Annotated in this window: 42 protein-coding genes (2 of these 42 only partly in view); 29 read left to right on the forward strand and 13 right to left on the reverse strand. The window is 66.3% G+C overall.

The genetic code is table 11. The features are described from left to right. The 7 genes from mtrA to secA all read left to right on the forward strand — a co-directional run. Window positions 1-388 carry the 3' portion of an MtrAB system response regulator MtrA gene (gene mtrA / locus AC1DF4_RS02970; protein ID WP_441404556.1) on the forward strand. 287 nt of this gene lie to the left of the window's left edge, so only the last 388 of its 675 coding nucleotides appear in the window; its start codon lies beyond the left edge, outside the window; it ends in the stop codon at window positions 386-388. Between the two features lie 340 nt (window positions 389-728). Beyond that, window positions 729-2,498 carry an MtrAB system histidine kinase MtrB gene (mtrB, locus tag AC1DF4_RS02975; protein ID WP_476911628.1) on the forward strand — a complete coding sequence of 590 codons (1,770 nt, stop codon included), beginning with the start codon at window positions 729-731 and terminating at the stop codon, window positions 2,496-2,498. Beyond that, window positions 2,495-4,216, forward strand: a complete 1,722-nt coding sequence (locus AC1DF4_RS02980) for an LpqB family beta-propeller domain-containing protein (protein WP_476911462.1) — start codon at window positions 2,495-2,497, stop codon at window positions 4,214-4,216. The genes mtrB and AC1DF4_RS02980 overlap by 4 nt, the downstream gene beginning before the upstream one ends. 329 nt (window positions 4,217-4,545) lie before the next feature. Beyond that, window positions 4,546-5,454, forward strand: a complete 909-nt coding sequence (locus AC1DF4_RS02985) for a ComF family protein (RefSeq protein ID WP_476911463.1) — start codon at window positions 4,546-4,548, stop codon at window positions 5,452-5,454. Window positions 5,455-5,597: 143 nt separating this feature from the next. Then, entirely contained in the window at window positions 5,598-6,323 is a 726-nt protein-coding gene (gene hpf, locus AC1DF4_RS02990; RefSeq protein ID WP_476911464.1) for a ribosome hibernation-promoting factor, HPF/YfiA family, read from the forward strand. Between the two features lie 32 nt (window positions 6,324-6,355). Beyond that, a complete protein-coding gene (locus tag AC1DF4_RS02995; RefSeq protein ID WP_476911465.1) occupies window positions 6,356-7,627 on the forward strand; it encodes a winged helix-turn-helix domain-containing protein in 1,272 nt (423 codons plus the stop codon). Window positions 7,628-7,697: 70 nt separating this feature from the next. Next, the gene (gene secA, locus AC1DF4_RS03000; protein ID WP_476911466.1) at window positions 7,698-10,436 is read left to right on the forward strand and encodes a preprotein translocase subunit SecA; all 2,739 of its coding nucleotides are present in this window, start codon (window positions 7,698-7,700) and stop codon (window positions 10,434-10,436) included. 173 nt (window positions 10,437-10,609) lie between these two features. Here secA and AC1DF4_RS03005 read toward each other — a convergent pair whose 3' ends face one another. Together AC1DF4_RS03005 and AC1DF4_RS03010 are read right to left on the reverse strand one after the other, a co-directional pair. After that, complete coding sequence (locus AC1DF4_RS03005) at window positions 10,610-11,101, reverse strand: Rv3235 family protein (RefSeq protein ID WP_476911467.1); 492 nt, start codon at window positions 11,099-11,101, stop codon at window positions 10,610-10,612. Window positions 11,102-11,182: 81 nt separating this feature from the next. After that, complete coding sequence (locus AC1DF4_RS03010; protein ID WP_476911468.1) at window positions 11,183-11,974, reverse strand: LysM peptidoglycan-binding domain-containing protein; 792 nt, start codon at window positions 11,972-11,974, stop codon at window positions 11,183-11,185. A 121-nt stretch (window positions 11,975-12,095) separates the two neighbouring features. Here AC1DF4_RS03010 and AC1DF4_RS03015 point away from each other — a divergent pair, with 121 nt between their 5' ends. Next, complete coding sequence (locus AC1DF4_RS03015) at window positions 12,096-12,701, forward strand: hypothetical protein (RefSeq protein ID WP_476911469.1); 606 nt, start codon at window positions 12,096-12,098, stop codon at window positions 12,699-12,701. A 45-nt stretch (window positions 12,702-12,746) separates the two neighbouring features. On the opposite strand, the gene AC1DF4_RS03020 is transcribed toward AC1DF4_RS03015, so the two are convergent. Further along, a complete protein-coding gene (locus tag AC1DF4_RS03020) occupies window positions 12,747-12,962 on the reverse strand; it encodes a helix-turn-helix domain-containing protein (protein WP_224047050.1) in 216 nt (71 codons plus the stop codon). A 148-nt stretch (window positions 12,963-13,110) separates the two neighbouring features. Here AC1DF4_RS03020 and AC1DF4_RS03025 point away from each other — a divergent pair, with 148 nt between their 5' ends. The 4 genes from AC1DF4_RS03025 to AC1DF4_RS03040 are packed head-to-tail and all read left to right on the forward strand — an operon-like array spanning window position 13,111 to window position 21,500. Beyond that, window positions 13,111-13,755 carry a CpaB family protein gene (locus AC1DF4_RS03025; protein WP_476911470.1) on the forward strand — a complete coding sequence of 215 codons (645 nt, stop codon included), beginning with the start codon at window positions 13,111-13,113 and terminating at the stop codon, window positions 13,753-13,755. Further along, window positions 13,752-15,062: a CpaE/TadZ family protein gene (locus tag AC1DF4_RS03030; RefSeq protein WP_476911471.1), complete on the forward strand. Its 1,311-nt coding sequence runs from the start codon at window positions 13,752-13,754 to the stop codon at window positions 15,060-15,062. The genes AC1DF4_RS03025 and AC1DF4_RS03030 overlap by 4 nt, the downstream gene beginning before the upstream one ends. 58 nt (window positions 15,063-15,120) lie before the next feature. Continuing rightward, on the forward strand, window positions 15,121-19,995 hold the full coding sequence (locus tag AC1DF4_RS03035) for an NAD-glutamate dehydrogenase (RefSeq protein WP_476911472.1): 4,875 nt from the start codon (window positions 15,121-15,123) through the stop codon (window positions 19,993-19,995). Between the two features lie 35 nt (window positions 19,996-20,030). Continuing rightward, entirely contained in the window at window positions 20,031-21,500 is a 1,470-nt protein-coding gene (locus tag AC1DF4_RS03040) for a sensor histidine kinase (RefSeq protein WP_476864130.1), read from the forward strand. 160 nt (window positions 21,501-21,660) lie between these two features. On the opposite strand, the gene AC1DF4_RS03045 is transcribed toward AC1DF4_RS03040, so the two are convergent. Next, a complete protein-coding gene (locus tag AC1DF4_RS03045) occupies window positions 21,661-21,909 on the reverse strand; it encodes a WhiB family transcriptional regulator (protein WP_003804966.1) in 249 nt (82 codons plus the stop codon). Window positions 21,910-22,149: 240 nt separating this feature from the next. On the opposite strand from AC1DF4_RS03045, the gene AC1DF4_RS03050 reads away from it, so the two are divergent. Next, window positions 22,150-22,641 carry a hypothetical protein gene (locus AC1DF4_RS03050; RefSeq protein ID WP_476911473.1) on the forward strand — a complete coding sequence of 164 codons (492 nt, stop codon included), beginning with the start codon at window positions 22,150-22,152 and terminating at the stop codon, window positions 22,639-22,641. A gap of 8 nt (window positions 22,642-22,649) precedes the next feature. On the opposite strand, the gene AC1DF4_RS03055 is transcribed toward AC1DF4_RS03050, so the two are convergent. After that, window positions 22,650-26,627, reverse strand: coding sequence for an FtsK/SpoIIIE domain-containing protein (locus AC1DF4_RS03055; protein ID WP_476911474.1), 3,978 nt, complete (start codon window positions 26,625-26,627; stop codon window positions 22,650-22,652). A 203-nt stretch (window positions 26,628-26,830) separates the two neighbouring features. Here AC1DF4_RS03055 and glf point away from each other — a divergent pair, with 203 nt between their 5' ends. The 5 genes from glf to AC1DF4_RS03080 are packed head-to-tail and all read left to right on the forward strand — an operon-like array spanning window position 26,831 to window position 33,869. Further along, window positions 26,831-28,018 (forward strand): UDP-galactopyranose mutase, encoded by a 1,188-nt coding sequence (glf, locus tag AC1DF4_RS03060; RefSeq protein WP_476911475.1) that lies wholly within the window; start codon window positions 26,831-26,833, stop codon window positions 28,016-28,018. Beyond that, window positions 28,015-30,045, forward strand: a complete 2,031-nt coding sequence (locus tag AC1DF4_RS03065) for a glycosyltransferase (RefSeq protein WP_476911476.1) — start codon at window positions 28,015-28,017, stop codon at window positions 30,043-30,045. The genes glf and AC1DF4_RS03065 overlap by 4 nt, the downstream gene beginning before the upstream one ends. After that, window positions 30,042-30,935 carry an ABC transporter permease gene (locus tag AC1DF4_RS03070; RefSeq protein WP_476911477.1) on the forward strand — a complete coding sequence of 298 codons (894 nt, stop codon included), beginning with the start codon at window positions 30,042-30,044 and terminating at the stop codon, window positions 30,933-30,935. The genes AC1DF4_RS03065 and AC1DF4_RS03070 overlap by 4 nt, the downstream gene beginning before the upstream one ends. Before the next feature lies 1 nt (window position 30,936). After that, window positions 30,937-31,674, forward strand: coding sequence for an ABC transporter ATP-binding protein (locus AC1DF4_RS03075; protein ID WP_476911478.1), 738 nt, complete (start codon window positions 30,937-30,939; stop codon window positions 31,672-31,674). Window positions 31,675-31,733: 59 nt separating this feature from the next. Beyond that, window positions 31,734-33,869: an acyltransferase family protein gene (locus AC1DF4_RS03080; RefSeq protein WP_476911479.1), complete on the forward strand. Its 2,136-nt coding sequence runs from the start codon at window positions 31,734-31,736 to the stop codon at window positions 33,867-33,869. Window positions 33,870-33,982: 113 nt separating this feature from the next. Here AC1DF4_RS03080 and AC1DF4_RS03085 read toward each other — a convergent pair whose 3' ends face one another. The 6 genes from AC1DF4_RS03085 to AC1DF4_RS03110 form a co-directional block, all read right to left on the reverse strand. Further along, a complete protein-coding gene (locus AC1DF4_RS03085) occupies window positions 33,983-38,041 on the reverse strand; it encodes a S8 family serine peptidase (protein WP_476911480.1) in 4,059 nt (1,352 codons plus the stop codon). Window positions 38,042-38,283: 242 nt separating this feature from the next. After that, window positions 38,284-40,323, reverse strand: a complete 2,040-nt coding sequence (locus tag AC1DF4_RS03090) for a DUF6541 family protein (protein WP_476911481.1) — start codon at window positions 40,321-40,323, stop codon at window positions 38,284-38,286. A gap of 48 nt (window positions 40,324-40,371) precedes the next feature. Further along, entirely contained in the window at window positions 40,372-41,487 is a 1,116-nt protein-coding gene (locus tag AC1DF4_RS03095; protein WP_476911482.1) for a glycosyltransferase, read from the reverse strand. Then, the gene (gene wecB, locus AC1DF4_RS03100; RefSeq protein ID WP_476911483.1) at window positions 41,484-42,665 is read right to left on the reverse strand and encodes a non-hydrolyzing UDP-N-acetylglucosamine 2-epimerase; all 1,182 of its coding nucleotides are present in this window, start codon (window positions 42,663-42,665) and stop codon (window positions 41,484-41,486) included. Before wecB ends, AC1DF4_RS03095 begins: the two co-directional genes overlap by 4 nt. A 56-nt stretch (window positions 42,666-42,721) precedes the next feature. Then, window positions 42,722-43,906, reverse strand: a complete 1,185-nt coding sequence (locus tag AC1DF4_RS03105; RefSeq protein WP_476911484.1) for a hypothetical protein — start codon at window positions 43,904-43,906, stop codon at window positions 42,722-42,724. Window positions 43,907-43,908: 2 nt separating this feature from the next. Further along, window positions 43,909-45,054, reverse strand: a complete 1,146-nt coding sequence (locus AC1DF4_RS03110) for a glycosyltransferase family 4 protein (protein ID WP_476911485.1) — start codon at window positions 45,052-45,054, stop codon at window positions 43,909-43,911. A gap of 132 nt (window positions 45,055-45,186) precedes the next feature. Between AC1DF4_RS03110 and AC1DF4_RS03115 the strand changes: the two genes are divergently transcribed. Both AC1DF4_RS03115 and AC1DF4_RS03120 read left to right on the forward strand, forming a co-directional pair. After that, window positions 45,187-45,870: a glycosyltransferase family 2 protein gene (locus AC1DF4_RS03115; RefSeq protein WP_476911486.1), complete on the forward strand. Its 684-nt coding sequence runs from the start codon at window positions 45,187-45,189 to the stop codon at window positions 45,868-45,870. 14 nt (window positions 45,871-45,884) lie between these two features. After that, the gene (locus tag AC1DF4_RS03120; RefSeq protein WP_476911487.1) at window positions 45,885-46,247 is read left to right on the forward strand and encodes a DUF2304 family protein; all 363 of its coding nucleotides are present in this window, start codon (window positions 45,885-45,887) and stop codon (window positions 46,245-46,247) included. 80 nt (window positions 46,248-46,327) lie between these two features. Here AC1DF4_RS03120 and AC1DF4_RS03125 read toward each other — a convergent pair whose 3' ends face one another. Both AC1DF4_RS03125 and AC1DF4_RS03130 read right to left on the reverse strand, forming a co-directional pair. Continuing rightward, window positions 46,328-48,421 (reverse strand): GH25 family lysozyme, encoded by a 2,094-nt coding sequence (locus tag AC1DF4_RS03125; protein WP_476911488.1) that lies wholly within the window; start codon window positions 48,419-48,421, stop codon window positions 46,328-46,330. 487 nt (window positions 48,422-48,908) lie between these two features. Continuing rightward, window positions 48,909-50,993 (reverse strand): acyltransferase family protein, encoded by a 2,085-nt coding sequence (locus AC1DF4_RS03130; protein ID WP_476911489.1) that lies wholly within the window; start codon window positions 50,991-50,993, stop codon window positions 48,909-48,911. A 176-nt stretch (window positions 50,994-51,169) separates the two neighbouring features. Here AC1DF4_RS03130 and galE point away from each other — a divergent pair, with 176 nt between their 5' ends. The 9 genes from galE to prfB all read left to right on the forward strand — a co-directional run. Continuing rightward, complete coding sequence (galE, locus tag AC1DF4_RS03135) at window positions 51,170-52,213, forward strand: UDP-glucose 4-epimerase GalE (RefSeq protein ID WP_476911490.1); 1,044 nt, start codon at window positions 51,170-51,172, stop codon at window positions 52,211-52,213. A gap of 157 nt (window positions 52,214-52,370) precedes the next feature. Further along, window positions 52,371-53,594: a CpaF family protein gene (locus tag AC1DF4_RS03140; protein WP_476911491.1), complete on the forward strand. Its 1,224-nt coding sequence runs from the start codon at window positions 52,371-52,373 to the stop codon at window positions 53,592-53,594. Then, entirely contained in the window at window positions 53,594-54,451 is an 858-nt protein-coding gene (locus AC1DF4_RS03145) for a type II secretion system F family protein (protein WP_476911492.1), read from the forward strand. Before AC1DF4_RS03140 ends, AC1DF4_RS03145 begins: the two co-directional genes overlap by 1 nt. Beyond that, complete coding sequence (locus AC1DF4_RS03150; protein WP_476911493.1) at window positions 54,448-55,389, forward strand: type II secretion system F family protein; 942 nt, start codon at window positions 54,448-54,450, stop codon at window positions 55,387-55,389. The genes AC1DF4_RS03145 and AC1DF4_RS03150 overlap by 4 nt, the downstream gene beginning before the upstream one ends. 99 nt (window positions 55,390-55,488) lie before the next feature. Then, window positions 55,489-55,719, forward strand: coding sequence for a hypothetical protein (locus AC1DF4_RS03155; RefSeq protein WP_476865638.1), 231 nt, complete (start codon window positions 55,489-55,491; stop codon window positions 55,717-55,719). A gap of 57 nt (window positions 55,720-55,776) precedes the next feature. Beyond that, entirely contained in the window at window positions 55,777-56,121 is a 345-nt protein-coding gene (locus AC1DF4_RS03160) for a TadE family protein (RefSeq protein WP_476911629.1), read from the forward strand. Next, entirely contained in the window at window positions 56,102-56,545 is a 444-nt protein-coding gene (locus tag AC1DF4_RS03165; RefSeq protein ID WP_476911494.1) for a hypothetical protein, read from the forward strand. Before AC1DF4_RS03160 ends, AC1DF4_RS03165 begins: the two co-directional genes overlap by 20 nt. Next, complete coding sequence (locus tag AC1DF4_RS03170; protein WP_476911495.1) at window positions 56,542-57,051, forward strand: pilus assembly protein TadG-related protein; 510 nt, start codon at window positions 56,542-56,544, stop codon at window positions 57,049-57,051. Before AC1DF4_RS03165 ends, AC1DF4_RS03170 begins: the two co-directional genes overlap by 4 nt. 53 nt (window positions 57,052-57,104) lie before the next feature. Continuing rightward, a protein-coding gene (gene prfB / locus AC1DF4_RS03175; protein WP_476911496.1) for a peptide chain release factor 2 crosses the window boundary here: on the forward strand, window positions 57,105-57,671 show its 5' portion. Its footprint extends 549 nt past the window's final position; only the first 567 of its 1,116 coding nucleotides appear in the window; it begins with the start codon at window positions 57,105-57,107; its stop codon lies beyond the right edge, outside the window.

Raw genomic sequence — 57,671 nt, forward strand, 5'->3', positions numbered from 1 at the left:
CGATGACTACGTCCCGAAGCCGTTCAAACCGGCCGAGCTCGTCGCCCGGGTCCGGGCCCGGCTCCGGCCCGGCGACCAGAAGGCTCCGGAGACGCTGCGCATCGCGGACGTCACCATCGACGTCGCAGGACACCTCGTCAGCCGCGGCACCGAGCGCATCTCGCTGACACCCCTGGAATTCGACCTGCTCGTGGCACTGGCCCGCAAACCCTGGCAGGTCTTCACCCGGGAACTTCTCCTGGAGCAGGTCTGGGGCTACAGGCACGCCGCCGACACGCGGCTGGTCAACGTCCACGTCCAGCGGCTGAGGTCAAAGATCGAACGTGACCCGGAAGCCCCCGAAGTTGTATTGACGGTCCGTGGTGTCGGCTACAAAGCAGGTTCCTGAACCGTCGGAAGGCCGCCCCGGAAATGGTCCGGTGGGCGCCCCCGCTCAAGGGGCCGCTCCCAAAAGTGCTGCCCGCGCATCGGTTGATCTCCGCGAGCCCGGCCTGACGGTTCCCGCCGCCGACGCGCCCACTTCCGTCGCGCCGGCTTCCGGCTCACCCAGTGCCGGCACGCCGACGGCGGCCCCGAAGCCGGCCGCCGTCGAACCCGGGCCAGCCGAAGCCGATACCCCCGACGCCGGCTCGTTCGAGCCCACAGCCGCCCGGCACCACGGCGGTCCGGCCGCCGGCTGGCATGCCGTGGGCTTCCGGACCAGGATCTGGGTGAAGCGCGCCCGGATTGTGGGCGTGCGCGTGGCGAGGCTGGTCCGGATCGGAGCCACCCGCCTGCTTCCCGGCATCCGCTACCTGCTCCGCTCACTGCACAGCAAATGGCGGCGGTCGATGCAGTTCCGGACCGTGCTGACGACGCTCATGCTGGCGATCATGTCCTTCGCCGTCGTCGGCGCGTACCTGTCGAACCAGATCGCCAACAACCTCTTCCAGGAACGGCTGGCCCAGGCCGAGTCGGAGACGCGCTACAACGTCAAACAGGTCCAGGACACGTTCGACGGCGCCCAGGTCACCGATCAGTCCAGTGTCATTACGCTCGTTTACGACACGCTGAACGCCGTCGAGGGCCGTGGTTCGGTGATTCAGAGGCGCTACGTCTTTGAGGCGATGCCGGAACAGACCAAACCCCGCAACCGCTGGGTGGAGTCACGGGCCTCGGACCAGCTCACCATCAGCGTTATTCCGACCGACCTGCGCAAGGCCGTGCAGGATTCGGGCAAGGAGCAGTTCTGGGCATCCACGGAGTTCCCGGTGGGTACCGAAGACCGGCCCGGAATTGCCGTCGGCAACAAGGTCACCTTCAACGGCACGGTCTATGAGCTCTACCTGATCTATGACCTCAATACGGCACAGAAGACCCTCGACGAGATCCAGAACGTGCTGCTGGCCGGCGGCGCGGTGCTGGCGCTGCTGATCGGCGCCGTGGCCTGGTACGTGACCCGAAATGTCGTCAGCCCGGTCAGCCACGCCGCTGTCGTGTCCGAGAAGCTCGCAGCGGGGCAGCTGCAGGAACGCATGGTGGTCAAGGGCGAGGACGAGGTGGCGCGACTGGGGGCCTCCTTCAACCACATGGCCGCGAGCCTCCAGGAGCAGATCACGCAGCTCGCCACCCTGTCCCAGATGCAGCAGCGGTTCGTCTCCGACGTCTCCCACGAACTGCGTACTCCGCTCACGACCGTGCGGATGGCCGCCGAAGTCCTCTACGACGCACGCGAGGACTTCGACCCGATCAACAAGCGCTCCGCGGAACTGCTCTACAACCAGGTGGAGCGGTTCCAGTCCCTCTTGGCCGACCTGCTGGAAATCTCCCGCTTCGACGCCGGCGTCGCCACGCTCGACGCCGAACCCGGCGACGTTGTGCAGCTCGTTGCGCATGTGATGGAAGGCGTTGCCCCGGTGGCGGCCGAGTACGGCTCCGACGTCACCCTCAACGCGCCCCAGGACAGCATCATCGTGGATATGGACGACCGCCGGATCGACCGGATCCTGCGCAACCTCATCCTGAACGCGCTGGAACACGGTGAGGGCCGCCCGGTGAACATTTCCGTGGCCGCCAACGGCAACTCCGTGGCCGTCGCAGTCCGGGACCACGGCATCGGCATGACTCCGGCGGAAGCGGCACGCGTGTTCGACCGGTTCTGGCGCGCCGATCCGGCCCGTGCGCGCACGACGGGCGGCAGCGGCCTCGGCCTGTCCATCGCCGCCGAAGACACGAAACTCCACAACGGCTGGCTCCAGGCCTGGGGAAGGAAGGGCAGCGGCGCGAACTTCCGCCTCACCCTCCCGTTGCGCCAGGGGGAGACCATCACGAAATCACCCCTCCAGCTGGAGCCGGTCGACGTCGGACTTCACGGCGCGGGAAGCGAACGCACCATGCTGCTGCTGGACCCCTCGCCGGCCCCGCACGTAGACGGTGCCGGCAAGGCCAGTACCGGGACCACGGACCCCGGAAAAATGGGTACCGGATCAGCGGGAACCGGAACGAAGGAGGGGTCATGAGCGGTGCCACTGGGAAGGCCACCCGGGCCGCAGCCGCGCTGCTGGCGGTGCTGCTGTTCCTGCTGACCTCCTGCGCGCAGATCCCGCGCTCGGGCCCGGTGGGCAAGAGCACGGACGAGAGCGCGGGGAACCCCAACAATGCCCCCGTGTTCTTCCCGTCCGCGCCCCGTGAAGGCGCAGGGCCGGAAGCGGTCATTGAGGACTTCTATCTCGCCGGCAGCGGCTACGAGGACGACTACGCGGTGGCGCGCCAGTACCTCACCCAGGCGTCGTCAGTGACCTGGAAACCCGACCAGCGGGTGCTCGTCTTCCGCTCCGCGCGGGTGGTGCCGACCGGCGTCGAAAACGTCTTCAACTACGAGCTGGACCTGTCCTACTCCGTGGACGCGGACGGGGTGGCCACCCAGCTGCCGGAGGGGACCAAAGAAAACATTCCCGCCACGCTGACCCAGGTGGACGGTGAATGGCGGATTGCGGAACTCCCGGACGGCACGGCGATCCCGGAGGAGACCTTCAAGGTCATCTACGGCGCCTATCCGATCTATTTCTATGACCCCACGTTCACCTACGCCGTGCCCGACGTCCGCTGGTTCATCAAGAAGAAGACCGTCAAGGCCATGACCAGTGCGCTGCTCGGCGGTCCGGCGCCGTACCTCAAGGGCGCCGTCGTCAGTGCCTTCCCCTCGGGCATCAAGCTGGCCCGCGAGTCGGTTCCCGTAGTCTCCGGCGCCGCCCAGGTGGACCTCACGGCGAAGGACCTTGTGGAGGCTTCCAACGAGGACCGGCTGCGGATGCAGACCCAGCTTGCCCTCACGTTCCGCAGCCAGCCGGATGTCATCAACGTCGAGCTGCGGGCCAACCAGGACCTGGTGCGCGTGGAAGACAACGGTTCGGTCCTCCCGCCGATCCGCGACAAAAACGTCCCGGCCCGCCAGATCGCCGTGAGCAACAACGATCTGGTCCGGTATGAGAACAACAGGATCTCGCCGCTTCCGGACATCCAGTCCGTCTCGTCCCTGTCGCCGCGGGCACCGGCGGAGTCGCCCGTCTCGCAATCCGCGGCCTTCCTCAACGCCGGACGCGGCACGCTGTACTCGGTCGTGCCCGGCCAGCCCGCGAGGTCCCTCACCACGCGCGCCACCCTGACCCGACCCTCCTTCGACCGGTACGACTGGGTTTGGACGGCCGGGCCGGGCGCCAACGGCGCGACGGAACTGGTCGCCTACCGGCCGGCCGGCGTGGCCGAAGGCGCCACCGTGCCCACTGTGACGGTGTCGCCGGCATGGCTTTCCGGACGGACCGTCAAGGAATTCAAGGCCTCACGCGAGGGCACCCGCGCCCTCATCATCACGGAGCAGAACGGCAAAACGAAAGTCCAGATAACCGGCATCGTCCGGGCAGCGGACGGAACGCCCAAGGACCTGACCGTGCCGATGACCCTCCTCGCGTCGAATGACCCCGATCAGGGCGTGTGGGTGGACGACTCCACAGTGGCTGTGATGAAGGGCTCGCCAAGCAACGCCGTCGCTCCCGAGTTGCTGTTCCTCACCTCGTCGCAGCCGCAGAAGCTGGCGCCATGGCCCGGACTGACCGCGCTCAGCGCGGGCAACGGCGGGGAGGAAATCTACGCCCAGTCAACGGAAGGCATCTTCCAGCGGATCGGCAATGGGTGGTCCCCGCAGCTCAAGGGACCGATCGATCCGTCCTACCCGGGCTAGCGCTACCACCGGGCACGGCCGGGACCTTTCGGGGGCCGGGCCCGGCCGGTGCGTGGCCGCTTTCCACATAACGCCCTCGGGGCCTCCCGCAGGCAACCACGCGGGCGGAACCTTGTGACGTGGCGATTTTCAGAGAACTCCGTGACACCGGCCGTGGTGGAAGTGCCAGCGGCCGGGCTGGTTCCGGCGCCGCGGCCAACGCCGCGGCCGGGTCCAAAGGCAAAAGAACCCGAACCCGCGCAGCCCGTGGGCTGAGGAGAGCTGCAGACCCCGACCTGGCACCGCCGGCAACGGCTGCGGCCAGACACCGTGGTGGCTACCGCCGTCCGTTGGCACGGCTGGCGGACGGGGCCGCGGCCGCCGTGGCCGAAGTGCTGGCACTCGCCGCGCCGGTGGACTGCGTCTGTTGCGGGGCTGAAGACCTGGCGCTCTGCGGCGGCTGCGAACGGCAGGTCCGGCAGCTGATGCGCACACCGTTCCGGGCGGAAGCGCAGGCCCCGGCCCTCATGGACGTGGACGGCTCGGTGCTGCTGCCGGTCGTGGCCGCCGGTGCCTACCGCGCGGAGCTGGCCCTCGCGGTGCTGTCCTTCAAGAAGCACGGGCAGAGACAGCTCGCGGAGGTCTTGTCGACGGGCCTGGCCCGGGCCATCCGGGCTGCCGCCGGGGAGGCCCCCGGGGTGCTGCTCGTACCCGTGCCAACGAGCGGCAGCGCCTTTCGGCGGAGGGGCTTCAGTCCCGTCCATGTGTTGCTGGGCGGGCTGGGACCACTCCGCGCAGCGGGAGCCGGCGGGCAATCCGGCCTGTCCACCGTCCACGCTCTCCACAAGACGGGGCTGCGGGCACGCAGGGGGCCGGCCGGGCGTGGAGCCCCGGCGCCGTTGCCGACGCCGGGGTCCCCGTACGGTCTCCCCGGGTTTCGGGGACAGCCCGGCGGCCAAAAGGGACTGGGCCGCGGGGACCGGGCGCAGCGGGTTCGGGGATCCATGCGGGTACGTCGCGGGCTCTTCGCTCCGGGCGTAAACGGCCGGCCGTGCATCATCGTTGACGACGTGCTCACCACGGGGGCCACCTTGGCCGAGGCGGCCCGGGCGTTGCGGGCGGCCGGAGCGCTGGTGACGGGCGCCGTCGTCCTCGCCGCGACACGCCCGCCCGTCACGCGCGACTTCGGCGCAGCCGGCCCCGCGATGGCAGGGAAGCGGCCTGTCAATGAAAAAAATAAACCAAAAAAGGATGAATAAGAGGTTGCTATGAACTAACGTCGAAGATGGGTACCAAGAACAGATGTACCTGTCGATAGCGGCTCGGAAAGGGGCTCGACTGTCAGTCAGAACAGCCCCAGGAAGTGCCGCCGTCGTGTCACCGAAGTCATTTGGAGGGCACCATGGAGTTCATGATCAGCGGACGCAATTTGACGGTCTCGGACCGGTTCCGCGAGTACGCCGACGAGAAGATCTCGAAGATCACGTCGCTGGGGGACAAAGTCCAGAGGGTGGACGCGAAGGTTTCCAAGGAGACCAAGGCCCGGCAGACCGACGAGATGCTCACGGTTGAGCTGACCGTCCTGGGCCGTGGCCCCGTCATTCGTGCCGAAGCCAGCGCCGCCGACAAGTTCGCCGCGTTCGATCTTGCCTACAACAAGCTTCTTGAACGCCTGCGCCGGGCGAAGGACCGCAAGAAGGTCCACCACGGCCGGCACACCCCCAAGTCCGTCACCGAAGCGACGGCAACCCTCGAGCCTGCGAGCACCCGCGAGCCCATTTACGAAGAGGCGAACCATTGGCTTGAGCCCAAGGAGGCTCCCGCTGAAAGATCGCCCTATGAGGTCGAGAACGATATCCCGGCCGGAGACTCGCCCGTGCTCATCCGCCGGAAGGTCTTTCCCGCATCATCCCTCACGCTCGACGACGCCGTCGACAACATGGAGCTCGTGGGGCACGACTTCTACCTCTTCGTGGACAAGGAGACCAAAGCGCCGTCCGTCGTGTACCGCCGGGACGGGTGGACGTATGGAGTGATCTCCCTTGACCAGACCTGCGAGCCCGGGGCGGCTGCGCTGGAAGAGAAGATCCTCGCTTACCGGTCCGAGGATGAGCCGGCCACCGCATAAGCTGGTGCTGACCATCCGACGAAAGGACTGACGTGCAGGAATTGCTGAGCCTCAAGCAGGCCCGGCGGATCGCATTGGCAGCCCAGGGATTGGACAAGGTACGGCCCGCCGGACCCGTGACTGCACGGGCGGTGGGCCGTACCTTTGCCCGTCTCCAGCTGGTCCAGATCGACTCCGTCAACGTGCTGTCGCGAAGCCACTACCTGCCGTTCTTCTCCCGTCTTGGGAACTACGACCGCGCCATCCTTCAACGGATGGCCGGCACCCACCCGCGCCGCATGATGGAGTACTGGGCGCACGAGGCCAGCTTCATCCGGCCCGACCACTTCCAGGACCTGGTCCTGTGGCAGAGCCGGAAATGGGTGGGGGCGCATGCCATGGACCCCGAGCTGCGCAGCGGTGTCGCCGAGCGGGTGCTCGAGGCGCTGGCAGCCGGCCGGCCGATGACCGCCGCCGAACTCACCGCCCGGCTGGGTCACGTGGAGGACCGGCTGCAGGACAACTGGGGGTGGAACTGGAACGCGGTAAAGCGGGTCCTGGAGCACCTCTTCGAAGCCGGACTCATCTCGGCCGCGTCCCGCACGGAGTCCTTTGAACGGCGCTACACCCTTACCGCCAAGGTCCTGCCCGCCAGGCCGGACGCAGATCCCGACGCCGCAGCCGCCGCGGTAGACACAGGGCAGGAGCCGGCGGCAGCGCTGGTCCGCCTGATCGAAGCCGCCGCCACGGCCCATGGGATCGGCACGCTGCGGTGTTTCGCTGATTACTTCCGGACGCCCATGCGTGCGTCCGCCATTGCCGTGGAACACCTCGTCGACGCCGGCAGGCTTCGGCCGGTCACCGTGACCGGCTGGAACAAGCCCGTCTACCGGCACGTCGAGGCAAAGCTCCCACGCACGGCCACGGGGCGCGCACTGCTGAGCCCCTTCGACTCGCTGGTCTTCGAGCGGCGTCGGCTCGAGGACTTGTTCGGTTTCCATTACCGCCTTGAGATCTACACACCGGAGCCGAAGCGCCGCTTTGGCTACTACGTGCTGCCGTTCCTCCTGCGCGACGGGATCGTGGCCCGCGTCGACCTCAAGGCCGACCGCGCCAACGGCCTCCTGCTGGCCAGGGCTGCGTACGCGGAGCCGGGCGCCCCGGCCGACACCGCCGTCGAACTCGCCGCGGAACTGCAGCTCATGGCAGAGTGGCTGGAACTGGACCGGATTGTTGTGTCCCCGAAAGGGGACCTGGCGCCGTCACTCGCGGACGCCGTGTCCGGCGCGGGAAGCGGTGTATCCGCTCTGAGGGAACAGGCGTAACCGGCGCTGCGTCTCTCCCGTAGACTAAACACGCCAGAATTCGGCAGCTTGAGACTGGGAGCAACTTCACGTGGCATCACTTATCGAAAAACTTCTCCGCACGGGTGATAAAAAGACCCTGAGGCAACTGCGGAACTATGCCGATTCCATCAATGCCCTCGAAAGTTCCTTCCAGACCTTCACCGACGCCGAACTGCGCGAAGAGACCGACCGTCTCCGCGCACGCCACGTTGACGGCGAGAAGCTCAACGACCTGCTGCCCGAGGCGTTCGCCGCCGTCCGCGAAGCCTCCTCGCGCACCCTTGGCCTGCGCCACTTCGATGTCCAGCTGATGGGCGGCGCTGCCCTGCACCTGGGCAACATCTCCGAAATGAAGACCGGTGAAGGCAAGACGCTGGTGGCCACCGCTCCGGCCTACCTCAACGCACTGGCCGGCAACGGCGTGCACGTCATTACCGTGAACGACTATCTGGCGGAGTACCAGTCGGACCTCATGGGCCGTGTCTACCGGTTCCTTGGACTGACCAGCGGCTGCATCCTGTCCAACCAGGACCCCGCCGTGCGCCGCGAACAGTACGCCGCTGACATCACCTACGGCACCAACAACGAATTCGGCTTCGATTACCTGCGCGACAACATGGCGTGGGACAAGTCCGAGCTCGTCCAGCGCGGCCACAACTTCGCCATCGTCGATGAGGTGGACTCCATCCTCATCGATGAGGCACGTACCCCGCTCATCATCTCCGGCCCGGCACAGGGCGACACCAACCGCTGGTACAGCGAGTTCGCCAAGGTCGTCACCCGGCTCAAGCCCGAGGATGACTACGAAGTCGACGAAAAAAAGCGCACCGTCGGCGTGCTCGAGGCAGGCATCGAGAAGGTCGAGGACTACCTCGGCATCCACAACCTCTACGAGTCCGCCAACACCCCTTTGATCGGCTTCCTCAACAACGCCATCAAGGCCAAGGAACTCTTCAAGCGGGACAAGGACTACGTCATCCTCGACGGCGAGGTGCTCATCGTTGACGAGCACACCGGCCGCATCCTCGCGGGCCGGCGCTACAACGAAGGCATGCACCAGGCGATCGAGGCCAAGGAAGGCGTCGAGATCAAGGCCGAGAACCAGACCCTGGCCACGGTCACGCTGCAGAACTACTTCCGTATGTACGACAAGCTGGCCGGCATGACCGGTACCGCCGAGACCGAAGCCGCCGAGTTCATGAGCACCTACACGCTCGGCGTCGTTGCCATCCCCACCAACCGCGACATGCAGCGCATCGACCAGGCGGACCTCGTGTACAAGAACGAGGCCGTCAAGTTCGACGCCGTTGTCAAAGACATCGCCGAACGGCACGCAAAGGGCCAGCCCATCCTGGTCGGCACCACCAGCGTCGAGAAGAGCGAGTACCTCTCCCGGCTGCTGGCCAAGGAGGGCGTCCGGCACGAAGTCCTCAACGCCAAGAACCACGCCCGTGAAGCCGCGATCGTGGCCCAGGCCGGCCGCAAGGGCGCCGTGACCGTCGCGACCAACATGGCAGGCCGTGGCACGGACATCATGCTCGGCGGCAACGCCGAGTTCACCGCCGTCGCCGAACTCGCCAAGCGCGGGCTGGACCCGGAAGAGAACTCCGAAGAATACGAAGCGGCCTGGCCGGCAGCCTTCGAAGCCGCCAAGCAGTCCGTGAAGGACGAGCACGAGGAAGTCCTCAACCTCGGTGGCCTGTACGTGCTGGGCACCGAACGGCACGAATCACGCCGGATCGACAACCAACTGCGCGGCCGCTCGGGCCGCCAGGGCGACCCCGGCGAGTCCCGCTTCTACCTGTCATTGACCGACGACCTGATGCGCCTTTTCAATTCCGGCGCGGCAGAACGGCTGATGAACAGTTCGGTGCCGGACGACGTCGCGCTCGAATCCAAGCTCGTCTCGCGTGCCATCGCCTCGGCCCAGGGCCAGGTGGAGGGCCGCAACGCCGAACAGCGCAAGAACGTCCTCAAGTACGATGACGTCCTGAATCGCCAGCGCGAAGCCATCTACGGCGACCGCCGCCGCATCCTCGAAGGCGATGACCTGCACGAAAAGGTCCAGTACTTCCTGGAAGACACGATCACCGCGTTCATCGACGGAGCCACCGCCGAGGGCACCGGGGATGACTGGGACTTCAACCTGTTGTGGTCCAATCTCAAGACGCTCTACCCGGTCAGTGTCACGCCGCGGGACCTCATCGACGAGGCCGGCGGCAAGTCACGGATCACCGTGGACTTCCTCAAGGAAGAGATCCTCTCCGACGCGCGGCTGGTCTACCAGGCCCGCGAAGAAGCCATCGGCCAGGAGAGCATGCGCGAACTCGAGCGCCGTGTTGTCCTGTCGGTCATCGGCCGCAAGTGGCAGGAACACCTCTATGAGATGGACTACCTGAAGGAAGGCATCGGCCTGCGCGCGATGGCCCAGCGCGATCCCCTGGTGGAGTACCAGCGCGAGGGCTTCATCATGTTCCAGGCCATGATGGAGGCCATCCGGGAGGAAAGCGTCGGCTTCCTGTTCAATCTTGAGGTTGAGGTGACCCCCGCCGAGGACGTGGTCGTGGCGGACGCCGCGGGCCAGCACACTGAACATCACGAGCCGCAGATCCGGGCCGCAGGACTGGAAGCGCCGGAGAAGCCGGCGCAGCTGCAGTACACGGCCCCCGGCGAGGACGGTTCGGCCCAGACGCGTGTCGAGGCCAAGGCTTCCGGCCGGTCCGGAAACCCGGCCAAGGCCGCGGCACAGGATGCCCCGCGCCGCGCGAACAAGAAGAAGCGGCGCTAGCTGATCTGCTATTGGCTGGCCCGCGGCGGCCAGAACTGACGGCACCGCAATAACTGCGGCAATGAGAGAGGACCGGAACATGTTCCGGTCCTCTCTCATTGCCGCTCTGTCCTCCTTTCATCGCTGCAGTCGGTCTCCCCAGCCTGCTTTCCGGTAACAGTCCGCGGTGGCTGTCAGCCGATTTCCAGGACGGTGACGCGCCAGGCAAGCCTGCTGCGTTCCAGCCTCAGCGCCACGGCCCGGACGCGCAGCTCCTCGACCACGACGGCGCTGGCCTCATAGACATCCGCGGACACCCGGCAGGCCCGGACCGAGCGGACGGAGGGGTTGCGGTGCAGCCGTCCCGCGGTCGGCGACGCCCCGCACGGCACCCTGCGGGTCAGTGCGGCACGGTGCTGCAGGGCAGCGAGGCAGCGCTCGTCGAGCCGGCGGGCGAGCTGCTGCGCCGGCCGGATGCCGGCCAGCACCTCGATGGCAGCCTGAACCGTGCTGCGCGAAATCGCACAAATCTCCCGGGTTTCATCGGCGACCCGAACCAGCGGCGCCGGTGGCTCGGGCGTGTCCGGGCCACCGGCCGGTGCTGCGCCGCCTGGGACCAGGCGCAAGGGCGAAGCATTGGCTACGTGGGCTTGCGCGGCGGCGCGGGGGCTGGTCATGGCGCTCATGATGCTTCCTTTTTGCTGGGGGACGGTGGCTGTTGGGGGACCGCTGTGGTTCTTTTCGATGCTGGTGGTTTCGAGGGTGTGTCAGGGCCCGGGCGGAATCCTCAGTACCTGGCCTGGCCGCAGGAAGTGGGGGTTGGCGCCGATGACGTCCCTGTTGGCCTGGTAAAGCCGGGGCCAGTCCAGGGCTATGTCGACGTCGGAGGCGAACGGCCCCAGCCGGGCCGCGGACAGGCTCCACAGCGAATCCCCGGGGCGCACCGTCACCTCTGTTCCCTCGCCCGCGGGTTGCTGGAGGCGCAGCGGCCGGCCGGTCAACGGACCGGGTTCGATGACCGGGCTGAGTGGCCGCCATTGCGGATGGGCGGCAACCGAAGTGCCGGGTGGAACGGCGGGCGGCACGGCGGGCGGTGCAGGGGCCGGCGTCGGGGTCCACCCCGCGGATGCCGGGGCGGGTGCGGAAGCCGCCGCGCCCGGCGCCGACGGCAAGGTGGACGCAGTGGCGAGCGGTGCTGTGAGCAGTTGGAGTCCGACGGCAGCCAAGGCGAGGCGGCGCATAAACGCAGGGGCGAATTTTCCCGCAGCCGAAGCGGCGCGGACCTTCCCGGACCGTTCCAGCAGCGCCGCCGCGACGGCAATCGTAAATGACATGGCCCACCAGACAGTCACGATGAGTCCGGCCGTGTTCGCCACAATGCCGAGTTGGTCTTCGAACCCGAGGGACTCGTGGCGGGCCGTCGAGGACCGCCACCGCTGGACAACGCGGCCTCCCGTTCCGGCGAGAAACAGTCCCATCAGCAGGATGGCTGTTGCCATGGCCGCGTCGGCGGAAATCACTCGGCGGCGCGGGTGCGTCGGGAGTTTTGCTGTTCTCATGTTCTGGCCGCCTCACGCTGGAGTGGTTCAACTAGACAGTGTTTAATGCAGTTTGATGCAGTTAGACATAGTTTGATCCCTAACCGACCGATTTGTCTATAGACGATTCGAAAGGGGCTGGTTGACCCGTGAGGAAGGGCTCGCCTACGCTGGCGCCATGCGCTGGGATGCCCTCTTTGCCGATCTGGAGACCCAGATGGCCGCCGGGGAGCGCCTGGATCTCGATGCGGAAATCACGGAGCGGACGCGGACGGAGGAGGCCTCGGTGGAGCTCGCGGACCGGCTTCGCGGCTCGCTGGGACGGCTGATTGTGGTCCAGCTCGCGTCCGGATCGACGTTCGAGGGGACCTTGAGCCACGCGGGAAGCCAGGCGCTGGTGCTGGACGAACCACGGCACCAGGTGTTGGTTCCCTATGCCTCAGCGGTCCGCTACGTCGGGCTCTCCCGGCTGGCCGTAGCCGAGCCTTCCAAGGTCCGGCAAAGGCTTGGCCTGGCCAACGCCCTGCGCGGCCTTGCCCGGGACCGCACCGGCCTGGCGGTCCTGACGGCGGGCGGCCTAACGGGGGAAACGACGCTCTTCGGCGTGATTGACCGGGTCGGGCGTGACTACCTTGATCTGGCGGTCACGGGGGAGGGTGAGGAGCGTCGGGCGGCCAACGTCCGGCAGGTGGCGACCATTCCCTTCGCGGCGCTTGCCGGAATCAGGTCCGCGCGGACTCCCGGCTAGCTGGAGCCAGGCCAGTAGGCGGGTGCCAGATCCGGCACGTGCGGCTCAGCGGGACTTGGACTTGGCTTCTTCGATCATCCGGCTGGCTTCCGCATACCGCTCTTCGATGTACTGCTCGAGCATCTTCTCCTCGACACGCCACTGGCCGCGTCCGCCCACCTGAATGGCCTTGAGCTCGCCGCTGCGTACCAGCGCGTAGGCGGCCGGGGCATTGATTTGGAGCTGTTCTGCGACGTCGGCGAGGGTCAGGAATCGGGGCATGACTCCATTTTGCCACCGATGACTCCATCTGAGGCTGTTATCCACAGTTTGCACTTCTTTGTCGCTGAGGCTTCCCGTCGGGGCACGAAGGCGAAACAATGATGTTGCCCGGCCGGATTCGGGCGGCGACTACAGGGGGAGCGGGCGCATGGGTGCGAGCACGGTGGCTGGCGGGGCGAGGCTGAAGAAACCATCCTGGAAAGATCCCAAGCTCATCGTTGGCATCCTGCTCGTCCTGGCCTCCGTCGCAGGGGTCATTTCCCTGGTCGTGGCTGCGGATCAAACCGCCGAGGCGTACACCGCGCGGGAAGCGATCGCAGTGGGCGAAAAGCTGACGGTGGATAAGCTGAGCCGCGTCAGGGTCCGCCTTGGCGACCTTGAGCAGCACTATCTGACGCCGGCGACCGGGGTGGCTGACGGACTCGTGGCTGCCCAGAGAATCGGTAAGGACCAGCTGGTGCCGCGCGAGAGCTTCGGGCAGCCGGACGGGCTGGGCCGGAAGCCGGTCGCAGTGACCATTGACGAGGCACTGCCGGCCCAGGCCGTTGCGGGTTCCCGGGTGGACGTCTGGGTGGCGCTGCCCGATACCCGGAACGGGTTCAGCCAGCCCACCCTGCTGTTGCCCGGCGCGGAAATCGCCCAGATCACTCCGGGCAGCACTGCCCTGGGCACGGCCCGGTCCACAGTCGTTATGGTGCTTGTTGCGGACGGGCAGATGCCTGATCTGCTGGGGGCGCAGGCCAACAAGGCAAAGATCTCCGTTGTCTGGAACCCGGGTGGGACGGGTCGATGAGCATCCCCGTCGTCACGGTCGGAGACTCGCGCGAGGACCTGGTGGGCCGGCTGGAGCGGCTCCACGGGCCGGTATCGGTTGTGCGGCGGTGCCACGAACTGGCGGAGCTGCTGGCCGCCTGCCAGGGCGGACTGGCCCGTGCTGCCGTCGTCGCGGAGGGCAGCGAGGACCTGACGGCGTCGCTGGTTGACCGGTTGTCCGCCGTCGGTGTTGCGGTCGTGGCACTGACGGACAATCCGGACGAAAACGTCCGGCTCCGCGGGATCGGCGTGGCCGCCGAAGCGACTGGAGTCGACGCCGCCGCCCTTGCCAACCGCATCGCGGGGGCTGTCGCACTGCTGGCCGGGACTGATCCGCTCCGGCAGACTGACACTCCCGGCCAGACCGGCGCGGGCCCTGAGCCCGGACCGTCCGGGGACACGGCCGAGGAATGGCCGGAGCGATCCGCCGAGGGGCAGATCATTGCGGTGTGGGGGCCTGCCGGGTCGCCAGGCCGGACCATGCTCGCGGCCAACATGGCCGCAGAACTCGCAGCCGAGGGAAAATCGGTGCTGTTGGTGGACGCCGACAGCTACGGTGCCAGCGTCGCCGCCATGCTCGGACTGCTGGACGAGGCGGCCGGGCTGGCGCAGGCCTGCCGTTTGGCGGACCAGGGACTCCTCGACGCGGAGGCCCTGCTCAGGATTGCGGCGCCGGTGGTCACGAAAACAGGAACCTTCCGCGTGCTGACCGGAATCACCCGGGCGGACCGCTGGACTGAACTCCGCGCAGCGGCGCTGTCGCTGGTGCTGGCCCGGGCCCGGGAGGTCGTTGAATTCACTGTCATTGACACCGGATTTTGCCTTGAATCCGACGAAGAGCTGAGCTTTGACACCATGGCGCCGCGCCGGAACGCTGCGACGCTGAGGAGCCTTGAACTGGCTGACACGGTGTTCGCCGTCGGGGCGGCGGACTCGATCGGCGTCCCGAGGCTGGTCCGTGGCCTCGCAGAGCTTGAATCGGCCGTCCCGCAGGCGTCCCCGCGGGTGGTGCTGAACAAGGTGCGGCAGTCCGCGGTGGGCCGATCGCCGGAGCGGCAACTCCGCGATGCATGGGAGCGGTACGGCCCCACCGTCCCCATCTCTGCGTTCCTGCCGGCCGATCCGGTCTCGAGCGATGCGGCGCTGCTCTCGGGATCCCTCCTGCTGGAGGCCGCGCCGGATTCTCCACTGCGGAAGGGTATCGCCGAGCTGGTTTGTGCACCCGTCCAGCGAAACCGCAGATCCTCTGTATTTTCTTCCACAGCGAAGCTTCGGCTAAAGAGCTAGGCTCGCCATGAGGGCCGCAACGAAGCGGCCGTGAACTTTTTGATGGAGGCGTTTGTCGATGTCGTCTGGGTCCAGCGTGGAGGATCAACCCGTTTCGATCGGTGCCGGAGAAGGCTACCTGAGGGACTACTACGAGCACCTTGCCGAAGAGGACGCTCGCGCGTATCCCGGCAAGTTGCTGGCAGAACGGGCAGAGACGCACCGCCGCACGGCGGCGCACCGGTTCCCCGGTACCGCCAGCATCACCATCGCCGACGAGGCGGACCGCAGCGTCGTCTACATCGTCACCGACGACATGCCCTTCCTCGTTGACTCGGTCAACGCCGAACTGGTCCGGCAGAGTGCCCCCATCCGCCTTGTGATGCATCCGCTGTTCGTCGTAACCCGCAACCGGGAGAGCGGTGAACTCGTCAAGGTTGCGCGCGTCCCCTCGCACTTGGGCATCTCCAGCGGCGACACGGCAGCGATGCCCAACCTTTCGCACCTGATCGCCCAGGGGGACAACGCCTCGCACATGGAGTCGTGGATCGCCGTCGAAATCGACCTCGTGGACGACGCGAAGCGCGCGGCGCTGTTGGAGGGAATCGCACGCGTCCTCGACGGCGTGCGTGCCGCCGTCGAGGACTGGCCGAAGATGCGGCACCGGGCGCTTCAGATCGCCGAGGACCTCGACAAACTGGCCAATCCCGCGCAGATCGCCGAACTCCGCCAGGCCCAGGAACTGCTCCGCTGGCTGGATGACGGGAACTTCACGTTCCTCGGCTACCGCGAGTACGACCTCAAGAACGAATCCGGCGAGGACGTGCTGGAACCCCGGGAAGAGAGCGGGCTCGGACTGCTGCGGGGAGGATCCGACACCCCGCACCAGATCCAGCACCTCACGGAGACCGGCAGGAAAAAAGCCCGCGAAAAGCGCGCACTCGTCATTACCAAGGCCAACTCCCGCTCCACCGTCCACCGCTCCGCCTACCTCGACTACATCGGTGTCAAGAGCTTCGATGCGGCCGGCAACGTCAACGGCGAACGCCGCTTCATCGGGCTCTTCGCCACCACCGCGTACGCCGGATCCGTGCGTGACATCCCGGTGGTCCGCGAAAAGGTCGCCGCGGTCTTGAGCGATGCCGGCTTCCCGCCGGATTCCCACTCCGGCAAGGACCTGCTGGGCATCCTCGAGACCTACCCCCGCGACGAACTCTTCCAGATCGAAATCCCCGATCTGGCCGCCATTGCAACGGGCATCCAGCGGCTGCAGGAGCGGCGCCGGACCCGGCTGTTCCTCCGGCCGGACATCTATGGCCGTTTCATGTCCGCCCTCGTCTACCTCCCGCGTGACCGGTACACCACCAACGTGCGCCTGCGCATCGAGGAGGAGCTTCGCGAGACCTTCGATGCCGTTTCCATCGACTACGAGGCGCGGATGACGGAATCCGCGCTGGCCCGGCTCTTCTTCCGGATCAGGCTTCCAAAGAACGCCGACGTCAGCAACATCAACAGCGACGATCTTGAGAAGCGGCTGGTCCGCGCGGCCCGCTCGTGGAGCGAAGGCATCGCGGAGGTCCTGCACGCGCGTGCCGACGGCGCCGGCGCCACCGAGGACGACGGCGCCAAGGCGCGTGCCGCCATGTGGGCGGAGGCCTTCCCCGCGACCTACCGCGTCGACTACGAAGTGGAGGATGCCCTGGAGGACATCGCCCGCTTCGAGAAGTACGGTGCCGGCGCCGGGCAGGCCGGGGAAACCGGAAAAGAACAGCCCGGCGTCCATGTCTACCTCCCCGAGGGCGCCGGAGCGACGCTGGAAGAGGACGCCCGCGTCAAGCTCTACATGCTCGAGCCCAAGAGCCTGAGCCAGATCCTCCCGTACTTCCACAACCTGGGCCTGGAAGTCCTGGACGAACGCCCGTTCGAGATCGAAACGGCGGACCAACGTGACTTCTTCCTCTACGACCTCGGCCTGAAATACCCGGCTGGGGTGGACCCCCTCAAGACCGGGCAGCTGCTCGCGGACTCGTTCGGCGCCGCGGTCTCCGGTGAGGTGGAATCGGACAGCTTCGACCGGCTGGTGCTGCGCGAGGGGATGCACTGGCGCCAGGTCGTCGTGCTGCGCGCCTACGCCAAGTACATGCGGCAGATGGGCAACACCAACTCCTACGGATTCCTGGCCGACACCCTGCTGGCCAACCCTGACGTCAACCGCGGACTCATCGCGTTGTTCGAGGCCCGCTTCGATCCCTCCCTCAGTGAGGACGAGCGCAGGCTCCGGCAAAAGGAGGTCCTCGGCGGACTGGACGCAGCCATCGAACAGGTCGCGACCCTGGACGCGGACCGCGTGCTTCGCACGTTCAAGAACCTGATCCAGGCGACGCTGCGGACCAACTACTACCAGAACAAGCCGCACCTCAGTTTCAAGCTGAACCCGTCGGCTATTGACGGACTGCCGTTCCCCACTCCGATGTTCGAGATCTGGGTCTACTCGCCCCGGGTCGAGGGTGTTCACCTGCGCTTCGGCAAGGTGGCCCGCGGCGGACTGCGCTGGTCGGACCGCCGCGAGGATTTCCGCACGGAAATCCTCGGCCTGGTCAAGGCCCAGACCGTCAAGAACGCCGTGATCGTGCCCACCGGTGCCAAGGGCGGGTTCTACGCCAAGCAGCTCCCGGACCCCGCGGCGGACCGCAGCGCCTGGATGGCGGAGGGCGTCGAAAGCTACAAGACGTTCATTCGTGGCCTCCTGGACGTCACCGACAACCTCATCACGACGCCGGAGGGCGAGCAGCTCGTGCCGCCGGCCGACGTCGTGCGGCACGACGACGACGATTCCTACCTTGTCGTCGCGGCCGACAAGGGCACGGCATCGTTCTCGGACATCGCCAACGGCTTGGCCGCCGAATATGGTTTCTGGCTCGGCGATGCCTTCGCCTCCGGCGGCTCGGTCGGCTATGACCACAAGGCCATGGGCATCACCGCCCGCGGTGCCTGGGAATCGGTCAAGCGCCACTTCAGCGAGCTGGACCTGGACACGCAGACCGAGCCGTTCACGGTGGTCGGCGTCGGCGACATGTCAGGTGACGTGTTCGGCAACGGCATGCTGCTCTCGAAGCACATCCGGCTGCTCGCGGCCTTTGACCACCGGCATATCTTCCTCGATCCCACCCCGGATGAGGCCGTTTCCTTCGCCGAGCGGCAGCGGCTCTTCGAACTGCCCCGTTCCTCGTGGGACGACTACAACAAGGCATTGATCAGCGAAGGCGGCGGCGTGTTTGCCCGCCAGGCGAAATCCATCCCGGTTTCGGACCAGGTCAGGTCCGCGCTCGGGCTGCCCGAGGGGACCACACGGCTCAGCCCGCCCGAACTGCTGCGCGCGATCCTGCTTGCCCCGGCCGACCTGCTGTACAACGGCGGAATCGGCACCTACGTCAAGGCCGGCACGGAAACGAATGCCGAGGTCGGCGACAAGGCCAATGACTCCATCCGCGTCGACGGCCGCGAGCTGCGCGTGAAGGTGGTCGGTGAAGGCGGCAACCTGGGCATGACCCAGCGGGGCCGCATCGAGGCGGCACTCCAGGGGGTCATCCTCAACACCGACGCGATCGACAACTCCGCCGGGGTGGACTGCTCCGACCACGAGGTCAACATCAAGATCTTCGTGGACCGGATGGTCGCCGCTGGGAAGCTGGATCCTGCGGAGCGTTCGGAGTTCCTTGCTTCGATGACCGATGAAGTCGGCCGGCTGGTGCTGGAGGACAACATCGACCAGAACATCCTGCTGCTCAATGACCGGATGCGGGTTTCCGAATGGAGCCCCAGCTACGAACGCCTGATGGACTGGCTGGAGAAGCGCGCCGATCTGAAGCGTGAGCTGGAAGCCCTGCCGACGACCGAAACGCTGCGTGAGCGGCTGGAACAGGGCCAGGGCCTGACCTCGCCCGAGCTGTCCGTGCTGGCCGCCTACGCCAAAATCGAACTCGCCTCGGCGCTCCGGGACAGCGACCTGGCCGACGACCCGTGGTTCCGTGCCACGCTGCGGGCCTACTTCCCGCAACAGCTGCGGGACAGGTTCGACGCCGAGCTGGACACACACCCGCTGCGGCGCGAAATCATCGCGACGGTGGTGGCCAACGACATGATCAACCTCGGCGGCATCACTTTCGCGTTCCGCGCGATGGAGGAAACCTCGGCTACGGAGGCTGCTGTCGCCAAGGCGTTCGTGGCCCTTCGCGAGGTCTACGAACTCGACATCATGGTCAAGGAACTCAACGAACTTCCGGCGTCGTTCCCGACCGAACACTGGAGCACCGTCCACCTGGACATCCGGCGGCTCCTGGACCGCGCCGTCCGGTGGCTCCTGGGCCAGGGCTCGACGTCCCGTCCCATCGCCGACATCGTGGCGGAATTCAAGCCGCTCATGGACCCCATGCGGGCCCGGCTGCTGGACTACCTCCGCGGCGACGATCGTGCGCGCGTGGCCGAATGGCTGGAGAAGGCGCGCAGCTGGGACCTTCCCGAGGACCTGGCGCACCGCTGGGCCGAGCTGTTCGAGAGCTTTGTGCTCCTGGATATCGCCAAGATAGTCCATGTCAGCTCGGAATCCGTGGCCGACATTGCGCACGTGTACTACACGGTGTTCAACCGCTTCCACGCAGATTCCCTGCTCGAACGCATCACCAAGCTGCCGAGGGCGGACCGCTGGCAGGCCCTGGCCCGCGCGGCCCTGCGAGATGACCTCTACTCCACCGTCTCGGACATGACGACGGCGGTCCTGGAGAGCACTCCCGCCGGAACTCCGGCGGAGGAGCGGCTGGCGGCCTGGGAGAACCAGAATGTGGAGCAGCTCAGCCGGGCGAAGTCCATGTTTGACGAGGTCAACGCCCTCGAGGCCGATGACATGGCCTCGCTGTCGGTAGCATTGAGGCTCTTGAGGTCAATCGTTCGACGCTAGGGGCTGCCGCCCCCGGCGTCGCAAATGGAGGTGCTGTGGCAATCTTTACGGACCCTATCAGGGAGCATGCTGATTTCGGGCCGGGGGATGCCGAATGGCTGCACCTCCTTGTCGGCGACTGGCAGATGGTCGCGGACCTCGCATTCGCCGACCTGGCGCTTTGGTTCCCGCACCCTGAGTTCGGATACGTGGCGCTGGCCCACGTCCGCCCCTCCACCACACACACGGTCTTCCATGCCGACTTCGTGGGGGAGGGGATCAGGTCGGACCTGCTGCCGCTGGTCGGCAAGGCGTGGGAGAGCCGCACGATCGAGCGCTCCAACGAGACCAACTGGAGCAGCGACATGGCCCTCCGGGTCGAGGCCGTGCCGATGGTCCGCAACGGCCGGACGCTGGCCATCGTCACGACCCACATGGACCTTTCCAGCTCCCGGATGCCGTCCCGGCTTGAGCTGACCTACCGGCAATGCGCCTACGATCTGCTGCGGATGGGCACCCTCGGGCTCTGGCCCGACTTCGCCTCGCCCACCGGCTCCCGGCGCGGCGCGCCCCGCGTCGGCGACGGCCTCATCAGGCTCGACGCCGAGGGGATCGTCCAGTACGCGAGCCCCAACGGGGTCTCCGCGTTCCGCCGGCTCGGCGACGGCGAGTCGCTCGAGGGCAGGAGCCTGGCCGAGGTCACGGCGGGACTGCTGAAAGACCGCCGCATGGTGGATGAGACCCTCCCGCTCGTTGTGACGGGACGCATGCCATGGCGCAGTGAAATCGAGTCCCGCGGCGTCAGCCTGTCGCTGCGGGCCATTCCACTCCGGGACGAACAGCAGCGCTTCGGGGCCCTGGTGCTGTGCCGTGATGTCTCCGAGCTGCGGCGGCGGGAGATGGAACTCGTGACGAAGGACGCCACGATCCGCGAGATCCACCACCGGGTGAAGAACAATCTGCAGACCGTCGCTGCGCTGCTGCGGATGCAGTCACGGCGCATGGTCAGCGATGAGGCCAAGCAGGGACTCGAGCAGGCGATGCGCAGGGTGGCGACGATTGCCCTCGTGCACGAGACGCTGTCGCAGGGCCTGACCCAGAGCGTTGATTTCGATGAGCTCATCGGCCGCCAGTTCCGGCTCTCGGCTGAGGTGGCCTCCCCGTCGCAGCAGGTGAAGACGGCTCGCTCGGGACTCTTCGGCGAGCTGCCGAGTGACTTTGCCACCCCGCTGGCCCTGGTGATCAACGAGTTGGTCACGAACGCCGTCGAGCATGGTCTGGAGGGCCGGACCGGAACCGTCTGGCTGATAGCCGACCGCTCCGAAAGCGAGGACGGCGAGGAGCTGCTCACCGTGACCGTCGCGGACGACGGCGTAGGCATCCCGGCCACGCCGTATGTGGAGGGACTGGGCCTGCAGATCGTGCGCACCCTGGTGACGAGCGAACTGGGCGGGAGCATTCAGTGGAAAGCCAGGGAGGGCGGCGGAACCGCTGTCCAGATTGTCCTGAGCCTGGCTAAACGGTAACCGTTGGCTGGGGCCGGCCGGTTCTTTAAACCCGCCCGTCCGGCCGGCGGCACCGCCCGGCGGCCGTTAAACGGCGAATGGCCGCAGACGGAGGTCTGCGGCCATTGCTGTCCTGTCGCTGAATGCGGATCGCCGGTGCGCCGGCGTCAGGAACTTGGTCTTAGGAGGCGCGGCGGGCGCGGGCCGCGCGGCGCTTCAGGGCGCGGCGTTCGTCCTCGCTCATGCCGCCCCAGACGCCCGCGTCCTGGCCGGACTCCAGCGCCCACTGGAGGCAAGTGTCGACAACGGGGCATCGACGGCACACACTTTTGGCTTCCTCGATCTGCAGGAGGGCGGGGCCGGTGTTTCCTACGGGGAAGAAAAGCTCCGGGTCCTTGTCAAGGCACGCTGCGCGGTTACGCCAATCCATGCTGATCAGTCACTCCATTTCCTGGGCACTCGTTAAATGCCTTTGTGAAACTATTCACTAGAGGCTTCATAAGAAAGGGGCCCTCTGGGGCCCCCTCGGTCATCTGGTTTAAGCGTGTCATGTTAACGCTGCGTAAACAAGGGATAACCCGCTTCAATATGCCTCGGGATCGTGAGCGATGCATCACATTCGCTGGCGGCGCCCTCACATCTAGACGACTATGTCCGGTACTGTGCCAGTGTGTCAAGAGCCTCTGAAAACCCCTCCGAACCTGCCGGGAACGGCGACGGTCTTCCCCCAGGTGTCCCTGCCGGCGATCCCGGCGCCGGCCTTCCTGCACGGCCCTCCGGCATCCTGGTGATTGCGGTCGTCGTCGCGCTCGAAGCGACAGCGCTGCTGGTGGCGGCCATCTGGTACGGAAGCCAACTGCTTACCGGCGCCCCGGTGCTCTCCTTCTGGGGCGCGGTGTTCACGCTGGGGCTCCTGCTGGCCTTCTCCGCCTGGCTCTTTGCGGTCGCCACCTTCCTGTTCCGCGGATACCGGTGGCCGCGTGCGGGCGCACTCGTTGCGCAGCTCTTTACGCTCACCATCGGCTTTCCAACGCTGACGGGCGGGTTCCCCCTGGCGGGTCTGGCCATGCTCGTGCCGGCGGTAATCGCCATCGTGCTGCTGTTTGACAAGCGTGTCATTGCCTTCGCGTCGCGTGCAGGCGGGGCACCGCCCGCCCTGTAGCCACGGACTCACGGTCCTCTGGCGCTGCTGTCTGCCGCAGGATCGAACGCCAACTGCACCACCTGCGACCGGCCGTCCGATATCACGACCGCGCGCCCCGGAGGAGGGTTCTGCTCAAGGTCGAAACGGACGCCGAACAGTTCTCCGTCCTGAGGGCTGCGGGGGGCGATCAGGACGCCCCGAACCTGGCCGGCCGCGTTCAGAACCAGGGGGACCCGTTGCCGGATGACCGGGCTGTAGACGGCGGTGAGGACCACCCGCCAGCCGAGCCTGTTGAGCAGAAGCAGCCGGCTGTTGACTTCGGGCGACTGCAGATCGAGGTCGCCCGCCAGGAGAATTGCCGCCGGGTCCAGTGAGCCGGAGCTTGCTGCTTCGTGGGCCCCCGCCCAGTACTGCTCCGGGTCCGTCTGGGCGCGGAGCCAGCTGGCCCCGGGATTGAGGCCTGGCAGGGCAGACAGCAGCGAACTCTTGCCGGAGGCATGGCCGCCGAGGACGGCGAGGACATCGCCCTGCTGCAGTGGAAGGCCCGCCGGCAGGAGGTCGTCGCCTCCGATGCCTAGGCACACATGGCCGGGCAGGGGAGCAGGGCGCGATAGGCGGGAGTGGACTTCGGCGACGGTGACCAGCCGGGGAAGTGGCTCAACGCGGAACGGCCGGTTCCGCGGGGCAACGGTCCCTGCCGGTGTAGCAGGGGAGAGGGGCCCGAACAGCTGTCCCACATGCCCCGACGGAGAGGATGCCGGGGACATCGGCCCAAAAACCACCACCCGGCCGGAAGCGGCGTCAAAGACGGGCAACCGGGGCCAGCCGAGTCTCCCCTCTTCCGTCGATCCGGCGGGCAGGAAGATCCGGTTGGGAACGGCTGCGAAGAACCTGGCGCTCACAAGCTCGCGTTCGCCCGCGGCAAGCACCGTGATTCCCGCCCTGGCGCCGTCGCGGACGAGGTCCTGGACGAGGTCTTCGGCCCAGGCCAGGGGGCCGGACCGGAACGCCGACACCCAGGACCCCCAGCCGCACAGTGCGAGGACCAGGGCAGGTGAGCCGGCCGTGGGCGCCGCGCCAAGCCGCCGGGTCATTTCTTCCGAGAGCCGTTCCAGAACCCTCACCGCCCGGCGGATTTCGTGCAGCCCCACGACTGCGCCGACCCGCGGCGCATTGGCCGCTTCGGTGAATGAACCGGCGGCATCCAGGAGGTAGAGATGGGATTCCTCCTCGCAGCTGAGGAGCTGCCCGAGGATGAGTCCCAGGACGGCGTCGGCGCCGCCATTGTTGCCCGAGATCAGTCCCAGATGACCGTGTCCGGCCGGAAGCCAGCCAAACTCGGCGACGCGCTGCTCTTCGGGAAGGTCCAACAGCCCCAGCCGGATCCCGTTGGTGATCCCGTCTGCGGGAAACGCCAGATTCCTGAGGAGGGGCTCTGCGACGGGACGGCGTGGCGGGCTGCCGCCGTCCGCTTCCCACAGGGCAGCTACTGTTTCCGTCAGCCGGGCCACAGCCCGGGCAGATTGCGGGGCGGTGCTGCCCGCCGAGCCTGATGAGCCGGCCGGCGGGTGGTTGAGGAATTCCATCGCCTCCATCACGGCGGGGCGGCGGGTCGTCTCCTGGACGGGCGAAGTGACCGTGGCCGACTGGAACTCTTCCGGCGCTTCGTTGCCGCGGACCAGGTATGCCCGGCCCGGTCTGGTGATCGGGATGGCGGCGGCCAGACGGGAATTGATGATGTCGGCGGACTCCATCTCGGATTGGACCCTCAAGGCAATGCAACTGGTGACGTTCGCGCGGATGTCGGCGGACACTGCGCCCTGGGGGCGCTGGGTTGCCATGATGAGGTGTATTCCGAGGGAACGGCCGATGGCGGCAATCCGCATCAATTCGGCCAGGGCGGCAGGGGCCTCGTCGACCAGCATCCTGAATTCATCGATGATGATGACCAGATGAGGCAGCAACGGCCCGGACGGATAGGTCGATTCGTAAGCTGTGAGATCGGCGGCCCGAAACGCGGCGAGGAGTTCCTCCCGGCGGCGAACTTCCGTGCCCAGGGAGACGAGAGCGCGGGCAACTTCGTTGGTGTCGAGATCGGTAAGGAGACCGACGCAGTGGGCCAGACCGGCCAGGGGCCGCAGACCGGCGCCGCCCTTGAAATCTATGAACAGCAAATTGACTCGGCCAGGCGGATGGGCGGCCGCCAACGCAGCGGCCAGGGTCCGGAGGAATTCCGACTTGCCTGATCCCGTGGTGCCCGCCACGAGGAAGTGGGGGCCGTCAGCCTGGAGGTCCAGCCACAGGGGACCGGAACTTCCGACGCCGACCACCACCGGAAGGCCGCTCGCTTTGGCGGACTCACTCCAGCGCAGGGACATGTCCCGCGCTGAGAACGGGACAAGCCCACCGAGCGAACAGGCCGCGGGGATGCCCGCCCGTGGGCCCGGCGATGGAGCTCTGGCTCCCAAGCGGCGGCAGATGCGGTCGAAGACGCCGGCCGGAACGAGGTCAGGTGTGAACTCCAGCGAGGAGCGGGCTGATGATAGCTTTCCGGTGCGGGCATTGAGGACGATGGCTGACTCTGCACCTGCGTCCGGATCGGCGGCGCAGTCGATCACCTGCCAGCCGCGGCTGACGGCCACGGCGCGCAGCGCGGACGTTTCGGCGGCTTTGACGATGATCAGTACCCCGCGCTCGGGGCCCCCGTCCGGCCCGGCCGCCAGGAATTCCAGCGTGGCGGCTTCCTGCGTGGAGAGAGTTGCGGCTGCAAGGAAGCGGGCGGCAAGGAGCGACGGGGTGGGGCCATGAATGAGAATCCTGGTCCGCCGGGCAGCGGGGTAGCAGGCAAGCTGCAGCACGAAGGATCTGAGCAGCCCCGCCACATTGGCTTCCGGGCCACAAAGGGTCGTCACAGTGGCCTTAGGATCCAAGGTCACGGGCATCATTCCGAGCAGCGGCGGCCGAAACCCGGAGTCAGGCGGCTCGAACCGGATGTTCGCGCCTTGTTGTGCCTGTCCGAGCCGCAGCCATACGGGTCCCGTGCCGGCAGAGGCCGCCACAACATGGTCAGGCTCGGCAAATGAGCCTCGCAGGGACAGCTCTCCTGCAGACGGTGCGGCGCGCCGCCGTCGTTCCATGTCCTCAATCCCCGCCGCGGCGACGGCGGCCCTCAACTCACGGCGCTGCCGTCTGCCCAGCACAACGGGCGCCAGGACCGAAACCGCTGACACCGCCGTGAACGCCAGGAAGATCCACATTCCCGTCACGACTGCCAGCCCGGTCCCGATTGCCAGCGGAAGGGCCCCCGCCAGCATCAAGGCAGCCCTGTTGCTGTTCGCCGCGGGGTTGCTGACCACCAATGGTGCCGAGACGTCGGTACCCGCAGAACTCTGGACGCCGGGGGCCACGGTGCCGCAGAACACCAGGGACATCGACGAACCGCCGCACCGGATCATGGCGTCTGATGAGAGGGGCGCAGCCTGCACTCTTTTTCCGTTGACGCTGGTCCCGTTGGCACTTCCGAGATCGAGCAGGGTGACGGCGGAGTCGGAGACATCCAGCTGCGCGTGTTCGCGGGACAATTCCGTGTCCGGGACGACGATCTCGGTGCCGCTGCGTCCGATCCGGAACCGTCCGCGCCGTAGGGGGACCACCAGGCCGGCGCCCGGCCCGCTGTGCACGGCGAGGACCAAGCGTGCCGCATCCGGGGCAGCGGCAGGCACTGCGCCGTCCATCAGAACTGCGCCGTCCACCAAGACGGCGCCGTCGACGAGAGGGCGCTCGCCGACAGTGAGCGCGGCGACCGGGACCCGGTCCACGGTCAGCTCCCGGGTCCCATAGCGGCGGGCGATCGCCGCCTGAAGTTCCACTCCGGAACACCTGGCTGGCAGTTCGATGGACAGTTCCACCGGCCCGGTCGCGAGTGCGGATCCCGGCGCCGGAACGAGGGTGCAGTGCAGCATCATCGGCTGGGGGTCCTTTCCCGCGGCGTCGCTGAATCCCACGCTAGTCGCGCAAGCAGCGGCCCGCGCCAAGGAAATCCTGGTATGTGGAAAGCCGCGCTGACCTTGGGAAACGTACGAACGACCGGGCCCGCGGCGACCCCCGCCGCGGGCCTCGATTCGCCGGTTTACACCCTGTCTCGGGTAGGCTAGAGCAGCAGACAACGCACAACGTTGCGCTGCCCATATTCGAACCAGGAGATTTTGTGACCGCTGACCTTGTCATCGTAGGGTCAGGCTTTTTCGGCCTGACAATCGCAGAACAGGCCGCCACTGAGCTGGGCTTGAAGGTTGTCGTCATCGACCGCCGCCACCACATCGGCGGTAATGCCTACAGCGAGAAGGACACGCAGACCGGAATCGAGGTGCACCGTTACGGCGCACACCTCTTCCACACCTCGAACGAACGTGTCTGGGAGTACGTCAACCGTTTCACGACGTTCACCAACTACGTGCACAAGGTGTACGGCGTCCACAAGGGTGAGGTTTACTCCCTGCCCATCAACCTGGCCACGATCAACCAGTTCTTCCGCGCCAACCTGACTCCCGGCCAGGCGCAGGAGCTCATCAAGGAACAGGCCGGGGAACTTGCCGGCACTGACCCGCAGAACCTGAACGACAAGGGCATCCAGCTCATCGGCCGGCCGCTCTACGAAGCGTTCATCAAGCACTACACCGGCAAGCAGTGGCAGACGGACCCCAAGGACCTGCCCGCGGGCATCATCTCCCGCCTTCCGGTGCGCTACAACTATGACAACCGGTACTTCAACGACAAGTACGAGGGTTTGCCGACCAACGGCTACACCGCGTGGATCGAGAAGATGGCCGAGCATCCGAACATCGAGGTCCGGCTTAACACCGACTTCTTCGACGAGTCGCACGAATACAGCAAGAACAAGGTTGTCGGCAACGTCCCGGTCATCTACACCGGTCCCGTCGACCGCTACTTCGACTACGCCGAGGGCGACCTCTCCTGGCGCACCATCGACTTCGAGGAGGAAGTGCTCGACGTCGGCGATTTCCAGGGAACGTCCGTGGTCAACTACAACGACGCCGATGTGGCCTACACCCGCATCATCGAGCCGCGCCACTTCCACCCGGAGCGCGACTACCAGACGGAAAAGACCGTCATCATGCGCGAGTTCTCCCGCGCGGCGGAGAAGGGCGACGAGCCCTACTACCCGATCAACACGGCAACGGACCGGGAGCGCCTGCTGAAGTACCGCGACCTCGCGGCGGCCGAAAACGACGTCCTGTTCGGCGGACGCCTCGGAACGTACAAGTACCTGGACATGCACATGGCCATCGGGTCCGCGCTGACCATGTTCGAGAACCAGATCCGCCCGCATTTCGAGGGCGGCGCGAAGATTGAAAGCGGAGGAGTGGACGCATGAGCGTTGCAACCGAAGTGTTGAACGAGGGAACCGTGGCCCGCGTGAACGACGAATGGCAGACCGTCCACCGGGTCGTCTTTCCGACCGACGGCGACACAGACACCCTTCCCCTATACCTGGACTTTAACGCCGCACAACGCGTTGTGTCGGAGGACTCCCAGAACTCGAAGTCGGGTTCCGGTGTTACAGCCGTCTCCTCGACCGGTGCCAAGGTGCGCACCGACTTCCTCGAGAACCGCCGCCAGCTCCACCTGCCGGCCTTCCGCCGGGTCTCCTTCGGCACCTACTTCAACGCGTTCCCGGCCAGCTACTGGCGGGCCCACACGGACGTGACCGGCGTGCGGTTGACCGTGGCAGTGGACGCACCGGCGACCGTTGTCATCTCCCGGTCCACCGCACGTGGCACGTCGAACAGAGTTGAAAGCATCAGCGTCGACGCCGGATCACCGGTTGATGTCGTGCTGCCGCTCGCCAACTTCGGCGACGGCGGATGGTACTGGTTCGACCTGGTTGCCGGCTCCGAGAAGGTCAAGCTGATCGGCGCCGAATGGTCGGTGCGTAAGCCCGAAGGTTTCGTGCCCGGTACCGCCACGGTGGCCGTGACCACCTTCAACCGGCCCGACTACTGCGTCAAGCACCTGACCACCTTTGCCGATTCACCGGAACTCCTTGAAGTTGTGGACCGGCTGCTCATTACCGACCAGGGCACGCAGAAGGTCCGCGACCAGGAGGGCTTCACCGAAGCCGCCGCCCGGCTTGGGGACAAGTTTTCCATCATCGAGCAGGGCAACCTTGGCGGTTCGGGTGGCTTTGCCCGCGGCATGCACGAAACCGTCGAGGACGGCCGCAGCAAATATGTGCTGCTCCTGGACGATGACGTCATCATCGAAACCGAGGGCGTGCTGCGCGCCATCAACTTCGCCGACTTCACGCGCAAACCGACGATCGTCGGCGGCCACATGTTCAACCTCTACGAGCGCTCCGTCATGCACACCTTCGGCGAGGAGGTCAACGAGTACAAGTTCTTCTGGGGTGCTGTCGAAAGCACCCGCGAAGGCCATGACTTCTCCGCGAGCAACCTGCGGACCACCCCGTGGATGCACCGCCGGATCGACGTGGACTTCAATGGTTGGTGGATGTGCCTGGTGCCCACGAGCATCGTGCGCGAAATTGGCCTGTCCCTGCCCGTCTTCATCAAGTGGGACGACGCAGAGTACGGCATCCGCGCCCGCCGCCACGGCTACCAGACCGTCACGCTGCCCGGCGCCGCAGTCTGGCACATGCCTTGGACGGAAAAGGATGACACCATCGACTGGCAGGCCTACTTCCACCAGCGGAACCGGTGGCTCGCGGCGCTCGTCTACTCGCCCTACAAAAAGGGCGGAATGCTGCCCCGCATGAGCTTCATGGTCGATGTCAAGCACCTGCTGTCGATGCAGTACTCAGCGGTGGAGCTCCGTCTCGACGCCCTGGAGGACCTGCTGAAGGGTCCGTCCCACCTGCACGAGACGATCAAGACCAAGCTCCCCGAGATCCGCGCCCGCCGTGCGGACTTCGACGACGCCAGGATCACCAAGGAGGTCTCCGGCTTCCCGCGGGTGGAGCGCGTGAAACCGCCGCGCCGCGGTAAGAAGCCCAAGGCTCCGACGTCGATCCTGGGCGCCTTGGCCACAGCCGCGACGGCCGGCATCCGCCAGGTTTCTGGCGTTCGCCCGGGCGCCTTGGAGCACCCCGAGGCACTGGTGCCGGCAATGGACGCCAGGTGGTGGCGCCTGTCGCAGTTGGACTCTGCGATTGTGTCCTCGGCGGACGGGTCCGGCGCATCCTGGTACAAGCGCCAGCCTGAGCAGTTCCGGACCATGATGGCTCGCAGCGTCAAGCTGCACCAGCAGCTCCTTCGTGACTGGGACAAGCTGTCCAAGGTCTACGCCGATGCGCTGCCCGAGTTCACCTCTCCGCAGGCCTGGAAGCAGACCTTTGAAGCGATGACGGACAAGCCGGCTGACAAGACCCCGGAGCAGAAGTGACCTCAGCCAGTACCCATGGCGGGTCCGACGCCCTCGTCCGCCCGGGCGTGGGCGGCGGACTCGCCGATGTATTTAGACAGCGCTTCCTGCTCAAGTTGCTGGTGCGCAAAGAGCTGCAGATCCGTTACCGCGGTTCCGTGCTGGGCCTCCTGTGGTCCTACGTAAAGCCCGGTGTGCAGTTTGTTGTGTTCTACATTGCCCTCGGCGTGTTCCTTGGACTCCAGAAAAGTCCTGGCAATCCCGACGGCCTCGAAAACTACGCAATCTACCTGTTTTCGGGCATTGTGCTGATCAACTTCTTTACCGAGGCTCTGAGTAATGCTTCCCGGTCCATCGTCGGAAACGGCGGGTTGATCAAGAAGATCTATTTGCCCCGGGAGCTCTTCCCGGTCGCATCGGTGTGGGTGTCGGGGGTGCATTTCGTCCCGCAGTTGGCGGTCCTGCTTGTTGCCTGCTTCGTCGCCGGGTGGCAGCCGTCGGCACTCCAGCTCGCAGCCGCCGTGGCAGGGTTTATCATCATTGCCATGCTCGCCACGGGCCTGGGACTGTTGTTCGGCTCGGCCAACGTGTATTTCCGCGACTTTGAGAACATCGTGGACATGCTGCTGATGGTCGCCACCTGGGCTTCACCCGTTCTTTACTCGTGGACGATGGTGAAGGACAAACTCGGAGAAGGCTGGTTCACGGTTTATCAGTCCAACCCGATAACAATTGCCGTTGAGACCTTTCACTATGCCTTCTGGTTGCCCACAACCGACGGCAGCGCCCCTATGCCGCCCAATTTGCTGTCGCTGTGGATTCCGGTAGGGATTGTAGTTTCGTTCCTTCTCCTTCTTTTGGGTCAGTGGACGTTCCGTAGGCTCGAGGGCCGTTTCGCGCAGGAGCTGTAGGATGCCGGTGGCAATCGAAGTAAGAAACGTAAACAAGCAGTTTGTCCTACGGCACACCCGGTCTCTCAAAGAGACGATCGTGTGGTTGGTCAAGGGACGCAAGGGCGACCTTTCCAAGAAGTTCCATGCCCTCCGCGATGTGGATCTTGAAGTGCAGCAGGGGGAGACCGTGGCCCTGCTGGGACTCAACGGCTCGGGCAAGTCCACACTGCTTAAGCACATTTCCGGAGTGATGCTGCCCGATACCGGCACGGTGCGGACCCGGGGCAAGGTTGCCGGGCTTATCGAAGTCGGCGCGGGTTTTCATCATGATCTCTCCGGCCGGGACAACGTCTATCTCAACGGCGCAATCCTGGGCATGACAGAGGCACAAATCAACGAACAGTTCGACTCGATCGTCGAATTCGCGGAGATCGGCGAATTCATCGACACCGAAGTCCGGTTCTATTCATCCGGGATGTACCTCCGACTCGCATTCTCGGTGGCAGTACACACAGATCCCGAGGTGTTCCTGGTCGACGAGATCCTCGCTGTCGGGGACGAACCCTTCCAGCGCAAATGCCTTGACAAGATCAAGGAGCTTTCCGCAGCGGGGAAGACCCTCGTCGTCGTCAGCCACGACCTCGAATTGGTATCCCGCATCTGCGATCGTGGTGTCGTCCTGCAGCACGGCAACGTGGTTTTCGACGGCCCCATTCAGGCGGCCGTTGCACGGCTGCGCACTGAAACCTCGCGCTGACCCCGGTGCCCGCCGACATAACTTCAGTACGCAGCAGTGACCGGCGCGGGGGCCACCCTGTGGCCGCGGAGACCGAACCACGCAGTGGCGGGGAATCCGCGCCGGCACCTGCCCCCAAGCAACCGTTCCGGACCGACATCCAGGCGTTGCGCGCGCTTGCCGTAAGCCTGGTGGTGGCCAACCACCTGTGGCCGTTCCGGCTGCCGGGCGGCTATGTCGGCGTCGACGTGTTCTTCGTGATCTCCGGATTTCTCATCACCTCGCACCTGGGCAAAGAGCTGTTCGCCCGCGGTGGAGTGCGGCTGGGGGAGTTCTACGCCCGGCGGGCGCGACGCCTGCTCCCGGCCGCATTCACAGTGCTCGGAGTTTCTCTCGCCTTTGCCTGGCTCTGGCTGCCCTACACGGTCTGGACCGCGAACGCCCAGGAAATCGTGGGCAGTGCCTTCTACGTCGAGAACTGGGTCCTCGCTGCCAAAGCGGTGGACTACTCGGCCATGAACTCCTCGGCAACCATGGTGCAGCACTACTGGTCGCTGTCGGTGGAGGAGCAGTTTTACCTGGTATGGCCGCTTGCCCTCATCGGGCTCCACCTTTTAGCGGTGCGCCGGAGCTGGGACAAGCGTCGGGTCCTGCTGGCGGGGCTGTGGGTGGCCACCGTTGCGTCGTTCGGCTTCAGCGTCTATCTGACCGCAGTCTCCCCCAGCGCGGCCTACTTCAACACGCCGGTCCGTGTCTGGGAATTCGGTGCTGGCGCCTTGCTGGCGCTGGGCGTATCCCGGCCCATTCCTTCCCTGCTGACCCGCAACGTCCTGGCTGTACTGGGATTCGGGATGGTGTTCCTTTCCGCGGTGGCCTACGACCATGCGACCCCCTTCCCCGGATGGACCGCTTTGTTGCCGGTGTGCGGGACGGTCCTGGTGATTTGTGCGGGCATGGGCGGCGGCCGGTTGTGGCACGACCGGCTTACTGCCGTCCGTCCCGTGCAATTCCTGGGCAATATTTCATACTCGCTGTACCTCTGGCACTGGCCGTTGATCGTCGTCGCGCCGTTCGTGCTGGGCACAACCCTTGACACCGCCGGCAGGGCGGTTCTGGCACTGGCCGCACTCATTCTGGCGTGGCTGACGAAGCGGTGGGTCGAGGACCCCTGGATCCTGCGGCCCCGGCTGGCCTCCCGCCCGCGGCGCGTCCTGGCGGGCGTTGCGGCGGGCATGCTGGTCATCCTGCTCGCCGGGCTCACCCTGCATTTGCAGGTGGCGCCCAAGTCTGCGGCCGCCGCGGAAATCGCCCGGACAGATTCAGCCGGCCCCTGTTTCGGTCCGCTCGCTGTGGGAAAGCCCGAATGTGGCGATCCGTTCGCCCGCCAGGTCGCGAGCCCCTTCATGGGGCCGGAGAACGAGTACTGGGGGCTGCCGGCGGATTGCCTGGACCAGAAGGACACCCTCCACCTGGAACAACCGGGCGGACCGGCGGTTTGTGATTACTCGGACGGTCACCCTGAAAGCGAATCGGTGTGGCTCGTCGGGGACTCGCATGCCCAGCAGTGGCAGGCCGCGATCTTTGAGCTCGCCCGGGAGAAACACTGGAAATTGAACCTCAGCTATAGCGGCGGCTGCCCCCTGGCTGACGCGCCCTATGTTGGCTACAACGGAGGCTCCGCGACCCCGAGGGAGGTGCGGCGGTGTGCCATCTGGGCAGCGAACGTGGCGGACGCCGTGGAGCGGGACAAAGCCGGAAAAGTCTTCACCTCGACCTTCTCGGCGGGGGAGCAGATCAATGACGGCACCGGCAGGCCTCAGCTGGAGCAGTACAGGGACGGCTTTAGCCGTTACTGGTCGCGGTGGTCGCAATCGGGAGCGACCGTTTATGCGATCGCCGATCCGCCGCTCAACGCCAAGGTCCGGGACGTCAACTGCATCGCGGTCAGTGCCGGCAACCCGGAGGCCTGCCGGGCGCCGCGGGAGGTCGCGCTTCCCAGCGATCCCCTCGTGGCCGCAGTGCAGGCCACCCAGGCCGCCGGCGACGACCGGGTCCGGCTGCTGGACATGTCGGAGTTCTTCTGCGATGAGTCCTACTGCCACGGCGCGGTCGGCGGCCTTCCGATCTACTTCGATCCGGACCACCTGAACAAACAGCTGTCGGTCCGGCTTGCGCCGTACATCGACGCACGTTTGGAGACCCCGGCGCAAGGCTGAGCCGGGGGCCACGCGCACAAAACGGCGAAGCGGGCCGGTACAGATCCGAAATGATGCTGTACCGGCCCGCTTCGTCGCCGGTGGTCGCGCCGGCACAAGAGACTCGGCAGCCCCTACTTGATCACCGCACCGCCAGTGGAAGTCCAGGAGATTGTTCCGCCCTGGAACCCCTGGGCAATGCCGCCGTTGGCGGTGGCGTATTGATCGGTGGTGGGGTAGCCCAGTTTGCCGCTTTCGAAGCCCTGGGCCGCCCAGGCGTCCCGGATCGGGCCGAACGTGGCATGGGCGCCCGTGGCCTCGGTCCAGTAGATGGAACCGCCCTGGTAGGCCTGTGCCCGGCCGCCGTTGGGGTAGCTCAGCTCGTCCGTGACGGGGTAGCCGAGCTTGCCGCCCTCAAAGCCCAGCGCGGCCCAGGCGCCCCGGATCGGGCCGGTGGACGCGTGGGCGCCGGTGGCCGCGGTCCAGTAGATGGAACCGCCTTGGAAAGCCTGGGCCCGGCCGCCGTTGGGGTAGCTCAGCTCGTCCGTGATGGGGTAGCCGAGCTTGCCGCCCTCAAAACCCAGCGCAGCCCACGCGGCACGGATCGGACCGCTAGTCGTACGGGCACCGGTGGCCGCCGTCCAGTGGATGGCACCGCCCTGGAACGCCTGTGCTCTCCCGCCATTGGCAGTGGCGACTTCGTCCGTCGTGGGATAGCCGAGCTTCCCACCCTCGAATCCCTGTGCGGCCCAGGCAGCACGGATGGGACCGGTTGTGGCGTGCGCCCCCGTCTCAGCGGTCCAGTAGATGGCGCCGCCCTGGTAGGCCTGCGCGATTCCGCCGTTGGGGTAGCTGAGCTGGTCCGTCACCGGGTAGCCGAGTTTGCCGCTTTCATAGCCCGAGGCAGCCCAGGCCTCCCGGAGGGGGCCGGAGCTGGTGCGGGCGCCGGTGGCCGCGGTCCAGTAGATGGCGCCGCCCTGGAACGTCTGGACCGTTCCGCCGTTCGCTGCCGGAGTCTGGTCCCCTGTGGGGTAACCAAGTTTGCCGCCCTCAAAGCCTTGCGCGGCCCAGGCAGCGCGGATGGGGCCTGACGTGGCGTGCGCGCCGGTGGCCGCGGTCCAGTAGATGGCGCCGCCCTGGTACGCCTGCGCGATTCCGCCGTTGGGGTAGCTGAGCTCTCCCGAAACAGGGTAGCCGAGCATGCCGCTTTCGTAACCGAGTGCCGCCCAGGCTTCCCGGATGGGACCGGAGCTGGTGCGGGCGCCTGTGGCTGCGGTCCAGTAGATGGCGCCGCCCTGGAACGTCTGGACCGTTCCACCGTTCGCTGCCGGCCCTTGGTCACCCGTGGGGTAACCAAGCTTGCCGCCCTCAAAGCCCTGCGCGGCATACGCCGCCCGGATGGGCCCGGACGTGGCGTGCGCGCCGGTGTCCGCGGTCCAGTAGATGGCGCCGCCCTGGTAGGCCTGCGCGACCCCGCCGTTAGGGTAGCTGAGCTCATCCGTGGTGGGGAAACCCAGCAAGCCGCCTTCGTAGCCCAGAGCTGCCCACGCTGCCCGGATAGGGTCGGCGCTGGCGTGGGCGCCCGTGGCTGCGGTCCAGTAGATCGCGCCGCCCTGGAAGGTCTGGACGGTACCCCCGTTGACTGTCGGCGCTTCGCCCGCGGTGGGGTAGCCGAGCTTGCCGCCTTCGAAGCCCTGCGCTGCCCACGCTGCACGGATCGCCCCGGACGTGGCGTGGGCGCCGGTGGTCGCCGTCCAATAGATCGCACCGCCCTGGAAGGTCTGGACCTTTCCTCCGTTGACCGTCGGCGTTTCGCCGGCGGTGGGGTAGCCGAGCTGGCCGCCTTCGAAGCCTTGGGCAGCCCAGGCTGTACGGATGGGGCCGGACGTGGCGTGGGCACCCGTGGCCGCTGTCCAGTAGATGGAGCCCCCCTGGTAGACCTGGGCAAGGCCGCCGCCGGGGTAGCTGAGGACGTCTGTGGTGGGGTAGCCGAGTTTTCCGCCTTCAAACCCCTGGGCGGCCCAGGCTGCCCGAATCGGGCCGTAGCTGGCGCGGGCGCCGGTGTCGGCGGTCCAATAGATGGAGCCGTTTTGGAAGGCCTGGGCTACGCCGCCGTTGGCCGTCGACATTTCGTCCGTGGTGGGATAGCCGAGCCTGCCGCTCTCGTAGCCCTGGGCAGCCCAGGCTGCCCGGATCGGGCCGGACGAGGCGTGCGCGCCGGTGGCGGCGGTCCAGTAGATGGAGCCGCCCTGGAATACCTGCGCGCGGCCGCCGTCGGGGGAGCTGAGCTCGTTCGTGGTGGGATAGCCGAGCTTGCCGGATTCGAAGCCGAGAGCGCCCCAGGCGTCCCGGATCGCCCCGGACGTGGCGTAGGCACCGGTCGCGTTCGTCCAGTAGATGGCTCCGCCCTGGAAACCCTGCGCCCTGCCGCCGTTGGGGTAGTCCAGTTCGTCCGTGATCGGGTAACCGAGCTTGCCGCTTTCGAAACCATGGACGCCCCAGGCCGCACGGATGGCGCCCGCCGTCGTGTGGGCACCGCCGTCGGCGGTCCAATAGACCGAGCCGCCCTGGAAGATTTGGGCGACACCGCTGTTGGGGTAGTTCAGGGCGTCCGTGATGGGGTAGCCGAGGCTGCCGTTCTCGAAGCCCCGGGCGCCCCACAGGGCCCGGATGGCACCGGCGGTGCTGTGCGCGCCGGTGCCGGGACTCCAGTGGATGGCGCCGAATTCAAAGCCAAGGTAGCCACCGCCGTCCTTGAGGGCATAGGTCTCACCGGAAGTCTGCGCTCCGAAGCGCCCGTCCAGTTCGGCCGCCTTGAGCGCCAACGGGGAGGGCAGGAACAGCAAGCGGTTTGGTGTGCCGGGCGTAGCCCCCCTGACGATCCCGACCGTCGCTCCGTTAATGAGGGCGGCGCTGACCTGTGCCGGCGTCATCGACGGGTTCCGTGACAGGAGGACAGCGGCAGCGCCGGCCACGTGCGGTGAGGCCATGGACGTACCCGACTCGATCCTTTCCACGCTGTCGGAGGAAAAGCCCGCAGAGGTGATGCTGACGCCCGGTGCGTAGAGATCCACGCAACTGCCGTAGTTCGAGAATGAGGCCTGGTTGTCTCCTTTGTCGGTGGCGGCCACGGTCAGCACCGCGGAGACCCTGGCCGGCGATCCGGAACAGGCGTTCTGGCGGTAATTCCCTGCCGCGGCGACGACGGTGATGCCGTCATTTATTGCGCCCTGGACGGCAGCATCGAAGGCTGCGTCCTGGAAGCCCGCCATGCTCATGTTGAGCACCGCGGGTTGGCCGGCCTTATGGTCGGCGGTGATCCAGTCCAGGCCCGCGATGACGTCGGAGGTGTAGCCGGAGCCGTCGCAGTAGAGTACCCGCACCGGCACAATGGTGGCGGACTTCGCGAGGCCGTAGCGGGTGCCGGCCAGCGTGCCGGCGACGTGGGTTCCGTGCCCGCTGCAGTCCCAGGTGCCGCCTCCCTCCAAGGGGCTGAATCCGGGAGCGATGCGCCCTTGGAATTCGACGTGCGAAGAGCGGATTCCGGTGTCCAGGACGTACGCCCTGACGCCGGCGCCGGTGCCGATCGGGTGGTAATAGGTGTTCAGCGGGAGGCCGCGCTGATCCGTCCGGTCGAGGCCCCAGGGCGCGGAGTCCTGGGCGATACTGACACGCTGGTCGAGCTGGACCGCCACGACGCCGGGCGCTTGCTTGAGCTGCTCCGCCTCCTCGGGGGTCGCGGTGATGGCGGCTCCCTTGAGCGCATGGGTGAAAGTCTTCTCCACCGCCATGCCTTGGGATTCCAGGCTGTCAGCTTTTGACCCGACGTCTGTCGCGGGCGTGTATCGGACAATGTAGCGGGCTGTGCCGTCAGCCGGGGCCGGGGCGGGCGCCGTGGGCGGCACAGTTGATGCTGGGGCGGGCGCCGTCGAAGGGTCCGCAGCGGCCGGCGGGGACGGGGGCTGGGAAGCCTCCGGTCCGGAGGGAGTCGCGGTGGCAGTCGGAACCGAAGGGGCGGAGGTGGCCGGGGTGGCAGGTTCCTCCGCCGTCGCCGAAGGCGCCGGCGGGGTAACTATTGAGGGACCGGTCAAAACGGCGGGAACGGCGATCGCCGTCCCGGTGCCCAGCGTCGTCAGCGTGCAGAGGGCGGCTGTAAAAAGGAAATTCCTCGTGGAGGCGGGGCGAAATGGCATGAGAAATCTTCCAGTCGGATATGCGGGGGGCCAGCCGCATATGAGGCTTTCCGCGACGTAAGACTGGAAATGGTCCCGGGCGGCGGAGCGCCCGGGACCTCAGTCTTCACCCATGAAGATACACGATCAAAGAGGCTGTCCCGCCGAATTTCGTACGAGCCGGGCGCACAACTTCATACCTTGAGAATTCTTAGCGCAGAAGATGCACTAAACCTGCGTTGATTTCCGCGCCGAGGGGTGGCTCAATTGCCGCAGGCCGTGACTTTGTACAATTTTGCGTCGCCCTGGGAGTCAACGAGCGTGAAGTCCGGATCGGTCGCCATGTCCACGAGTCCTGGCATTGTATGGACGTGGCCGTGGATCTCGCGGGTACCGAAATCCAAGACGTAATACGACTTGAGTCTCTGGACCACTTCACAGATTGCGGGATCCTCGCCGGCCTGGTTGAGCCGGTTCAAAATGGTGCTGGTGTCGGCGCCGAACTCGCTGAAGATGTGAGGCGTCAGGGATTTCCGGTCCGCAATCGCGTAGACCATGGAGGCGCCGGTCCACGGGCTGGACACTACGACATTGTCGGCCGGGATCTCCGACGCGGCCCGCCGCAACAGGATCATTTCGTCGGCGTCCACCAGCCGCGCTGAAGGTGTCAGGGCGTAACTTCCGGCGGCAGAGGCGACGGATGCCGTCACAGTCCCGCCCTGGGAGAGCCCCAGCAGGCCGGTGAAGACGAGGACGGTGGCCGCGGCGGACGCGACTGCGACGCGGGACCCCGTGGCCCAAGCGGTCCAGGTGCGGGGGAGTTTCCCCTCGGCAAGTTGGGAACGGACCCAGCCATGGGCGAGGTCCGTCAGCCAGACGACGCCCAGGACTGCGACCGGCAGGGCCGCCACCGGCAGGAGGGCGGCAAGGCGGAACGGGTCGTTGTACCAGACTCCGCCGAACCAGGTCCGGACCGGACCGAACGGATAACCCGAAACGACGATGAACATAACGCAGGAGATCCCGAACATCGCCAGCAGCCAGAGGAAGCGCCGCTGGCGCAGCATCGCCCAAATGCCGAACAGTGTCATGGCGAAGATCAGCCAGGGTATCGGCCGGCCTTGCGGGGCTGAAGTGAGTGCTTGTCCGAAAGCTTGGGCAAGGCCCTGTACGGGCTGCCAAGTGGACTGCGCCTCGTCGGGGCGGATCTTCTTCCAGGCGATCGCCAGGATTCCTATGTAGATGGCAAGCCCGAGGACGACGCCGGACGCGCGCCATACATCGGATCGCTTCCGGTAGCGCAGAAACAGTGCCACGGCAGCGGCCACCACTATCGGGAGCGTCCACGCCAGCAACGCCAACAGCGTGCTGGGGTGTGCCAGCGCCACGCCCGGGAGGGAGCCCAGTGTCAGGATCCACGCAGATACCGTTGGCAGCACCAGACCGCGGGCAACCCGCAGTGCCAGCGCCAGCAGGCCGATGCCCGCCGGAAGCAGCGCGATCGACAGGAGGTTCGGGTAGAGCACGCCGAAGTCCAGCATGAGGTAGGGAAAGGACCCCAGACCGGCGGAGAACGCGGCGGCCGCGACTACAACGATCCGACGCCGGCCGAAGCTGGCTGTGGCGAGCAGGAGGCACGACAGCGGCCACACGAGGGCGGCGATGGCCACATTGCTGGCGTTTACGGCGGCCGGTACCGTGCTGCCGGTCAGTTGCTGGGTCAGCGACGCGACGTCGTGCCACGCGGCGGGATAGAAGCCTCCGATCCCGGTGGAGGAGGTGAATCCGCTGACCCGCAGAGATGACGCGTTTCCGGTATCGACGATGTAGCGCACCGCGTTGAGGTGGAAGACATTGTCAAAGGTCTGGGAGATGTTCTCGATATCGCCGAAAATCTGGCCCAGACGCCAAAACAACACGAGGAAGACAACTACGACGACAAACCAGCCGATGAGCATGTCCGCCCAGTACCGGTGCCCGTGCCCGGGGGTGCGGCCGTGCACGGACCCAGCGGCCCTTAGCGGGGCGCCGTGCTCCCGCAGGGACCTGGGCAGCACACGGCGCAGCACGAGAATAACGGCTGCCAGCACGGCGGAAACAGCCAGGACCACCACCATGCCCCAGGGCAGCCCGGCGAATCCGGTCAGGATCGCGGTGACAGAGATGACGGAGACGCTCACGGGCCCGGCGGATCCTGCCAGCACCCAGCCCCGCGCTCCGGCGGCCCAGGAAACCAGAAGTCCGGGAACCATCAGCACAAGAATGGCGGCGAATACAAGGGGAGCCAATTCGGCGTAGATCATGGGCATACCCCATCGCAAGGCAACATCGAACAACTTTCCGGGCGCGGTCTAAAGAATGGAGCGGTAGATCGAAAGGAGTCGTTGCTCCATGATTTCCCAGCTGAAGGTGGTCTCGAAAAGAGTGCGGGCACGTCGCTGAATTGCTGCAAGTTCATCAGCGTCGGCAAAAAGCCGATCGGCAGCCTCTTCGAAAGAACCTGCTGAATAATCGCACACCACACCGACCTCATGGGTGCTTACCAGCTGGTCCACGCCTGTGTCCTTTGCCACAATAATCGGCAAGCCCAGCATCAAAGCTTCGTAGAACTTGTTCGGTGAGGAGTATTTATGGTTCGGCACGGCCGGGTCATAAACCGCAAGCAGGCAGTCAGCCGAGGCCTCAAGTTTGAGGGTTTCTCCGTAGGGCAATTTGCCGTGAAAGGTGATGTTCTCGAAATCCGTCGCATACTTTCGCGCCGTCGATTCAAGGCCGCCGAATCCCCCGATATCCAGGTGCCAGTCAGGCCGCCGGGAGAACAGCTCGAGGAGTTCGGCCAGAAGGCGGCCCTCGCTCAGGATCCCAACGTAGACAAACCGCTTGCGCGGGTCGCCGGTCCGGATGGCCTGCACGTCGGTTGCCGGCGGTGAGTTGTGGATGACCACGAGCCGCTTCGGCTTGGCCTTCGACAGCTGGGATTCGCGGTTCTCGCCCACGATGATCACCACATCGGCGCGGTTGATCACGAAAGTGTCAATGCTTTCGACCAGCGGCGCGACTGCCCGGGGAACGGAAAACGAGTCGACGAAGTAGTCGTAGATGTCGTAGACCAGGGGAACCCGCAGGATCTTGGCCATGATCAGGCCGCTGAATGCGGTTCCGAGGTCGCTCGCGTGGATGGCAGTGATGCCCTTGCGGTGCTTCCACAGTTGGCGGAGCAGGAACAACTGGAACAGCGCCATTCCGAGCAAAGTGCCGAGGCTCGCGCCGTAGCTGGACTTGATGCCGGACCGGAGGATCCGTGCCGTGCCGTTGGCGAATTCCAGGACCTCGTCCCGCGCCAGGTCTCCGTCGCGGTCCCAACCGAGAATCAGGATTTCCGGGTGTTCCTTAAGGACACTGTTGACTTCCTTTTCGACCCTCGGATCGGGAGCCACGTGCGTGGCACGCAAAAAAGCAATGGTCATCCGTTCGTGCCGGCCTCGGCTGCAATGTGGGGGGCGGCGGGAGCAAAGTCCGGCAGCCGATCTCCCGTTCCGAACAGGGCCTGAATGGCTGCCAGGGTGCGCGCCGCGGCCTGGCCGTCGCCGTACGGGTTCACGGCGTGTGCCATGGAGTCGTAATGTGCCCGGTCATGCAGCAGGCCGTTAACCTCGGAGACGATGCGGTCCTCGTCGGTGCCGATCAGGAGAACGGTACCCGCATGGACCGCCTCGGGCCGCTCGGTGTTCTCGCGCATGACAAGGACCGGCTTGCCGAGGCTGGGCGCTTCTTCCTGGACTCCGCCGGAGTCGGTGAGAACGACGTCGGCAAGGGACAGCATGCGCGTGAACTCGCCGTAGGCGAGGGGCTCCGTCACGATGACGTTCGGGAACTTCTCGATGAAGGGCAGGACCGCCTCGCGGACCACCGGGTTCTTGTGCGCCGGCAGCACGATCGTGAGGTCCGGCTCGGCCTCGGCGATCCGGGCCAGGGCGCGTCCGACCCCGCGCATGGCCTCACCCTGGTTCTCCCGGCGGTGGGTGGTGACCAGCAGAATCCGCCGCCCTGTGTCCGCCAGTTCCTGGAGGACAGGATCGGAAAAAGGGACCTGCTTGCCGACGGTGGTGAGCAGGGCATCGATGACGGTATTTCCGGTGACCACGATGTCCTTTTCGGGGACGCCTTCGGCCAGCAGGTTGCTCTTGCTCTCCGAGGTGGGGGCCAGGTGCAGGGCGGTGATCTGGGAGGTGATTTTCCGGTTCGCCTCTTCGGGGAACGGCGAGTACAAGTTACCGCTGCGCAGGCCTGCCTCAACGTGGATGACCGGGATGCCGTGGTAGAACGCTGCAATGGCGCCGGCGGTCGACGTCGTGGTGTCGCCCTGGACGATCACAGCGTCGGGTTTGTGTTCGCTGAAGAGTTTGTCCAGGCCTTCGAGCGTGCGGGTCATGATGCCGGTCAGCGATTGTCGGGGCTGGATGATGTTCAGGTCATGGTCGGGGACAATTTCGAAGAGCTCGTTGACCTGGTCCAGCATCTGCCGGTGCTGCCCGGTGACTGTCACGACGCACTCAAAGTCCGGGGACTCCTGGAGTGCCGAGACGATCGGAGCCATCTTAATGGCTTCCGGACGGGTGCCGTAGATCGGCATGAGCGTACGCATCAAAACTCCCTTTGGTGATCACATTGGAACTCTGGCCACCTTACCAAAGCTGCCGCTCAGGCCTCGGCCGCGTGGTCGGGGACCCGGCCGTGCTGGCGGAGAAGGAAGATCGGCCACACCACGGCGGCAGCGGCATTTGCGGCGACGAAGCCCCACACTGCCCCGTCCAGCCCGTTGAGGAAGAGCCCGGCGAAGGGGAACACGATGTGCATGACCGTCTGGATGGCCCTGCCCCTCACGAGGCTGCCGTGCGCAAGGATGCCCCGGGCGACGATGTAGTAGAAGTGCCCGACGAATCCGACGGCAACGTAGATGGTGCAGGCCACAGCGTAGTCCGACAGGGTGGCGAGGGCGCCGGCAACGAAGTCGAGCTGCGGCAGCACGACGCCAAGAACGGCGAAGCAGGCCAGCGCCATGAGCGCTGCGATGCCGAGCACGCCGAACATGACATTCCGGCTAAGGAGCACCTTGGGCGGCATCTGGGAAATGTTGGGCCTGACCGGGTCCAATGCCAGCTGGATCGGCATGGCCACGCTGGAGATGCTGCGGTAGGCGCCGAAGCCGCTGGTTCCCAGGAAGGGCGCCATGGCGAGCGGGGCGCCGATCGAACCGGCGTCCATCAACAATGATTCTCCCAGCAACGGCGCGATGCGTGCCCGACGGTGCCGGACCCAGGTGATGAGTCCCGAACCGCGGCGCGGCCGCGAGGGCAGGAACAGCAGCGAGGATGCGATGCTGGCCAAAGCCCACCCGGTCAGCACTCCGGTGAGCGCGCCGAGGTCGTAGAAGAGGGCGGCCCCGAGTGTCAGAAAGAAGACGACGACGCCTGCGAGGTCCGATGCCAGCACCGCCTGCGGGCCTCGGCTGGCTGAGTGGAAGAACCTCGCCCCGAGCCGGTAGATGCTGGCGCCCACGCCCACGGCTGCGGCGAGGGCGTGGCCCCAATTGCCGAGCACGACGGCGGCGACCGCCAGGGTGACGATGCCGGCGATGCCGGCGCCCATCAACAGCGCGCCAGAGTAGCTGTGCCATCCGTCGTGGCCCGGGTCCTGCCCGCGGCCGCGGGCCCACGTGTCGCACACGGCGGAGAGCGCCATCGACCAGCCGAGCGCAAAGATAAGGTACGGCACGGAGAAGGCGCCATAGTCCGCGGTGGAGAACAGCAGCAGGGCGGAGATGGGCACCATGGCGCTGCCCACCGCGCCGAGCAGCGAGGAACCAAGGAAGTGGAGCCGCGCCATCCTCAGGAATTCCGCGCAGTGTTGACGACGGCGAGATACTCGGCCGCGCGGCGTTTCCAGTCGAAGGAATCCACGAGTTCCGGCGCCGGTGGGGCGGCGGGGGAGTCGAGCGCTGCCCGGACGTTGTCGGCCCAGGCGCCGGCGTCAGAGGCCTCGGCCAGCCGGACATCCGCTCCGGCCTCCAAGAGGTACCGGGCTGCTCCGACCGGGGTGCTGACGACGGCGGCCCCGGCGGCCACCGCTTCAAGCAGGGTGGTCTGAAACCCTTCGGAAAGTGTCGTGGGGTTAAGGAAGACACTGCCGCGGAGCAGTTCGGCGATCCGGGCGGGGGGCTGCTGGCCATGGATGACGACGCGGTCAGCCAGCGGGGAGGCCCCGGCGCGTGCGGCCAGTGCCGCACGGTCTATCCCGTCGCCGACAATGTGGAGTTCCATGTCCGGGTGGTCGGAGGCGAGTTGCTCCGCCGTCGCGAGGGCGAGATCCCAGCCCTTGCCCGGGACGATGCGGCCGACGTAGACGAGCCGCGTCCGCCGCGCCGGGCTGTCGTCCCCGGCGCCGGTAAACGCAGCGGTGTCGATGGCGTTGTGGAAGACCTCGCCGTTGACTCCCGCGAGGTCGCGGACGAATTCCCTGGCGCCCTCGGAGATGCACAGGACGCGGCTGGCGCCGCGCAGCACCAGGCGGCCCATGGTCCCGTCGACCAGGTTGCTGGCCAGGGCCACCGCGGGGGAGACGCCCTTGACTGCCGCGGAACCGTGTTCCGTGTGGATGCCCGGTACTCCCAGCCGCTTGGCGATCCGGACGCCGATCAGTGACATCGGGAAGAACCGCGTGTGGGTCGAGATTGCTGTCACGGATGTGTCCGCGAGCATCCGCCGGATCTTCCGTGAGGTCCCCGGCCAGGGCCAGGCGAGTACGCCGCCTACTGCCGGGGAGCACTTGAACCGGACGATTCGGGGGTTGGTTTCCAGCTCCGACGGGGTGTCGTTGTCCAGGCAGAAGACGGTCACCCGGGCACCCAGGCTGGCAAGCTGATTGGCCAGCGCAGCGACGTGGAACTCTACGCCGCCGACGCTGGGCAGGTAGTTGTTGACCACAAACGCTATGTGGTGCGCGGAATCCGGAACCGGAAGAACGGGGGCGGTCACTGTAACGGGAGGCTTTCTCTCGGGGCTGCACACCGCCGTCGTCAGCACTTAGCGACGGCCCGATGCGCCGGGTCTAAGTTTGACCACTATACCGGCAGCGCCCTGAGCCCGGGCGGGGCGGCCGCCGGGCATATGGAATACTGGATTCTTGTGAGTCGCACATGGTTCGTTATTCCGATGTACAACGAGGCTACCGTCGTAGGCGGGGTCGTAACGGATCTCCGGAAGGAATTTCCCAACGTTGTCTGCATTGACGACGGCAGCTCCGACGGCTCCCAGGACATTGCGCGGGCGGCCGGCGCCGTCGTTGTCCAGCACCCGATCAACCTCGGTCAGGGCGCAGCCTTGCAGACCGGTTTTGAATACGCACTCCAGGATCCCGATCTCGATTGCATCGTGACATTCGACGCCGATGGCCAGCACCGGATCGAGGACGCCAAGGCCATGGTGGAGCGGGTCCGCAGCGGCGAGGCCGAAATTGTCCTCGGCTCCCGCTTCCTGGACAAGCGGACCAAGCTTTCCCCTGCCAAGCGCGTGGTGCTCAAGACAGCCGCCATCCAGTCACGCCTGGCTACGGGCATGGACCTGACGGACGCCCACAACGGGCTTCGCGCCATCAGCCCCTCCGTTGCCGGACGCATTCACCTCACCCAGAACCGGATGGCCCACGCCTCTGAACTGGTGCACCAGTTGGCGAAGATGCAGCCGCGCTACGTGGAGCATCCTGTGGAGATCATTTACACCGACTACTCCAAAGCCAAGGGCCAGTCGCTGCTAAACGCCGTCAATATCGTCTTCGAACTGTTCTTCAAGTAGCAAAGGCCCCTGACATGTTGATCGTTGTCCAGATTGCGCTGGTCCTTGCCGTAATCATCGTCTCCGTAGCGCTAATGCGCGGCGGATCGAACGCCCGCCACCTTGCCATCCGTCGCATGATGCTTATCTTGTTCGCCGTCGTGGCGGTGCTCTCCATTTTCTTCCCGGGCCTGCTCTCCAGCGTCGCGACCTTCTTCGGCGTCGGCCGCGGTACGGACCTCGTGCTGTACGGCACGATCGTTTCTTTCCTGGTCTTCATGTCCACGACGTACCAGCGTTTCCGTCACATGGAGATCTCGATGACGAAGCTGGCCCGGCGCATCGCCATCGACGAAGTGCCGCGCCCCGAGGTAGCTGCCCAGTCGGAAGCCCGCTAGCCGCGGACTGCCAGAACGAAAGAGGCCGGGCCCGGAACCAGCGATGGTTCCGGGCCCGGCCTCTTTCGTTGCCCGGCCTATCAGGGGTTCTTCGTGATGGAGATGCCGCCCGTCGAGGTCCAGCGGATCGTTCCGTTCACGAAGTTCTGCGTGCAACTCGTGGTGCCGGAACATTGCTCGCGGTCGCGGGGAACTCCCAGTGCTCCGTCGACGCCGCCCTGGCCGAGCCAGGCTTTGCCGATTTCCTTCGTGGTGTTCACTGTCTGCAGCCCGGTGGCCGCGGACCAGGTCACGTAGCCGGAGAGGAACCGCTGGAAGCAGATGGTGCCCTTGCACTGCTCGGCGCTGGCGGGGTAGGACAGCGGGCTGGCGGTTCCGCCCAAGGATTCGTAATAACCGCCAATTGTGGCGGTGGAGCCGTTAGTCCACACCGGCTGGATCCCTCCGGCGGCACTCCAGTACACGTTGCCGTACTGGAATTTCTGCACACAAGTGTTGTTCTGGCAGGTTTCGGCGCTGACCGGGAAACCGTACTTTCCGGCGATGCCGCCGAGATTCAGGGTGTAGTAGGCCGCAATGGTGGAGTTGTCGTTGCTGTAGAACAACGGCTGGATTCCGCCGGCGGCGCTCCAGACAATTGTGCCGTACTGGAAGCGCTGCTGGCAGGACGTTGCGGAGCAGGTCTCCGGCCCGATCGGGAAACCGTAACGGCTCGCGGTGGCGCCGGACTTGACCCAGAGGCCGCCAATGGTGGAGTTGTCGCCGTTGGTGAAGACGGGCTGGGTGCCGCCGGCCGCGCTCCACAGGACCCTTCCGCGCTGGAACAGCTGCTCGCAGTAGTTGGAGTAGCACTTCTCCGCCGACGTCGGGAACCCGTACTTGCTGTTGACCCCGCCGAGCTTGGTCCAGACCCCGCCCACCGTGGAGCTGTCGCCGTTGGTGAATACGGGCTGGATGCCGGTCGCTGCAGTCCAAAAGATCGACCCGCGCTCAAAATACTGCGCGCAGTAGCTGGCGGCGCAGGCTTCGCCGGTGGTGGGCAGGCCGTACTTGCTGTTGGGGCCGCCCTGCTTCTTCCAGTAGGCGCCGATGGTTGAGTTGTCCGTCCCGGAGTAGATGGACTGTACACCCGTCCCGGCGGACCAGTACAGGTCTCCGGTCGCAAAGGTCTGGAAGCAGTAGTTGTCCTTGCAGGCTTCGCTGCCGGTGGGCAGGCCGAACCGGCCCGAAGCGGCACCGGAGCTGCGCCAGACTGAGCCGATTCCGCCAGACGTTGCAACGGACAGGACCCCTCGCTCGGCTGTCCAGTACGCCATCCGCCGCTCGAAAACCTGCTGGCACAGGGAGGCGTTGCAGCTTTCGAGGCTGGTCGCGCGCCCCCAAGCCCCGTTGGCGCCTCCGGCTGCGAGCCAAGCCTGGCCGATGCCGCCGCCGGTGTTGACAGTGACGCCGCCAGCGAATGACCGCAGTTGTGCGAGCGTACCGCGCCAGACGTTGGAGTCGCCGGCGAACGGTCCCGTGCTGCTGTATTGCCAGATGTCGTAGCCCATCCAGCCGTTAGGCAGGATGCCCGGCTGTTGCACGCCGTAGGCCGCGATGTGCAGAGGGTTTCCGGAGAATCCACCGTTGTTGCCGGTGCACGTGCGCCACCAGTCCGTCGTGGTGTAGATCGCGGGAAGTCGCTTCGTCAGTGCATAGACGGTGTCGGAGAATTCCCGGGTCCAGGCTACGATCTGTGCCGGTGTCTGGTCGTAGCAGGTGTTGCCAAAGTATGAGCCGACATAGGGGTTGTATTCGATGTCCAGCAGTGGCGGAAGGGTCATGCCGTCGTCCGACCAGACGCCGCCGTTGGCGACAAAGTAGCGCGCCTGGTCCGCGGCCGTGCCCGCCTCCGGGTGGGGAATCGCGAAGTGGTACGAACCGCGGACCAGCCCGGCGTTGTAGGAGTTGTTGAACTGGGATGAGAATGCGGGACTGAGGTAGTAGTCGCCCTCAGTCGCCTTGACGTAGGCGAACTTGGCACCCATCCCGACTTCCGCTCCCCAATTCACAGCCGGCTGGTGGCCGCTGACATCCAGGCCCTGAACCCCGGGCGGAGTCCACGTGGACGCCGTCGTGGAGCCGTCGGCGGACGCCGCGCCGGGCGCGGCGGTGGCGGCTTCGTATTTGCGCACGCCATCCCCCATTCGCGCGCCATTCGGGCCGATGGTCGAGAGGAACTCGCTGTCCGAAGTGACGGACGGGTCGCTAGGTGCAAGGACAGATGTCGTGGTTTCGGCCAGGGACGAAGTGCTGAGGCTTGTCGGCCCGGCAGCCAGAACCGGGGATGCGGAGCCTAGAACGAGGAGAACTGCCGCGGCGGCCGCGACTCCCGATGGCAGCCGGGGGCGACCCCGTAGAAGGGAAAGAGGGGGCCGGGTTCGACGCATTTTGTTCTCCTGGAGGAAGTAGGCTTCCCGTCTCACCGCCTCCAGTTCAAAGAAGCGCGGTGCGCATAAGGGCCGGCGAGCCGCCGGTAGCCTCCGCATGGTGGACACAACATAGCACCACGGGTGCTGGTGTTGCTAGAGATGCCAATGTTACCCGTGGGACCACGGTCCTGGGTGGGGGCGCGCTGTGGCCCTGCTGCCGCGTGCGCTGCTCAGCCGGCGGGTGGCGTTTCTAGCGGAGTGCGGAGGCGATTTGGGCAGCGAGGGCGCGGGCGGCGGTGGTGGTCACGTGGTTGCCGTCGCGGGACATCAGGACGTTGCGGTGCACGGCCGGGCACACAGACTCGTCGCAGAGCAGATCCACGGTGTCCACGAAGGTTCCTCCACGGGCCGCTACGGCGTCGCGTTCCAGGGTTTGCAGGGCCGCGCTATAAGAGTCGGCACGGTTCACGGCGCAGCGGTCAGGGTCCTTCAGGTTTTTTGAGACACAGGAATTCGGGCTTTGCTGCCAGCTCGGGTTATCGCCAATGATCACCGGTTCGGAACCGGCCGGAAGGCCGTCCAGGAGGGACTCGAGGCCTGCAGCCCACTGCTTGTCGTAGTCGGGGCCGACGCCGGGGAAGTCGCCGTAACTGCGTTCCGAATTGGAAATCACCACTCGGTCCGGTTTGATCTCGCGGATCCGGTCCAGACCGGCCTGCTGGAACTGTTGGCAATTGAAAGGACCACTGATGTCCGGGTGGCCGGTAATGGGGAGCTGCACGGACGGGCAGGCGGACTTGGTGATAGTGACCAGCCGGAAGCCTTCGACGTCGGCGGCTTTCTTCAGGGCCGGGAACCAGTGCCCGGCATGCGAATCTCCGAAGAGAACGACTGTCCGCGGTGAGTCCAGCTTGCCGAATTCGCAGCCCGTGGTGTTGTAGTCCGCACCGTTGTTGTTGCACCCGTTGGTGAAAATGTCCGTGAGGTCCTTGTCCACGGTGTCCAGCGAGGGCGTGAGCGTTGCCTGCGGAATCCATCGGCCGCTGGCGTCGACCAGCGGATCGGCAAAGGGCTCGAGCCCGGCGCCAGCGCGGTCCGCGGCGACGGTCAGCTTGCTGAGTGCCTGGGCGGACTGCAGTGATTGCTGCTGCGCAAGACCCCAACCCCCGAAGCCTGCGACCAGCACCGCCGTCGTGCCGAGCGCGACGGCGTAGGTCAGGCGTTTGCGGCGGTCGACGTTCAGGGCCTGGAAAGGCTTTTCGACGAAGTAGTAGGTCAACGTTGCCAGCACGACGGCGGCGACAGCCAGGACAGCTTTCTCGCGCAGCCGCAGCGGTCCGCCGGCGAGCAGCTGCGGGATGACGAGTAGCGGCCAGTGCCACAGGTACAGCGAATAGGAGATATTGCCCAGGAACAGCATTGGCCGGTTACCCAGTATCCGGTTTGCCCCCGGAGGCATCATCCCGCCGCTGCCGGCGAGGATGATGGCCACCGTGCCGAGCACGGGGAAGAGCGCCACCCAGCCTGGGAATTCCATGGACTTTGTGATGAGCAGCGCGGACAGGACTATCGCGGAAAGTCCAACCCCCAGCAGCAGGCCGCGCAGCCGGGCGTTCAATGCCGTCAGCTTGGCCGAAACCAGGTAGGTCAGCGCGCCCGCGGCCAGTTCCCAGGCGCGGGTGTGCAGGAGATAATACGAGCTGGTGGGCTGCGAGTGGGACAGCACGATGCTCAACGCGAGGGACACCGCAAACACGCCGCCCAGCAGGTACCAGACCAGGTGGCGGGAGCGGCGGGCACGGTGCAGCACGAGGAACAGCATGATCGGCCAGACAAAGTAGAACTGTTCCTCCACCGCCAGAGACCAGAAGTGGACGAACGGGGAGGGCTCCGGGTCGGCAAAGTAGCCGGAGGTCTGGGTCGCGAAGTTGAAGTTGGCCCCATAGAGGGCCGCGGCGATCAGGTCCTTGACGTAGCGGCCCGCCTGCAGCGGCGTCAGCAGTGTCATCACCGCGGTGCCGGAGGCCAGCAGCACCAGCAGGTAGACGGGCGCGAGCCGCTTGAGTCGCCGTGCGTAGAAGGCGGAGAAGGAGAAGGTCCCGGTGCGCTGCAGCTCGCGGATGATCAGTCCGGAGATCAGGAAGCCGGAAATCACGAAGAAGACGTCCACACCCACGAAACCGCCGGGGATGAACGGCGCCCCCATGTGATAGAGCAGCACCGAGCCAACGGCGATGGCCCGCAGGCCCTGGATGTCGTTGCGCAGCGAAGACTTCGGCGCAGTGGGCCGCGCCAGCGGGCGTTCGAGCGTTCGTTCGGCCGTGATCGGCGGCATGGAATACTTCCTGTTTCAGGGCAGTTCGGGCGCGAAATCCACAGGGCTCCGCCGGCATCCAAACTCCGGACGTCTCTTCCCATGGTAATTGTTGGGCGCCGCGGCGGCACAATCACGGGCCCGGTGCCACACGCGCGGAATGCGACGTGAGGCGCTTCCGACCTACACTGGAGCGCATGAAGGTATTGGTTACCGGCGGCGCCGGCTACATCGGATCGCACACGACGCTTTGTCTCCTCGAGGAGGGGCACGAGGTTGTCGTCCTCGACAACCTGATGAATTCGAACCCCGAGTCCCTGCGCCGGGTGGAGGGGCTCACCGGCAAAAAGGTGGACTTCCGCGAGGTCGACCTGCTCGATGCCGCCGCCGTCGATGCCGTCTTCGCCGAGGGCGGCTTTGAGGCCGTCATCCACTTCGCCGGGCTGAAAGCGGTGGGGGAGTCGGTGGAGAAGCCGCTCTGGTACTACCAGAACAATGTGGTGGGCACCCTGAACCTGCTCCACAGCATGGACGCAGCCGGCGTTCGCAGGCTGGTCTTCAGTTCCTCTGCCACCGTCTACGGCGCTTCGGAGGAAGTCCCGCTCATCGAAAAAGCCCCGCTGGATGCCACCAACCCCTACGGCCGGACCAAAGAACAGATCGAGGACATCCTCTCCGACCTTGGTGCCGCCGACCCGAGCTGGAGCATCGCACTGCTGCGCTACTTCAACCCGGTGGGCGCCCACGAGTCCGGCCTGATCGGAGAGGACCCCAGCGGTATCCCCAACAACCTGCTCCCGTTCGTGGCCCAGGTGGCGGTGGGTCGCCGCGAAAAGGTCATGGTGTTCGGCAACGACTACCCGACGCCGGACGGCACCGGCGTGCGCGACTACATCCACGTGATGGACCTCGCCGCCGGACACCTGGCCGCACTGGGCTACCTCAGCGGCAATGCCGGCGTGTTCCGCTGGAACCTCGGTACCGGACGCGGCTCCTCCGTGCTGGAGGTTATCGAAGCGTTCGGCAAAGCCGCCGGCAACGCCGTGCCCTACGAGTTCGCCCCCCGCCGCCCCGGTGATGCCGCCGTCAGCTACGCCGATCCCTCGGCCGCGCTCGCCGACTTGGGCTGGTCCGCACACCGCAACCTCGCGCAGATGTGCGAAGACCACTGGCGTTGGCAGAGCAACAACCCGCACGGCTACACCGCGGTGGCCGAGGCTGCCGGCGCCAAAACCAACTAGCGTTCCCGGCGCGGTGGCCTAACCGGGAAAGCGACCAGTGCGGTGCGCTTATCCACAACCGTGTTGGCGCACCCTTGCCCGCGCGCCTCGGCTCCTTTAGCTTTAACCCAATTGCAGCGCCCCGGGGACTGGGCAAGCAGTCATATTGGGGGCCACTGTGGAGGCTGTACGCATTGTCGAGGACGAAGTCCGCGAGCTGATTCGCCGGCGTGGCCTCGATCCCTTGAGGCAGGCCGGTGAAGTCCGCCGCCTGGTCGAGGCAGCAGTCATGGATTACGACGAGCGGGCCTTGCTGGGCCCCCTCCCGCCAATCGGTCCGCTAGAGACAGCCAGGCGGTTCGTCTTCGACGCAGTAGCCGGGTTCGGGGCCCTCCAGCCCCTTCTCGACGACCCGGCCATCGAGGAAATCTGGCTCAACGCTCCGAACGAGATCTACGTTGCCCGGAACGGCGAATCCGAGCTGACCTCGGTCTCGCTCACGGACCAGCAAGTCCGGGACCTCGTGGAACGGATGCTCAAGAGTTCCGGACGCCGGCTCGACATGTCCTCCCCCTTTGTCGACGCCGCTCTTCCCGACGGTTCCCGGCTGCACGTCGTAATTCCGGACGTGACACGGCGTCACTGGGCCATCAACATCCGCAAGTTCGTCGTGAAAGCCAGCAGGCTCGAACATCTCGTGGAACTGGGCACACTGACACCGCAGGCGGCCAGGTTCCTCGGCGCTGCCGTGGCCAGCGGCCTCAACATCCTGGTCTCCGGCGCAACCCAGGCGGGCAAGACCACCATGCTCAATTGTCTTGCGGCGAGCATCGGAACCCGCGAGCGCGTCATCACCGTCGAGGAAATCTTCGAGTTGCAGTTTCCGCTGCGGGACGTCGTGGGGCTGCAGTGCCGGCAGCCCAACTTGGAAGGTGAAGGCGAAATCCCGATGCGCAGGCTGGTCAAGGAGGCCCTGCGTATGCGCCCCGACCGTCTGGTGGTGGGCGAGGTCCGCGAGGCCGAGAGCCTGGACATGCTGATCGCCCTAAATTCCGGGCTTCCCGGCATGTGCACCGTCCACGCCAATTCGTCCCACGACGCAGTCACCAAGATCTGCACTCTCCCGTTGCTGGCAGGCGAGAACATCTCGAGCGCCTTCGTCGTGCCGACGGTGGCTTCCTGCATTGACCTCGTGGTCCACTGTGCCCGCCATGCCAGCGGACGCAGAGAGGTGACAGAGATCCTGTCGTTGGGCCGACGGGTGGAAAACGGCATCATCGAGTCCTCCATGGTTTTCGCCCTCGCGGACGGACAGCTGCAACCCAAGGCCAACTCGATGCCGGCAGCCGAGAAGTTCGCCCGTTCTGGTTACGACGTCGCGGCCCTGCTGGAGCCGCGCTGATGGCCGCGCTGCTCGGCATGCTTGCCGGTGCGGGGCTCCTGCTGGTCTGGTGGTCTGCCTGGGAACAACCCAAGGCTGCCAGTGCCAGTCCTCCCAAGACCAAGCGTCTGGAGGACTTGCTGCGGACCGCAGGAATCGAGAAGGTCAGCGGCCCCGGCCTCCTGGCAAGCTGCCTCGGCGTCGGAGTCTTCACAACGCTCGTCTTCTTTGCCGTGACCAGGTCGTGGCCGATCGCTGGCTGCTTTGGCCTGTTCGGGGGCTGGCTCCCCATGGCCATCGTGAAATGGCGCGCGCGGAAGCGCGCGGCTGTGCTGCGCCAGCTCTGGCCCGACGTCGTCGACCACCTGCGGTCGGCGATCCGGGCTGGCCTGTCGCTCCCGGAGGCACTCATCCAGCTGGGTGACAAGGGTCCGGAGGAACTCCGCCCGGTGTTCCGCGATTTTGGCTCCGATTACCGTTCGGGAGGGCAGTTCGATCCTTCGCTGACCCGCCTGAAGGACCGGCTGGCGGATCCCGTGGCCGACCGGATCATCGAGGCCCTCCGGCTGACCAGGGAGGTGGGCGGCTCGGATCTTGGCCGCTTGTTGGGCACCCTGGCGGAATTTCTGCGGGAGAGCGCCCGCACCAGAAGCGAACTGGAGGCCCGTCAATCCTGGACCGTCAACGCCGCCCGGCTCGCGGTGGCAGCGCCCTGGATAGTCCTGGTGCTGCTGGCAAGCAGGCCCGAAGCGGTGGCTGCCTACAACACTCCCGTAGGGGCCGCCGTCCTGCTTGGCGGGCTGGCGGTTTCCCTGATCTCCTATGCCGTCATGCTGCGCATTGGTGCGCTGCCGGCCGATGAGAGGGTGCTCCGGTGACCGGGCTGACGGCGGCGGCCGTGGCCTGCGGACTCGTCCTCGGCAGCGGCGCCTGGCTGTTGATGGTCAGGCTGCCGTTTATGCGCCCGGCTACGTTTGTTGAACGCATCGCCCCTCAGCTGAAGTCCCATAACGTGGAATCCCGGCTCCTGCGGACCGTACCGGGAAACATCACGCCTTTCGGACCCCTGGAGCGGATTCTGCGTCCGGTCATCGGCGACGCCGTGACGCGGCTGGGGAGACTGAATCCGGGCTCCTCGGCCCTGAACCGCCGTCTGGCCAGGGCCGGGGGCGACAAGTCGCCGGCCGACTTCAGGGCAGAGCAGCTTCTCTGGGGCGCAGCCGGATTTGTCCTGGCGGTCGGAGCCGTCGTTCTTTTCGGCGCGGCCGGACGGTTCAGCCCCCTCCTGGCCGCCGTGCTGGTGCTGGGCGGCGCGGCCGGTGGTTTCATGTTGCGGGACTACCTGCTGGGCGCCCAGGTCAGGAAGCGCGAAGCGCGCATGATGGCGGAGTTCCCCAGCATTGCCGAGCTCATGGCACTCGCGGTGAGCGCAGGTGAAAGTGCCACGGGCGCACTGGACAGGGTGTGCCGCAGCGCCCGGGGAGAGTTGTCCAAGGACTTCACCCGCATCCTGGCGGAGACCCGGGCAGGGAAGCCGCTCGTGGAAGCCCTGCAGGAGTTCTCGGCACGGACGGAGCTTGGACCGTTGCTCCGCTTCGTGGACGGGCTGATCGTGGCGGTCGAACGGGGAACGCCCCTCGCCGATGTGCTGAGGGCACAGGCCCAGGACGTGCGGGACACGGCTAAGCGCGAACTGATGGAGTCCGCCGGAAAGAAAGAAATCGCAATGATGGTGCCCGTCGTCTTTGGCGTTCTGCCGCTGACAGTCTTGTTCGCCGTCTACCCTGGCCTGGCCGCGATCAGCATGGGTTTGTAGATCAGCACGGCTTTTGAAACAGAGGCAAAAGGAACCGCACGAAAACAGCAGGACAACCGAACCGACAAAGGGGAGAAAGTGAAACAGATCCCAAACCGCATGGCGCTATGGCTCTGCAGCATCAACCTTGTGCCCGGACTGGCCAGATTTTCCGCGGCACACGAGGTCACGGGACCTGAACAGGCCGGCGATCACCCCGAGCGGGGCGATGTGCCGGGCTGGGTGATGATCACACTGATGTCGGCCGTCCTCGTAGCAGCCCTGCTCGCGCTCGCCGGCCCCGCCCTGGAAGGACTGTTCAACCAGGCCATGGACAAGGTCGGGCAGTAGCACGTGCGGCTGCCCGGCAGAGGCTGGGGCAGAACGGACGAGCGGGGTTCGGCGGTGGTGGACTTCGTCCTCGTGGGCGGACTGCTGACGCTGTTCTTCCTCGCCATCGTCCAGCTCACCCTGGTCCTCCACGTCCGGAACACGCTGATCGACGCCGCGGCCTCGGGCGCCAGGTACGGGACCCTCGCGGACCGCGGGGCCGGGGACGCCAAGGAACGGACTGCGCAGCTGATTGGGGTCGCGCTCAACCGGGAGTTCGCCACGGACGTGACGACCGCCGAAGCCACGTACCAGGGCGTCCGGACCCTGGAAGTCACCGTTCGCGCGCCGTTGCCCGTGATCGGGCTGATCGGTCCCCGCGCAGTCCTGGAGGTGAAGGGCCATGCGGCCATCCAGCCCTAACGGCGGCGACGACGCCGAGCGGGGAAGCGCCGTCGTCGAATTCACGTTCCTCTCACTGCTGCTGATGGTGCCGCTGGTCTACTTCATCATCACCATGAGCCAGCTCCAGGGCGGCGCCTTCGCGGTCGTCGGCGCCGCGGACCAGGCAGCCAAGGTCTTCGTCGCCCAGCCCGACGCCGCAGGCGGCCGGGCCGCCGCCGAGCAGGCCGTTCTGCTGGCGCTCGCCGACCACGGGCACTCCGCGACAGACGCCCGGGTCGAAACGAGTTGTGCCCCGGCAGACTGCATGGACGCCGGCTCGGCCGTGACGGTCACTGTCCACCTCACGGTGCCGTTGCCGTTTGTCCCGTTCAGCGAGGCACTGAATCTGAACGCGGGACAGCTCAGCGCCTCCGCCACGCAACTGGTGGGACGCTTCCGATGACTCGTCCCCCACAGCAGCACCCCGGCCGGCGCCCGCGGAAAGGACCGGGCGCCGGTCAACCACGCCGGAGCCAGCGCAACGACGACGGTCAACTCATGGTGCTGATCATCGGCTACGTGCTGCTCGCCCTGCTGCTGGCCACCGTCGTCACCGCCGCCTCGAGCGTCTACATCGAGCACAAGAAGCTCCTGTCGCTGGCAGACGGAGCCTCCGTGGCCGCCGCGGACAGCTTCACGCTGGGACAGCTTGAGACCGCCGGGGGCAGCCCCACCGCCGTCCTCACCGGCGCCCGCGTGCGAAGCGCCGCCGTCGACTTCCTGGACCACAGCAGCTCCTACACCCGGTTCAGCGGCCTCAGCATCGGGCCGGGAACGGGCAGCCCGGACGGCTCCACCGCCGTCGTGGTGCTCAGCGCCGCCGTCCACCCGCCCGTGGTCAATTTCCTGGTTCCCGACGGGATCAGGATCGAAGCGAGTTCGACGGCGCGTTCCCGGCTCACGCGGTGAGCCCCCCGACCGGGTCCGGGCGGTTCGCACGGATAGCGTAGGCTTAAAAAACCATGGCAAACATTGATTTTCCCGCAGAAATCCGCGCCCTGCGCGCCACGTACACCTCGATCGAGAACGTTTCGAACGTCGAGGCGCTGAAGGAAGACATCGCCGAGCTCAGCGAACGGGCCGGCGAACCGAATCTGTGGGACGATCCAGCGGCCGCCCAGGTGATCACCTCGAGGCTCTCGCACCGCCAGTCCGAACTGGCCCGCCTGAACTCCCTCACGTCCCGGATCGACGACCTGGAAGTCCTCGTCGAGCTGGGCCAGGACGAGGACGACGCCGCCTCGATGGGCGAGGCTGCCGCCGAACTGGAGTCCATCCGCAAGGCGCTGAAGGACCTCGAGGTCGTGACCCTGCTGTCCGGCGAGTTCGACGAGCGCGAAGCGGTCGTCACGATCCGCGCCGGCGCCGGGGGAGTGGACGCCGCAGACTTTGCCGAAATGCTGATGCGGATGTACCTGCGCTGGGCAGAACGCCACGGCTACCCGACCACCATCATGGACACCTCCTACGCCGAGGAAGCCGGGCTGAAGTCCGCCACTTTCGAGGTCAAGGCCCCCTACGCCTACGGC

The sequence above is a fragment of the Arthrobacter sp. 05N429 genome, assembly GCF_056397045.1.

Excerpts from the sequence above, each read along its gene's own strand:
- AC1DF4_RS03095 (WP_476911482.1), bottom strand. The coding sequence starts at position 41,487 with ATGACCATTGCTTTTTTGCGTGCCACGCACGTGGCTCCCGATCCGAGG.
- AC1DF4_RS03120 (WP_476911487.1), top strand. The coding sequence starts at position 45,885 with ATGTTGATCGTTGTCCAGATTGCGCTGGTCCTTGCCGTAATCATCGTC.
- AC1DF4_RS03030 (WP_476911471.1), top strand. The coding sequence starts at position 13,752 with ATGAGCATCCCCGTCGTCACGGTCGGAGACTCGCGCGAGGACCTGGTG.
- AC1DF4_RS03145 (WP_476911492.1), top strand. The coding sequence starts at position 53,594 with ATGGCCGCGCTGCTCGGCATGCTTGCCGGTGCGGGGCTCCTGCTGGTC.
- AC1DF4_RS03115 (WP_476911486.1), top strand. The coding sequence starts at position 45,187 with ATGGAATACTGGATTCTTGTGAGTCGCACATGGTTCGTTATTCCGATG.
- AC1DF4_RS03090 (WP_476911481.1), bottom strand. The coding sequence starts at position 40,323 with ATGATCTACGCCGAATTGGCTCCCCTTGTATTCGCCGCCATTCTTGTG.
- AC1DF4_RS03075 (WP_476911478.1), top strand. The coding sequence starts at position 30,937 with ATGCCGGTGGCAATCGAAGTAAGAAACGTAAACAAGCAGTTTGTCCTA.
- AC1DF4_RS03025 (WP_476911470.1), top strand. The coding sequence starts at position 13,111 with ATGGGTGCGAGCACGGTGGCTGGCGGGGCGAGGCTGAAGAAACCATCC.
- AC1DF4_RS03005 (WP_476911467.1), bottom strand. The coding sequence starts at position 11,101 with ATGAGCGCCATGACCAGCCCCCGCGCCGCCGCGCAAGCCCACGTAGCC.
- AC1DF4_RS03045 (WP_003804966.1), bottom strand. The coding sequence starts at position 21,909 with ATGGATTGGCGTAACCGCGCAGCGTGCCTTGACAAGGACCCGGAGCTT.
- hpf (WP_476911464.1), top strand. The coding sequence starts at position 5,598 with ATGGAGTTCATGATCAGCGGACGCAATTTGACGGTCTCGGACCGGTTC.
- galE (WP_476911490.1), top strand. The coding sequence starts at position 51,170 with ATGAAGGTATTGGTTACCGGCGGCGCCGGCTACATCGGATCGCACACG.
- AC1DF4_RS03105 (WP_476911484.1), bottom strand. The coding sequence starts at position 43,906 with ATGGCGCGGCTCCACTTCCTTGGTTCCTCGCTGCTCGGCGCGGTGGGC.
- wecB (WP_476911483.1), bottom strand. The coding sequence starts at position 42,665 with ATGCGTACGCTCATGCCGATCTACGGCACCCGTCCGGAAGCCATTAAG.
- AC1DF4_RS03155 (WP_476865638.1), top strand. The coding sequence starts at position 55,489 with ATGGCGCTATGGCTCTGCAGCATCAACCTTGTGCCCGGACTGGCCAGA.
- AC1DF4_RS03065 (WP_476911476.1), top strand. The coding sequence starts at position 28,015 with ATGAGCGTTGCAACCGAAGTGTTGAACGAGGGAACCGTGGCCCGCGTG.
- AC1DF4_RS03020 (WP_224047050.1), bottom strand. The coding sequence starts at position 12,962 with ATGCCCCGATTCCTGACCCTCGCCGACGTCGCAGAACAGCTCCAAATC.
- AC1DF4_RS03165 (WP_476911494.1), top strand. The coding sequence starts at position 56,102 with ATGCGGCCATCCAGCCCTAACGGCGGCGACGACGCCGAGCGGGGAAGC.
- AC1DF4_RS03130 (WP_476911489.1), bottom strand. The coding sequence starts at position 50,993 with ATGCCGCCGATCACGGCCGAACGAACGCTCGAACGCCCGCTGGCGCGG.
- AC1DF4_RS03035 (WP_476911472.1), top strand. The coding sequence starts at position 15,121 with ATGTCGTCTGGGTCCAGCGTGGAGGATCAACCCGTTTCGATCGGTGCC.
- AC1DF4_RS02980 (WP_476911462.1), top strand. The coding sequence starts at position 2,495 with ATGAGCGGTGCCACTGGGAAGGCCACCCGGGCCGCAGCCGCGCTGCTG.
- AC1DF4_RS03170 (WP_476911495.1), top strand. The coding sequence starts at position 56,542 with ATGACTCGTCCCCCACAGCAGCACCCCGGCCGGCGCCCGCGGAAAGGA.
- AC1DF4_RS03010 (WP_476911468.1), bottom strand. The coding sequence starts at position 11,974 with ATGAGAACAGCAAAACTCCCGACGCACCCGCGCCGCCGAGTGATTTCC.
- AC1DF4_RS03085 (WP_476911480.1), bottom strand. The coding sequence starts at position 38,041 with ATGCCATTTCGCCCCGCCTCCACGAGGAATTTCCTTTTTACAGCCGCC.